General features: G+C 72.9%; 49 protein-coding genes and 2 tRNA genes (2 of these 51 running past the window's edge). 18 read left to right on the top strand and 33 right to left on the bottom strand.

Going from position 1 to position 57,035, the window contains the following annotated elements; all coding sequences use genetic code 11:
- The 3 genes from Q6350_RS13650 to Q6350_RS13640 all read left to right on the top strand — a co-directional run.
- Nucleotides 1-1,552: the 3' portion of a Na+/H+ antiporter gene (locus Q6350_RS13650; protein WP_304607616.1), read on the top strand. It extends 38 nt beyond the left edge of the window; 1,552 of the gene's 1,590 nt are visible here — the last part of the coding sequence; the start codon falls outside the window, past its left edge; its stop codon occupies nt 1,550-1,552.
- 148 nt (nt 1,553-1,700) lie between these two features.
- The gene (gene msrA / locus Q6350_RS13645; RefSeq protein WP_304607615.1) at nt 1,701-2,372 is read left to right on the top strand and encodes a peptide-methionine (S)-S-oxide reductase MsrA; all 672 of its coding nucleotides are present in this window, start codon (nt 1,701-1,703) and stop codon (nt 2,370-2,372) included.
- Nucleotides 2,373-2,460: 88 nt separating this feature from the next.
- The gene (locus tag Q6350_RS13640) at nt 2,461-4,038 is read left to right on the top strand and encodes an ATP-dependent DNA ligase (protein ID WP_305066471.1); all 1,578 of its coding nucleotides are present in this window, start codon (nt 2,461-2,463) and stop codon (nt 4,036-4,038) included.
- Nucleotides 4,039-4,063: 25 nt separating this feature from the next.
- Here the strand turns inward: Q6350_RS13640 and Q6350_RS13635 are convergent, their stop codons facing one another.
- Nucleotides 4,064-4,798: an Ltp family lipoprotein gene (locus Q6350_RS13635; protein WP_305066470.1), complete on the bottom strand. Its 735-nt coding sequence runs from the start codon at nt 4,796-4,798 to the stop codon at nt 4,064-4,066.
- A gap of 94 nt (nt 4,799-4,892) precedes the next feature.
- Entirely contained in the window at nt 4,893-5,783 is an 891-nt protein-coding gene (locus tag Q6350_RS13630; RefSeq protein ID WP_305066469.1) for a LysR substrate-binding domain-containing protein, read from the bottom strand.
- Between the two features lie 52 nt (nt 5,784-5,835).
- Between Q6350_RS13630 and Q6350_RS13625 the strand changes: the two genes are divergently transcribed.
- Complete coding sequence (locus tag Q6350_RS13625; RefSeq protein WP_171246976.1) at nt 5,836-6,219, top strand: DUF5997 family protein; 384 nt, start codon at nt 5,836-5,838, stop codon at nt 6,217-6,219.
- On the opposite strand, the gene Q6350_RS13620 is transcribed toward Q6350_RS13625, so the two are convergent.
- Complete coding sequence (locus tag Q6350_RS13620) at nt 6,220-6,543, bottom strand: SelT/SelW/SelH family protein (protein WP_304603258.1); 324 nt, start codon at nt 6,541-6,543, stop codon at nt 6,220-6,222.
- Between the two features lie 23 nt (nt 6,544-6,566).
- Here Q6350_RS13620 and Q6350_RS13615 point away from each other — a divergent pair, with 23 nt between their 5' ends.
- Nucleotides 6,567-7,787, top strand: a complete 1,221-nt coding sequence (locus tag Q6350_RS13615; RefSeq protein WP_304603257.1) for a methyltransferase — start codon at nt 6,567-6,569, stop codon at nt 7,785-7,787.
- A gap of 133 nt (nt 7,788-7,920) precedes the next feature.
- Here the strand turns inward: Q6350_RS13615 and Q6350_RS13610 are convergent, their stop codons facing one another.
- The 3 genes from Q6350_RS13610 to Q6350_RS13600 form a co-directional block, all read right to left on the bottom strand.
- Nucleotides 7,921-8,322 carry an FKBP-type peptidyl-prolyl cis-trans isomerase gene (locus Q6350_RS13610; RefSeq protein ID WP_171246978.1) on the bottom strand — a complete coding sequence of 134 codons (402 nt, stop codon included), beginning with the start codon at nt 8,320-8,322 and terminating at the stop codon, nt 7,921-7,923.
- A 68-nt stretch (nt 8,323-8,390) separates the two neighbouring features.
- Nucleotides 8,391-9,635 (bottom strand): RNA polymerase sigma factor, encoded by a 1,245-nt coding sequence (locus tag Q6350_RS13605; protein WP_305066490.1) that lies wholly within the window; start codon nt 9,633-9,635, stop codon nt 8,391-8,393.
- A gap of 125 nt (nt 9,636-9,760) precedes the next feature.
- Nucleotides 9,761-10,183 carry a YciI family protein gene (locus Q6350_RS13600; RefSeq protein ID WP_304603255.1) on the bottom strand — a complete coding sequence of 141 codons (423 nt, stop codon included), beginning with the start codon at nt 10,181-10,183 and terminating at the stop codon, nt 9,761-9,763.
- A gap of 274 nt (nt 10,184-10,457) precedes the next feature.
- Between Q6350_RS13600 and Q6350_RS13595 the strand changes: the two genes are divergently transcribed.
- Nucleotides 10,458-12,374 carry a glycoside hydrolase family 15 protein gene (locus Q6350_RS13595; RefSeq protein WP_304603254.1) on the top strand — a complete coding sequence of 639 codons (1,917 nt, stop codon included), beginning with the start codon at nt 10,458-10,460 and terminating at the stop codon, nt 12,372-12,374.
- Between the two features lie 283 nt (nt 12,375-12,657).
- On the opposite strand, the gene Q6350_RS13590 is transcribed toward Q6350_RS13595, so the two are convergent.
- Nucleotides 12,658-13,485, bottom strand: a complete 828-nt coding sequence (locus Q6350_RS13590) for a Bax inhibitor-1/YccA family protein (protein ID WP_171246980.1) — start codon at nt 13,483-13,485, stop codon at nt 12,658-12,660.
- Between the two features lie 184 nt (nt 13,486-13,669).
- On the opposite strand from Q6350_RS13590, the gene Q6350_RS13585 reads away from it, so the two are divergent.
- The gene (locus Q6350_RS13585; protein WP_305066468.1) at nt 13,670-14,581 is read left to right on the top strand and encodes an ABC transporter ATP-binding protein; all 912 of its coding nucleotides are present in this window, start codon (nt 13,670-13,672) and stop codon (nt 14,579-14,581) included.
- Complete coding sequence (locus Q6350_RS13580; protein WP_304607611.1) at nt 14,581-15,453, top strand: ABC transporter permease subunit; 873 nt, start codon at nt 14,581-14,583, stop codon at nt 15,451-15,453. Before Q6350_RS13585 ends, Q6350_RS13580 begins: the two co-directional genes overlap by 1 nt.
- 39 nt (nt 15,454-15,492) lie before the next feature.
- Here the strand turns inward: Q6350_RS13580 and Q6350_RS13575 are convergent, their stop codons facing one another.
- Nucleotides 15,493-18,858, bottom strand: coding sequence for an efflux RND transporter permease subunit (locus Q6350_RS13575; RefSeq protein ID WP_305066467.1), 3,366 nt, complete (start codon nt 18,856-18,858; stop codon nt 15,493-15,495).
- Between the two features lie 246 nt (nt 18,859-19,104).
- Between Q6350_RS13575 and Q6350_RS13570 the strand changes: the two genes are divergently transcribed.
- Nucleotides 19,105-19,356 carry a hypothetical protein gene (locus tag Q6350_RS13570; RefSeq protein ID WP_304607609.1) on the top strand — a complete coding sequence of 84 codons (252 nt, stop codon included), beginning with the start codon at nt 19,105-19,107 and terminating at the stop codon, nt 19,354-19,356.
- Nucleotides 19,357-19,381: 25 nt separating this feature from the next.
- Entirely contained in the window at nt 19,382-20,056 is a 675-nt protein-coding gene (locus tag Q6350_RS13565) for a winged helix-turn-helix domain-containing protein (RefSeq protein ID WP_305066466.1), read from the top strand.
- Nucleotides 20,057-20,069: 13 nt separating this feature from the next.
- Here Q6350_RS13565 and Q6350_RS13560 read toward each other — a convergent pair whose 3' ends face one another.
- Nucleotides 20,070-20,351, bottom strand: coding sequence for a hypothetical protein (locus Q6350_RS13560; protein WP_305066465.1), 282 nt, complete (start codon nt 20,349-20,351; stop codon nt 20,070-20,072).
- A 77-nt stretch (nt 20,352-20,428) separates the two neighbouring features.
- Here Q6350_RS13560 and Q6350_RS13555 point away from each other — a divergent pair, with 77 nt between their 5' ends.
- On the top strand, nt 20,429-20,770 hold the full coding sequence (locus tag Q6350_RS13555) for a DUF6221 family protein (protein WP_304607607.1): 342 nt from the start codon (nt 20,429-20,431) through the stop codon (nt 20,768-20,770).
- Here the strand turns inward: Q6350_RS13555 and Q6350_RS13550 are convergent.
- On the bottom strand, nt 20,746-21,714 hold the full coding sequence (locus Q6350_RS13550; RefSeq protein WP_305066464.1) for an EamA family transporter: 969 nt from the start codon (nt 21,712-21,714) through the stop codon (nt 20,746-20,748). The two genes, Q6350_RS13555 and Q6350_RS13550, sit on opposite strands and share 25 nt — an antisense overlap.
- 72 nt (nt 21,715-21,786) lie before the next feature.
- On the opposite strand from Q6350_RS13550, the gene Q6350_RS13545 reads away from it, so the two are divergent.
- Nucleotides 21,787-22,731 (top strand): LysR family transcriptional regulator, encoded by a 945-nt coding sequence (locus tag Q6350_RS13545; protein WP_304603244.1) that lies wholly within the window; start codon nt 21,787-21,789, stop codon nt 22,729-22,731.
- Between the two features lie 43 nt (nt 22,732-22,774).
- Here the strand turns inward: Q6350_RS13545 and Q6350_RS13540 are convergent.
- From Q6350_RS13540 to eno, 6 genes are all read right to left on the bottom strand, one after another.
- Nucleotides 22,775-22,848, bottom strand: a tRNA-Leu gene (locus Q6350_RS13540).
- A 117-nt stretch (nt 22,849-22,965) separates the two neighbouring features.
- On the bottom strand, nt 22,966-24,435 hold the full coding sequence (locus Q6350_RS13535) for an NAD(P)/FAD-dependent oxidoreductase (protein WP_171246989.1): 1,470 nt from the start codon (nt 24,433-24,435) through the stop codon (nt 22,966-22,968).
- 162 nt (nt 24,436-24,597) lie between these two features.
- Nucleotides 24,598-25,548 carry a Ppx/GppA phosphatase family protein gene (locus tag Q6350_RS13530; RefSeq protein ID WP_304603243.1) on the bottom strand — a complete coding sequence of 317 codons (951 nt, stop codon included), beginning with the start codon at nt 25,546-25,548 and terminating at the stop codon, nt 24,598-24,600.
- 40 nt (nt 25,549-25,588) lie between these two features.
- A complete protein-coding gene (locus Q6350_RS13525; protein WP_304603778.1) occupies nt 25,589-26,044 on the bottom strand; it encodes a DUF501 domain-containing protein in 456 nt (151 codons plus the stop codon).
- An 88-nt stretch (nt 26,045-26,132) separates the two neighbouring features.
- Complete coding sequence (locus Q6350_RS13520) at nt 26,133-26,798, bottom strand: septum formation initiator family protein (RefSeq protein WP_305066462.1); 666 nt, start codon at nt 26,796-26,798, stop codon at nt 26,133-26,135.
- 336 nt (nt 26,799-27,134) lie between these two features.
- Complete coding sequence (eno, locus tag Q6350_RS13515; RefSeq protein ID WP_304603241.1) at nt 27,135-28,415, bottom strand: phosphopyruvate hydratase; 1,281 nt, start codon at nt 28,413-28,415, stop codon at nt 27,135-27,137.
- A 207-nt stretch (nt 28,416-28,622) separates the two neighbouring features.
- On the opposite strand from eno, the gene Q6350_RS13510 reads away from it, so the two are divergent.
- A complete protein-coding gene (locus tag Q6350_RS13510) occupies nt 28,623-29,330 on the top strand; it encodes a hypothetical protein (protein WP_304607605.1) in 708 nt (235 codons plus the stop codon).
- Between the two features lie 51 nt (nt 29,331-29,381).
- Here the strand turns inward: Q6350_RS13510 and ppdK are convergent, their stop codons facing one another.
- The 8 genes from ppdK to Q6350_RS13470 all read right to left on the bottom strand — a co-directional run bounded on the left by ppdK (nt 29,382) and on the right by Q6350_RS13470 (nt 41,311).
- Entirely contained in the window at nt 29,382-32,069 is a 2,688-nt protein-coding gene (gene ppdK, locus Q6350_RS13505) for a pyruvate, phosphate dikinase (protein WP_305066460.1), read from the bottom strand.
- An 18-nt stretch (nt 32,070-32,087) separates the two neighbouring features.
- Nucleotides 32,088-32,984 (bottom strand): pyruvate, water dikinase regulatory protein, encoded by an 897-nt coding sequence (locus tag Q6350_RS13500; RefSeq protein WP_304603237.1) that lies wholly within the window; start codon nt 32,982-32,984, stop codon nt 32,088-32,090.
- A 54-nt stretch (nt 32,985-33,038) separates the two neighbouring features.
- Nucleotides 33,039-36,647, bottom strand: a complete 3,609-nt coding sequence (gene mfd, locus Q6350_RS13495) for a transcription-repair coupling factor (protein WP_305066459.1) — start codon at nt 36,645-36,647, stop codon at nt 33,039-33,041.
- A 111-nt stretch (nt 36,648-36,758) separates the two neighbouring features.
- Nucleotides 36,759-37,361 (bottom strand): aminoacyl-tRNA hydrolase, encoded by a 603-nt coding sequence (gene pth, locus Q6350_RS13490; protein ID WP_171246996.1) that lies wholly within the window; start codon nt 37,359-37,361, stop codon nt 36,759-36,761.
- 174 nt (nt 37,362-37,535) lie between these two features.
- Entirely contained in the window at nt 37,536-38,150 is a 615-nt protein-coding gene (locus tag Q6350_RS13485; protein ID WP_304603234.1) for a 50S ribosomal protein L25/general stress protein Ctc, read from the bottom strand.
- A 344-nt stretch (nt 38,151-38,494) separates the two neighbouring features.
- Nucleotides 38,495-39,478, bottom strand: coding sequence for a ribose-phosphate diphosphokinase (locus Q6350_RS13480; RefSeq protein ID WP_171246998.1), 984 nt, complete (start codon nt 39,476-39,478; stop codon nt 38,495-38,497).
- A gap of 35 nt (nt 39,479-39,513) precedes the next feature.
- Nucleotides 39,514-41,106 (bottom strand): bifunctional UDP-N-acetylglucosamine diphosphorylase/glucosamine-1-phosphate N-acetyltransferase GlmU, encoded by a 1,593-nt coding sequence (gene glmU / locus Q6350_RS13475; protein ID WP_369810858.1) that lies wholly within the window; start codon nt 41,104-41,106, stop codon nt 39,514-39,516.
- 133 nt (nt 41,107-41,239) lie between these two features.
- A tRNA-Gln gene (locus Q6350_RS13470) sits at nt 41,240-41,311 on the bottom strand.
- Between the two features lie 299 nt (nt 41,312-41,610).
- Between Q6350_RS13470 and Q6350_RS13465 the strand changes: the two genes are divergently transcribed.
- Complete coding sequence (locus Q6350_RS13465) at nt 41,611-42,207, top strand: TetR/AcrR family transcriptional regulator (RefSeq protein WP_171247014.1); 597 nt, start codon at nt 41,611-41,613, stop codon at nt 42,205-42,207.
- Nucleotides 42,208-42,271: 64 nt separating this feature from the next.
- On the top strand, nt 42,272-42,775 hold the full coding sequence (locus Q6350_RS13460) for a MarR family winged helix-turn-helix transcriptional regulator (protein ID WP_305066455.1): 504 nt from the start codon (nt 42,272-42,274) through the stop codon (nt 42,773-42,775).
- Nucleotides 42,776-42,791: 16 nt separating this feature from the next.
- Here the strand turns inward: Q6350_RS13460 and Q6350_RS13455 are convergent, their stop codons facing one another.
- On the bottom strand, nt 42,792-43,688 hold the full coding sequence (locus Q6350_RS13455; RefSeq protein WP_305066454.1) for a LysR family transcriptional regulator: 897 nt from the start codon (nt 43,686-43,688) through the stop codon (nt 42,792-42,794).
- Nucleotides 43,689-43,784: 96 nt separating this feature from the next.
- On the opposite strand from Q6350_RS13455, the gene Q6350_RS13450 reads away from it, so the two are divergent.
- Together Q6350_RS13450 and Q6350_RS13445 are read left to right on the top strand one after the other, a co-directional pair.
- Nucleotides 43,785-44,645, top strand: coding sequence for an aldo/keto reductase (locus tag Q6350_RS13450; protein WP_304607597.1), 861 nt, complete (start codon nt 43,785-43,787; stop codon nt 44,643-44,645).
- A gap of 20 nt (nt 44,646-44,665) precedes the next feature.
- On the top strand, nt 44,666-45,598 hold the full coding sequence (locus Q6350_RS13445; protein WP_171247002.1) for an aldo/keto reductase family oxidoreductase: 933 nt from the start codon (nt 44,666-44,668) through the stop codon (nt 45,596-45,598).
- A gap of 46 nt (nt 45,599-45,644) precedes the next feature.
- Here the strand turns inward: Q6350_RS13445 and Q6350_RS13440 are convergent, their stop codons facing one another.
- Complete coding sequence (locus tag Q6350_RS13440) at nt 45,645-47,501, bottom strand: ABC-F family ATP-binding cassette domain-containing protein (RefSeq protein WP_305066453.1); 1,857 nt, start codon at nt 47,499-47,501, stop codon at nt 45,645-45,647.
- Nucleotides 47,502-47,599: 98 nt separating this feature from the next.
- Here Q6350_RS13440 and Q6350_RS13435 point away from each other — a divergent pair, with 98 nt between their 5' ends.
- Complete coding sequence (locus Q6350_RS13435) at nt 47,600-48,568, top strand: acetylxylan esterase (protein ID WP_305066452.1); 969 nt, start codon at nt 47,600-47,602, stop codon at nt 48,566-48,568.
- Between the two features lie 203 nt (nt 48,569-48,771).
- Here the strand turns inward: Q6350_RS13435 and Q6350_RS13430 are convergent, their stop codons facing one another.
- The 7 genes from Q6350_RS13430 to metG all read right to left on the bottom strand — a co-directional run.
- Nucleotides 48,772-49,701 carry a 4-(cytidine 5'-diphospho)-2-C-methyl-D-erythritol kinase gene (locus Q6350_RS13430; RefSeq protein WP_304607594.1) on the bottom strand — a complete coding sequence of 310 codons (930 nt, stop codon included), beginning with the start codon at nt 49,699-49,701 and terminating at the stop codon, nt 48,772-48,774.
- Nucleotides 49,698-50,570, bottom strand: coding sequence for a 16S rRNA (adenine(1518)-N(6)/adenine(1519)-N(6))-dimethyltransferase RsmA (gene rsmA / locus Q6350_RS13425; RefSeq protein WP_304603227.1), 873 nt, complete (start codon nt 50,568-50,570; stop codon nt 49,698-49,700). Before rsmA ends, Q6350_RS13430 begins: the two co-directional genes overlap by 4 nt.
- Before the next feature lie 43 nt (nt 50,571-50,613).
- Nucleotides 50,614-51,966, bottom strand: coding sequence for a ubiquitin-like domain-containing protein (locus tag Q6350_RS13420; RefSeq protein WP_171247130.1), 1,353 nt, complete (start codon nt 51,964-51,966; stop codon nt 50,614-50,616).
- A gap of 384 nt (nt 51,967-52,350) precedes the next feature.
- Nucleotides 52,351-53,658 (bottom strand): resuscitation-promoting factor, encoded by a 1,308-nt coding sequence (locus tag Q6350_RS13415; RefSeq protein WP_304603225.1) that lies wholly within the window; start codon nt 53,656-53,658, stop codon nt 52,351-52,353.
- 222 nt (nt 53,659-53,880) lie between these two features.
- Complete coding sequence (locus Q6350_RS13410; RefSeq protein WP_304607590.1) at nt 53,881-55,044, bottom strand: ubiquitin-like domain-containing protein; 1,164 nt, start codon at nt 55,042-55,044, stop codon at nt 53,881-53,883.
- 106 nt (nt 55,045-55,150) lie between these two features.
- The gene (locus Q6350_RS13405) at nt 55,151-56,083 is read right to left on the bottom strand and encodes a TatD family hydrolase (RefSeq protein WP_305066450.1); all 933 of its coding nucleotides are present in this window, start codon (nt 56,081-56,083) and stop codon (nt 55,151-55,153) included.
- On the bottom strand, nt 56,083-57,035 hold the 3' portion of the coding sequence (metG, locus tag Q6350_RS13400) for a methionine--tRNA ligase (RefSeq protein WP_305066448.1). Its footprint extends 844 nt past the window's final position; the window shows 953 of its 1,797 coding nt (coding positions 845-1,797); the start codon falls outside the window, past its right edge; it ends in the stop codon at nt 56,083-56,085. Before metG ends, Q6350_RS13405 begins: the two co-directional genes overlap by 1 nt.

Here is a 57,035-nt window from a genome sequence, read left to right as displayed (position 1 = left end):
GGTCGTCGTGCTGACCCCGCTCGCCGACCGGGTCCGCGTCCCGCTGCCCGTGCTGCTCACGCTGTTCGGCCTCGCGCTGCCCCTGTTCCCGGCCGTGCCGGCCCTGCGGCTCTCCCCCGACCTCATCCTGCCGGTGGTGCTGCCGCCGCTGCTGTTCGCTGCCACGCAGCGTTCGACGGTGCGGGAGTTCCGCAGCCAGTCCCGGCCGATCCTCCTGACCGCGGTGGGGCTGACCATCGCCTCGGCGGGCGTCGTCGCCGTGGTCGCACACGCCGCCGGTGTCCCCTGGCCGGTCGCGTGGGTGCTGGGAGCGATCGTCGCGCCGCCTGACCCGGTGGCGGCGACCGCCGTGGCCCGGCGGCTGCGCCTGCCCGGCCGGGTCGTGACCGTGCTCGAGGGCGAGGGCATGTTCAACGACGCCACCGCCCTGGTGATGTACCACGTCGCCGTGGCCGCCGTCGTGGCCGGTTCCGTGACGGCCGGGGAGGTCGGGCTCGACCTGCTCCTCGCCGTCGTCGTGGGGGTCGCGGTGGGACTGGCCGGCGGCTGGCTGGGGCACCTGGTGCTCGGCCGCCTGCACGTGCCCGCCGCCGAGACGACCGTGACCATCGCCCTGCCGTTCGCCGCCTACCTGGTGGCCGAGGAGCTGCTGGGGTCGGGTGTGCTGGCGGTCCTCACGCTCGGGCTCGTGCTGCGGTCCGTGTCCCACGCGTCGGTGACCTCAGGGGGCTGGCTGCTCGGTCGGGCCGTGTGGGACTACGCCGACTACCTGATCACCGGGGTCGTGTTCGTGCTCATCGGCTTCGAGCTGACGTCCGTGCTGGACGGCGACCCGGTCTGGTCGACCGCGCTGCCGCTGGCGCTCGCGGTGGTGGCCGTCCTGGTCGTGGTGCGGTTCGCCTGGATGTTCCCCGCCCTGCTGTGGCTGGAGCGCGGGATGGAGGCACGGGCGCGGGCGAAGGGAGCACCCGCGGACGTCGCGGGCGTCGGCGCCTTCACCCGTCGGGAGACGACGGTCGTCTCCTGGGCGGGGATGCGCGGCGTCGTCACGGTGGCCACCGCCCTCGCGCTGCCGCACGTCGTGGACTCCGGAGGGGACTTCCCGATGCGGGACACGGTGGTGTTCGTCGGGCTGGTCGTGGTGCTGGCGACCCTCGTGCTGCAGGGGCTCACGCTGGCACCGGTGGTCCGGCGCCTCGGCGTGGGCCGCACGGGTGACGAGGCGGCGGAGGTCGCCCGGCTGCGCGAGGACGCGACGGTGGCGGCGCTGGAGGCCGTCCGCGTCCGGTCCGACGTCCCCGCGCCGGTCAGGGAGGCGGTCGCGCTGCAGTACGAGGGGTACCTGACCGCGCAGCGGGCGCTGGCCCGGGCGCGGGCCCAGGGCGACGGCACGGAACGCTACGGCGAGCAGGTCGACGCGCTGCTGCACGACGCCGTGGAGGTGGAGCGCGACGTCTGCGTCCGCGCACGCAACGAGGGTCTGGTCAGCCCCGAGGTGGCGGACGAGGTGCTCGCCGACGTCGAGGCACGTGCGGTGCGCGACCTCGACTGACCCCGAGCCCCGGCGTCGTGGGCATGAGATCTGCCGTCGTGGACCGGTCCAGAGCTGCAGATTCCATGCCCGCAGCGGGCGGAACAGCGACGGCGGGTCCGGCGTTGTCGCCATCGGGCGGAGTGACCCGCCCGAGTCAGGAGGAACCATGATCTTCGAGTACCTGTTCGGCGCCGGCAAGACGACGATGGTCGCCCCGGAGGACGCGCTGCCCGGGCGGGAGGCGCCGGTGCTGGCCGCGCCGCGTCCGCACACCGTGCTCGGCACCTCGATCGTCGGCCCGTGGGAGCCCGGCACCCGCGTGCTGTACGTCGCGATGGGCTGTTTCTGGGGGTCCGAGGAGATCTACTGGCAGGTCCCCGGGGTCGTGAGCACCGCCGTCGGCTACATGGGCGGCACGACGCCGAACCCCGTCTACGAGGAGGTCTGCACCGCGCGGACCGGCCACACCGAGACCACGATGGTCGCCTACGACCCGACGAAGGTGTCCGAGGAGGAGCTGCTGCGGATCTTCTGGGAGCGGCACGACCCGACGCAGGGCTACCGCCAGGGCAACGACGTGGGCACCGAGTACCGCTCGGCGATCTACTGGACGACGCCGGAGCAGGCCGACGCGGTCCGGTCCACGGCGGAGCGCTACGCCGAGGTGCTGGCCGCGCGGGGCTACGACCCGATCACCACCGAGATGCGGCCCGCCGCCGAGGCGGGGCCGTTCTACTACGCCGAGGACTACCATCAGCAGTACCTGTCCCCGGCGAAGAACCCGCACGGCTACCGCTGCCACGCGACGACCGGGGTGCCGTTCCCGGACGCCGCCTGAGACCACCACCACGACGGCTCGTCCCCTCCGGCGAGGGGGCGGGCCGTCGTGCCGCGCGCCTGTCGGTGCCGGCTGCGACGATCGACCTGTGCTGCTCGACGAGCTCGTCCGCACCCACGCCGCGGTCGCCGCGACGCGCTCCCGTCTGCGCAAGCGCGAGCTGCTGGCCGCGGCCCTGCGCGACGCCGCTCCCCCGCCCGCGACCGCGCCGGAGGGTGACGACGCCGACGAGATCGAGATCGTCGCCGCCTACCTGTCCGGCCGCCCACGACAGCGCCGTACCGGCATCGGCTGGCGGACCCTCGCCGACCTGCCGCCTGCGACGGACGTCGCCACGCTGACCCCCGCCGAGGTCGACGCCGCCCTGTCCGCGATGCAGGCCCTCGAGGGCGCGGGCTCCCACACGACGCGCTCGCAGGCCTTCACCGAGCTGTTCTCCCGCGCCACCGCCGACGAGCAGCGGTTCCTGTCCGGCCTGCTGCGCGGCGAGCTCCGTCAGGGCGCCCTGGACTCGCTCCTCCTCGACGCCATCGCCGCGGCGGCCGACGTGCCCGTCAAGGCCGTCCGTCGCGCGGCGATGTTCTCCGCGGTGTCCGGACCGATCGCCCGCGCCGCGTTGACCGGAGGTGCGTCGGCGTTGGAGAGCTTCCGGCTGCAGGTCGGGCGGCCCGTCCGCCCGATGTTGGCGTCGTCAGCGCCCGACGTCGGCGCGGCCGCCGAGCGCTTCGCCGGCGCCGCCGTGGCCGCGGACGTGAAGCTCGACGGCATCCGCGTCCAGGTCCACGTCACCGGCGACGACGTCGCCGTGTTCACCCGCTCGCTCGACGACATCACCGACCGGCTGCCCGAGGTCGTCACCCTGGCACAGTCCCTCGACGTGGAGGCCGCCGTGCTCGACGGCGAGGCACTCGCCCTCGACGAGGCCGGCCGCCCCCGCCCGTTCCAGGAGACGGCGTCACGCACCGGGACCCACGAGGCCGACCCGGCGTCGAGCCTGCCGCTGACCGTCCGGTTCTTCGACCTGCTGCACCTGGACGGGACCGACCTGGTCGACGCCCCGGCCCGCGAGCGCCTGGCCGCGCTCGACCGCGCCGTCCCGGCCGACGCCGTCGTCCCCCGGGTCGTCGACGCCGACGCCGGGGCACTGCAGGAGTTCTTCGACGAGGTCGTGGGCGCCGGCCACGAAGGCCTCGTCGTCAAGGACCTCGATGCCCCGTACGCCGCCGGCAAGCGCGGGGCCGCCTGGGTCAAGGTCAAGCCCCGGCACACCCTCGACCTGGTGGTGCTCGCCGTCGAGCAGGGGTCGGGGCGCCGTCAGGGCTGGCTGTCGAACATCCACCTCGGGGCGCGCGACCCGGAGAGCGGCGGGTTCGTCATGCTCGGCAAGACGTTCAAGGGGATGACCGACGAGATGCTCGCCTGGCAGACCGAGCGGTTCACGGAGCTCGCCGAGGGGCCGACCGACGGGTACGTCGTGCAGGTGCGTCCCGAGCAGGTCGTCGAGATCGCGTTCGACGGCGTCCAGCGCTCCACCCGCTACCCCGGCGGCGTCGCCCTGCGCTTCGCCCGGGTGGTGCGCTACCGCGACGACAAAACCGCTGCCGAGGCCGACACGATCGACGCGGTGCGCGGGCTGCTGACAGGCTCCGGCACGTCAAACGACTGAGCATTGCCGCGGTTCGGTCATTGGGTCAGAGCCCTACGGAATCAGCCCCGAACTCAGCCTGCGCCCGGGTGTACCCCTCGAACTCCAGCTGGTCGATAAGCCCCGCACGCGAGAAGTTGGTGTAGTCGAGATAGTCCTCGGCACTCCTGGCAGCCTGCTTCTTCCAGTTCACGCTGATTTGGTTCACCGCATGCTCAGCATGCTTCGTCGGATACCCCTCGAACTCCAGCTGCTCGATCAGCCCCGACTTCGAGAACGCCGTGTAGTCGAGATAGTCCTCTGCGCTCCGGACTGCCTGCTCCCGCCAGTTCACCTTGACCTGATTCACGGCGTACCTGGCGTCCTTCGTGGAGTAGCCCTCGAACTCCAGCTGCTCGATCAGCCCCGACTTCGAGAACGCCGTGTAGTCGAGATAGTCCTCTGCGGCGCCCCGGGCGTTCGCCTGGGACACGCTCTCCTCAGGCTCTTCGCCGGGCTCGTCCTCGACAGCGGTCTCGTCATCCGCCTCGTTCGTCGACTCCTCTCCCGAGGTGTCGACGGCGTCCTCCGCTTCGTTCGTCCGGTCGGGGTCCTCGGGCTCGGGCTCGGGGCTTTGCCTTGAGGAGTCCTCCTGAGTGACGGCGGAGGCAGCGTTCTCGACGGGATCGTCGAGCGGAACGCCACATCCCGCGAGCAGCAGGGCGGTTGCACCGCCGGCCACCAGGGTCACGAGCCGGGTTCGCACAGCAGCCACTCCTTCGTCGCAGGTCCTGCTGCTCATCCCAGCACTCCCCCACGCCCGGGGCAGGCCCGCCCGAGGGTGAATTGGGCGAGCGAGCCACTCTGACGAGGAAGTTCACCCCCTACCAGGGCCTTCAGCGCCGCTTGCCCCGCCCCTTGGACCCGCCGGCACGGCCGCGGCGGCCGCCTGGGGGCGCTCCACGGCGAGCGCCCGGCGCTCCCCCGCGTCTCCCGGACTGCCCGGAGGTCTTCGCGGCCCCGGCCGAGGCCTTCTTGCCGCTAGCGGCCTTCGTCGACGCCCGCGCGGACTCGCCCGCCCGGCCGCGCGAGCTGTTGGCGGTGCGGCCGCGCACGATGCCCACCATCTCCTCGACGAGCTCCCCGGTCTCCTCGGACAGTCCGTCACGCAGCCAGACCAGGCCGACCGGCGCCTCGGGCCCCTCGTCGAGCACCCGGTGCACGACGTCCTTGCGCCGGTGCAGCCGCGCCAGGGACATGGGCACGACCACCACGCCGCTGCCGGTGGCGGCCCAGGCGATCGCTTCCGCCGTCGTGGCCGGTGCCGGCGTCACCAGGGTCCCGGTGCCGTCGTCGTACGGCTCGGGCGCCCGGCCGGGCCGGGGCTCGTCCCCGGTGAAGAGCACGTCGTCGTCCGGCACCCAGAGCACGTCCTCGGCGAGGTCCGCGGGCGTGACGTGCTCGGACTCCTCGGTGGCGGCCAGCAGGTGGTCCCGGGCGACCACCACCATCGGCACCTCGTCGTACAGCGCGATGGCGTGGAACTCGTCCTTGTCGACAGGCAGCCGGGCGATCGCGGCCTCCACCGTCCGTTCGCGCAGCGCCGTCGTGGCGTCGGCCGACTCCACCGGGACGAGATCCAACGGCACGCGCGGCAGACGCTGCTCCCACGTGCGGGCCCACTTGCCCGGGGTCGCACCCGGGACGAACCCCAGGCGGAACCGCGGGCCCGGGTCCACGCTGGGGTCGGCGTCGTCGGGCCGTTCGGGCCGGGTGTCCTCGCTCACGTGGCCAGGTTACGGTGCGGCGGCACGCGGCCCGCCCGACTACCCTGGGCGCATGGCCGGAACACCCTTCTCCCAGCAGGTCCTCAAGCCGACGAACGCCGCGAAGCGCCTCGGCGTCTACCTGCCCGCCACGCCGGCGGAGTTCCAGGAGAAGGGCATCACCCGCGCCGAGCTGGAGCAGCTCGAGCAGAACCCGCCGGAGTGGCTCGAGGAGCTGCGCCGCAACGGTCCGCACCCGCGCCCGGTCGTGGCCGGCCGCCTCGGCATCTCCATCGGCGGGCTAGCGCGCGGCGGCATCACCGAGCCGCTGACCACCGAGCAGATCGACGAGCTGCGCGAGGACCCGCCGGCGTGGCTGGTCCAGGAGCGCGAGACCGCCGCGAAGGTCCGCGCCGAGGAGGAGCGGGTCGCCGCGGAGCGCAAGCGCGAGTCCTGATCAGTCGCGGGAGGTGACCCGGTCGGTGTGCCCCAGCGCCATGTCCGGCGCGACGGCGTCCCGCACCGCCTTCTTCAGCGGCGGGATCTCCGGGAAACCGCCCTCGGCCTTGCGGTCCCACAGCAGCATCGGCTCCTCGCCCGGTGACCGGACCAGCTCCACGCGGAACACGCCGTCCGTGCCCGGCACCAGCGCGACCTCCCCGAGCCCGGTGCGGAACGTCTGCAGCAGCTCCTGGGCGACCCACGCCGCGCGCATCAACCACCGGCACTGCGTGCAGTAGGTGATGGTCACGCGGGCGTCCGACGACGTGGCTTCGGTCATGCGCCCAGACTACGGTCGGTGCCGTGACATCCCCCGCCGACCTGCCCCCGACCGTGACCGCCGTGCTCGACCGCCTCGTGCCCTGGCCCGACGACGGCACCCGCGCCGACGGCCCGGTCGCGGTGGACGCCACCGACCGGCTGCTGCTCGCCGAGGCCGCGGAGTCGATCGGCCGGGCCGGGCCGGGGGACGTGGTCGTCGTCGGGGACCGGTTCGGCGCCCTCACCCTGGGGGCCCTGGCCCTGGGAGCCCCGGACGTCCGGGTGCACACCGACGCCCTCGACGCCGAGCAGGCGGTGCGGCACCACCTCGACCTGGAGCCGGCCGAGGTCCGAGACCGGGTCACGATCCACGACACCCTGGGCACCGCGCTGCTGGCCGGCGCCCGGATCGTGCTGCTGCAGCTGCCGAAGGGCCTGGCCGAGCTCACCGAGACCGTCGAGGCCGTCGCACGCCACGGTGCCGACGACGCCACGCTGCTGGCCGGCGGGCGGCTGAAGCACATGACCCGCGCGATGAACGACGTGCTCGGCGACCGGTTCACCGAGGTCCGCGCCACCCTGGCGCGCAGCAAGTCCCGCGCCCTGGTGGCGTCCCGCCCGCGCCCGGAGGCCCGGACGGCCGACCCGCTGTACCCGGTCCACGAGAGCCTGACCGACCCCGAGCTGCTCGCGGCGGCGTCCCCGACCGACGGCGGCGCGGCCCCCGACCGGATCGAGGTCGTGGCGCACGGCGGCACCTTCGCGGGGGCGGCCCTGGACCACGGCAGCCGGTTCCTGCTGAGCACCGCCGGGTACTGGCCCGCCGCCGCGCGCGTGCACGACGCGGTCGACCTCGGGTGCGGTACCGGGCTGCTGTCGGTGGTGCTCGCCCACCGCTACCCGCAGGCGCGGGTCGTGGCGACCGACCGGTCGGCCGCCGCGGTGTCGTCGGCGCGCGAGACCCTGGCGGCCAACGGCGTGACGGGCGTGGTCACCCGGGACGACGCCGGGGCCGGCCTGCCGGACGAGAGCGCCGACGTCGTGCTGCTCAACCCGCCCTTCCACGACCGTGCCGCGATGAGCACGGAGGCGGCGTACCGCATGTTCGCCACGGCAGGCCGGATCCTGCGTCCGGGCGGGGAGCTGTGGTGCGTGTACAACACGCGGCTGCGCTACCGCGGGTCCATCGGGCGCGCGGTCGGCCCCACGGACCACGTCGCCCAGGACCCGCGCTTCACGGTCACCCGCTCCCGCAAGCCCTGAGGCGCGACCCCGCGCTCTGTCGTCGCACGGTGGTGCGGGGAGGCCCGTGCCCGGTCGTCACACCCGAAGTGGAGGTCGCGCAGCGACCGTGAACGCGACCGGGCACGGGCCTCCCCGCACCGCAGGAATCAGCTCACTTGACGTCGACGACGTCCACGACGAACACCAGGGTCGCGCCGCCGGGGATGCCGGCCTGCGGCACGCCGCGCTGGCCGTAGCCGTGCTCGGACGGGATGGACAGCAGGACGCGGTCGCCGACGTTGCGGCCGACGAGGCCCTTGTCCCAGCCGCCGATGACGGCGCCGACGCCGATCGGGAAGTCGATGGTCTGCCCGCGGTCCCAGGAGTTGTCGAACATCTCCCCGCCCCAGGTCTGGCCGTAGTAGTTGACGACGATGGTGCGGCCGGCGTCGACGACGGGGCCGGAGCCCTCCTCGAGCACCTGGACCTGCAGGCCGGCGGGGGCGTCGCCCTCGGGGAAGGTGATCTGCGGCTTGTCGCCGAAGGAACCGGTGGCGGTGGGCAGCGTGGTCATGGTGGTACCTCACGGTCGGGTGCAGGGGAGCCGACGGCGGTGCGCCGGTCGGCGAGTCACGGTTCAGCCTACGACGGCCCCTCCAACGCCGCGGCCTTGGCCTCCAGCACTCCCCGTTCGCGATCGTTGCCGCACAGCCGGGCGGCGAGCTCCAGCTCGGCCCGCGCCTCCGCCCGCCGGCCGAGGCGCGTCAGCAGCTCGCCGCGGACGCTGGGCAGCAGGTAGGTCCCGGTGATCACCTCGCGGGCGGCGAGGTCGTCCACGATCTCCAGCGCGGCGGCCGGCCCGGACGCCATCGACACCGCCACGGCCCGGTTGAGCTCGACGACCGGGGAGGGCGCCACGCGGCCCAGGGCCTCGTAGAGGACGACGATGCGGTCCCAGTCGGTGGCGTCGACGGACGGCGCCGTGTCGTGCTGCTCCGCGATCGCGGCCTGCAGACCGTAGGGACCCAGACCCCGCCCGGCTCCGGCCGCCCGGACCAGTGCGGCCCGGCCGCGCCGGATCGCCCCGGCGTCCCAGCGACGACGGTCCTGGTCGGCCAGCAGCACCGGCTCCCCGCCCGGGCCGGTGCGGGCCGGGAACCGCGCGGCCGTCAGCTCGAGCAGGGCCAGCAGCCCGGACGCCTCGGGCTCGTCGGGGACCAGACGTTCCAGGACCCGGGCGAGCCGGATCGCCTCGCGGGCGAGGTCGGTGCGGATCCAGTCCTCCCCGGCCGACGCCGTGGAGCCTTCGGTGAAGATCAGGTACACCACGCTGAGCACGGAGCCCAGGCGCTCGGTGCGGTCCGCGGCGGGCGGCACCTCGAAGGGCACCCGGGCCGCCGCCAGCGTCTTCTTGGCCCGGGTGATGCGCGCCTGGACCGTCGCCCGGGGCAGCAGGAACGCCCGGGCGATCTCGTCGCTGGACAGTCCGCCGACGACGCGCAGGGTCAGCGCCACGCGCGCCTCCGTGGACAGCACCGGGTGGCAGGCGGTGAAGATCAGCGCGAGCCGGTCGTCCTCGATCCGGTCCGGGTCCCACAGCAGGTCCGGCTCCTCGCCGCCCGACGGCGCGGCCCCGGCGTGCGCCTCCCCCTCGCCGAGCTCGTGCCCGAGCACGGCGTACCGCTCGTCACGCCCGGCACGACGGCGGAACGCGTCGATGGCACGGCGACGAGCGGTGGTGAGCAGCCACGCCGTGGGGTCGCGGGGGCGGCCGTCGCGCGGCCAGGCGACCAGGGCCTCGGCGAGCGCCTCCTGGGCGACGTCCTCGGCGAGCGCGAAGTCACCCGTGTACCGGGCCAGGGCACCGACGATCCGTGGCGCGTCGATGCGCCACGTCGCCTCGACGGCGCGCCGCGCGGTGTCGGGGCCGCCGTCGGCCCCGACACCGCGGCGCGCGTCCGGGGGACCGTCGTCGGGCACCGGTGCACCGCCCTCGTCCCCGAGCGGACGGCTCACTTCGTCCCGAGCCGGCGACGCCACTCCTTCTCCTTCTGGATCCACTCGTCGTCGGCCGGGAAGTCCTCCTCGCCGGTCACCCGACGGACCTCGAGCTTCGTGCCCGGGCCGCTCAGCGGGGCCCGCTTGGCCCACTCGACCGCCTCGGCGACGTCCGCGACGTCGAGGATCCAGAAGCCGTTGAACAGCTCCTTGGTCTCCCCGTACGGGCCGTCGGTGACGACGGGGGTCTCGGTGGAGAAGTCGACGACGGCGCCCTCGGAGGCGTCGGCGAGCCCCTCGCCGGCGACGAGCACACCGGCGTCCATCATCGACTCGTTGTAGCGCCCCATGGCGGCGATGACCTCCGAGAAGTCCATCTCCTCGAAGTCCGCCCGACCTTCGTCGGTGCCGCGCATGATCAGCATGTACTTGGTCATGTCCCTCATCTCCTCCGATGTCCGGGCCTCTTGTCCGAGACCTTCTCACCCCCCAGGTCGAACGGGACACCCCAGGATCGACACGGCACGGCAGATCGGCGACGATTCTTCCGATCGCGCCGCATCGCCGCAGTTCACGGGCCTGCTTCCGCAGACTCCGGGCTCCGGGAGCCCGCCGGAAACGTCTTTCCGACACGTCACAACTGTGTGAATCTTCTCGCTCCAGCACAGGGGGAAGTGGCGCACCGCCCCCGGGGCGACGCACTCTGGGTCCATGACGCTCGATGCCCAGGCACCACCGCCGACAGACGGACGCAGCACGTTCCCCGCGATCGCGGAGTACGCCTTCCTGTCCGACTGCGAGACGAACGCCCTCGTGGCGCCGAGCGGAGCGGTCGAGTGGATGTGTGTTCCACGCCCCGACTCCCCCAGCGTCTTCACCTCCCTGCTCGACCGCGGGGCCGGCCACTTCCGGGTCGGGCCGCACGGGGTGCGCGTCCCCGTGGCGCGCCGCTACATCCCCGGCACCCTGATCCTCGAGACCACGTGGCAGACGAGCACCGGCTGGCTGGTCGTGCGCGACGCGATGGTCATGGGACCGTGGCACAACCTGCACGAGCGGTCGCAGACGCACCGGCGCACGCCGACCGACCACGACGCCGAGCACGTGCTGCTGCGCACCGTGAAGTGCGTCTCCGGCAAGGTCGACCTCGAGGTCGTGTGCTCGCCGATGTCGGACTACGCGCGCTACGAGCCGGACTGGGAGTACGTCGACGAGGGCTACTCCTCCGTCACCGCCCGGACCGGCGACGCGAACCCGGACCTGCGCCTCAGCTCCAGCCTGCGGTTCGGGCTCGAGGGCCGTCGTGCCCAGGCACGCACCCGGATGGAGGAGGGCGACACCCACTTCGTCGCTCTGGCCTGGTCACCGCTGCCGGCGCCCACGTCGTTCGACGAGGCCGCCGAGAAGATGTGGCGGACCGAGCAGTTCTGGCGCGACTGGATCACCCAGGGCTTCTTCCCCGACCATCCCTGGCGCATCTACCTGCAGCGCTCGGCACTCACTCTCAAGGGTCTGACCTACGCCCCCTCCGGCGCGCTGCTGGCCGCCGCGACGACGTCCCTGCCGGAGACCCCCGGCGGCGAGCGCAACTGGGACTACCGGTACGCCTGGATCCGCGACTCGACGTTCGCCCTGTGGGGCCTGTACACGCTCGGGCTCGACCGGGAGGCGAACGACTTCTTCGCCTTCATCCAGGACGCCTGTCAGGACAACAAGCAGCTCCAGATCATGTACGGCGTCGACGGCGAGGAGGAGCTCAAGGAGACCGAGCTCACCCACCTGACGGGATACGAGGGGGCGCAACCCGTCCGGGTGGGCAACGCCGCGTACGACCAGAGCCAGCACGACGTCTGGGGCGCCGTGCTGGACTCGGTCTACCTGCACACCCGCAACCGGGAGCAGCTGCCGGAGGCGTTGTGGCCGGTGCTCAAGCGGCAGGTCGAGGAGGCCGCCAAGCACTGGCACCTGCCCGACCGAGGGATCTGGGAGGTGCGCGGCCAGCCGCAGCACTTCACCTCCTCCAAGCTCATGTGCTGGGTGGCCCTCGACCGCGGTGCCCGCCTGGCCCGGCTGTACGACGAGCCGGACTTCGCCGAGCAGTGGCAGAAGCTGGCCGACGAGATCCACGCCGACATCTGCTCCAAGGGGGTGGACGAGCGCGGCGTGTTCACCCAGCGCTACGGCGACGACTCGCTGGACGCCTCGCTGCTGCTGGTGCCGCTGCTGCGCTTCCTGCCCCCGGACGACGAGCGTGTCCGCGCCACCGTGCGAGCGATCGCCGAGGAGCTCACCGAGGACGGACTGGTCCTGCGCTACCGCACCGACGACACCGATGATGGCATGGACGGCGACGAGGGCACCTTCACGATCTGCTCGTTCTGGCTGGTCTCGGCGCTGTGCGAGATCGGCGAGATCGACGAGGCCCGCACGCTGTGCGAACGGCTGCTGTCCTTCGGGTCGTCGCTGAACCTGTACGCGGAGGAGCTCGACCCGCGCACGGGACGGCACCTGGGTAACTTCCCGCAGGCGTTCACGCACCTGGCCCTGATCAACGCTGTCATGCACGTGATCCGCGCGGAGGACGACCCGGGCGACCACCGGGCGTTCCGCACCCCCAGCCGCGCCTGACGCGGGTCAGGACGATCCCCGGCGAGTCAGGCCGATCCCCCGCGGGTCAGGACGATCTCCCGCGGGTCAGGGCGGTCTGCGGCGAGTCAACCCGCCGAGCGACGGGTTCGCGCCCGGACCCGCGTCCTGACTCGGCCCGATCCGTACTGACTCGGCCCGATCCGTACTGACCCGGCCCGATCCGTACTGACTCGCGGAGGTGGGACGACGACGGCCGGGCACCCTGTGCAGGGTGCCCGGCCGTCGGACGTTCAGCGCGCCGGTGCGGGCCGGCGAGGAGTCGTCAGTCGCCGCTGTTGAAGATCGCCAGCAGGCGCAGCAGCTCCAGGTACAGCCAGACGAGCGTGACGATGAGGCCGAAGGCCGCCGACCAGGCGAACTTCGCCGGGACGCCCTGCTCGACACCGCGCTTGATGAAGTCGAAGTCCATGATCAGCGACATCGAGGCCAGGACCACGGCGATGATGCCGACGACGATGCCCATCGTGCCGCCCCGCATGCCCCAGCCCTCGAGGACGCCGGTCCAGACCAGGACCACGTTGACCAGGGAGAACACGAGGTAGCCCACCATGCCGATGAGCAGGAAGCGCGTGAACTTCGGGGTGACGCGCACCTTGCCGGAGCTGTACAGGAACAGCGCCACGGCGAACACCGACAGCGTCGCCAGCACCGCCTGGAGGACCACGCCGTCCTGCCACGACTCGTAGAACTTCGAGATCCCGCCCAGGAACACACCCTGCGCGGCGGCGTACAGCGTGATGAGCACGGGGCTCGGGTTCTTCTTGAAGGCGTTGACCAGGCCGAGCACGAGACCGACGATCATGCCGCCGATCCACAGTCCGGGCGCGATCGACCAGGTCGCCGCCGCCACGACGACCAGCAGCGCGAGCAGCCCGCCGGTCTTCATGATGACGTCGGTGTAGGTCAGGCGCTGCGTGTCCACGGGGGTCGCGGACGGCGCCTCGTACATGTTCTGCAGGGACGCGGCGTCGGCGGCCTGTGCGCCGTAGGCGCCGTACTGCGCCGGGCGCGCGGCCGTGGCGGCTCCGCCACGCCCGGTGCGGCGCGGCTCGCCGAAGACGTCGCTGTTCGAGAAGACGGGGTTGCTCATGAACTCCTCCTGGTCGCGGCTGCCGGATGCGCACGACGGGTTGTCGCGCGCAGTGCCGGGTCGCTGGCCGTGACACTCATCCTAGGCAACGCGCGGACCCTGTCACACGTTCCCGCCCTCGGCGGCGTCCCGGCGCTAGGCTCGGGACCAGCGGCGTGCAGCGTCCGACGAAGGAGTGGCGCCCATGATCGAGGCACGAGGCCTCTCGAAGAGGTACGGCGACAAGCTCGCCGTCGACGACGTCTCCTTCACCGTGCGCCCCGGCGTCGTCACCGGGTTCCTCGGCCCGAACGGTGCCGGCAAGTCGACGACGATGCGGCTGGTCATGGGCCTGGACCGACCGACCTCGGGCACGGTGACCGTCAACGGACGCCCCTACGCCGACCACGCACGCCCCCTGGCGGAGGTCGGCGCCCTGCTGGAGGCCAAGGCCGTGCACCCGGGACGCACCGCACGGCGTCACCTGCAGGCGCTGGCCGCGACGCACGCCATCCCGGACTCCCGCGTCGACGAGGTGATCGACCTCACCGGCCTGACGGACGTCGCGCGCAAGCGGGTCGGCGGGTTCTCGCTCGGGATGGGGCAGCGGCTCGGCATCGCGGCGGCGCTGCTCGGCGACCCCCGCACGCTCATCCTCGACGAGCCCGTCAACGGGCTGGACCCGGAGGGCGTGCTGTGGGTGCGCCACCTCGCGCGCCGGCTCGCCGCGGAGGGACGCACGGTCTTCCTGTCCAGCCACCTGATGAGCGAGGTCGCCCAGACGGCCGACCACGTCCTGGTCATCGGACGGGGCCGGATCCTCGCCGACACGTCCGTCGCCGAGCTGCTGGACGACGCCGCCCGTCGCCGCGTCCGGGTACGCACCCCGGAGCCCACGGCCCTGGCGGAGGCGTTGCGCCGGGCGGGCGCCCAGGTCACGGCGTCCGAGGACGGCGGACTGGACGTCGCCGGGACGGAGGCCGCACGCATCGGCGAGCTCGCCGCCGCCGAAGGATTCGTGCTGCACGAGCTGACGCCGGTCTCCTCCACGCTGGAGGACGCCTACCTGTCGCTGACCTCGGACGCCGTCGAGTACCACGCCGAGGAGGTCTCCTGATGACCGCGACCGCCGCCTCCCCCGCCGCACCGACCTCGCGGGTGCCCGTGCGGCCCGTCTCGTTCGTCGGTGCGCTGCGCTCGGAATGGATCAAGTTCAGGTCGCTGCGCTCGACGGTCTGGACGGTGCTCATCACGGCCCTGCTCATGGTGGGGTTCGCCCTGATGATGGCGTCCCTGCTGAACACCGCCTCGACCGAACCCGAGATGCAGGAGGGCATGTCCTCCGACCCGGGGCTGCAGGCCCTGGGCCTGACGGGGACGACGGCGGTCACGCTCGGCTACTCGTTCGCCCAGCTCGCCGTGGCGGTGCTGGCCGCGCTGACCGTCACGAACGAGTACTCGACCGGGATGATCCGCGCGACGTTCTCCGCCGTGCCGCACCGGTTGCCCGCGCTGTGGGCCAAGCTCGTGGTGGTCGTCTCGGCGACCGTCGTCGTGATCTCGCTCGCCCTGGGCGTGGCCGTGCTGGTCACGATGCCGATCCTGGACTCCGCGGGGCTCCCGGTCGACCTGTCCGATGCGGACCAGGTCCGTGCGCTGGTGGGCTGCGTCCTCTACCTCGCCACGGTGGCGGCGTTCTCCCTGGCCGTCGGCGCGCTGCTGCGGCACACGGCCGGAGCGATCTTCACTCTCGTGGCGCTGTTCTTCGTGCTGCCGATCATCTTCCAGATCGTGGTCTCGGCGTCGGACGCCGTCTGGGCCGAATGGGTCAACAAGCTGCTGCCCTCGGTCGCCGGGGAGCGGATCATCTCGACCGGTGTCACCCCGCCCACGCTGCTGGAGCCGTGGGTCGGGTACGGCGTCCTGGCGGGGTACACGGTCGCGCTGCTGGTCGCGGCAGGCGTCGCGTGGCGGCGCCGCGACGCCTGACCGGGGAACCCCCGGCCGACGTCGCGGCCACCGCCCGGCTCAGCCGGCCGCCCCCGCGGCGGTCGTCTCGCGGTCCGTGGGCTCGACGACCGGGCCCTCCTTCTTCTCGGCCCGCCGACGCCGGCGTGCGGCACGGCGCTCCGTGCGGCCCTCCACCAGCGTGTACAGCACCGGGACGATGAGCAGCGTCAGCAGCGTCGAGGAGATCAGACCACCGATCACGACCAGGGCCAGCGGCTGGGAGATGAACGCCCCGCCACCGGTCAGCCCGAAGGCCATGGGGGTCAGCGCGAAGATCGTCGCCAGCGCCGTCATGACGATCGGCCGCAGTCGCTTGCGGGCGCCCTCGCGCACCGCGTCCTCCAGGGTGCGGCCGCGTCGGCGGTACTGGTTGATGAGGTCGATGAGCACGATGGCGTTGGACACCACGATGCCGACCAGCATCAGCACGCCGATGAGCGCCGCGACCCCGAGCGGGGTGTCGGTGACCAGCAGCGCGACCAGCGCACCGGTGGCGGACAGCGGCACCGAGACCAGCAGGATGAGCGGCTGGATCAGCGACTTGAAGGTCGCGACCATGATCACGTAGACCAGCGCGATCGCCGCCAGCAGGGCCAGGCCGAGGTCGGCGAACGCCTCCTCCTGGTCCGCGGTCACACCCCCGACCTCGACGGTCGCCCCGGCCGGCAGGTCGAGGCCCTCGATGGCGGCGGACACCTCGGCGCTCAAGGTGCCGAGGTCCTGGGCGCCCGGCGTCACGGAGACCGTGGCGGACCGCTGCCCGTCGGCGCGGCTGATCGAGGCGGGCGTCTCCACCTCCTCCACGACGGCCACGTCGTTCAGGCGCACCGTCCCGGAGGCGGTCGGGATCTTGATCCTCTCGATCTTGCCGACCGTCTCGGGCGCCTCACCGGTCACGACCAGGGTCTCCAGGGGCCCGTCGCCCAGGTCGACCTCGCCCACGGTCTGCTCCGGGGTCATCTCGCCGGAGACGACGGCGGCGACCTGCGTCTCGCTGAGCCCGGCCTCGGCCGCGGCCTCCCGGTCGACGTCCACCTGGAGGACCGTCTGGGCGGTCGCGAGGTTGTTGGTCACCTCGGCGACGCCGTCGAGGTCGGCGACGGCGTCCTGCACCGTCCGGGACGCCGTCCCGAGGTCGTCGAGGTCCGTCGCCCGGACGACCAGGTCGATCGTGTCGGCTCCCCCGAACCCGGAGTCCCCGGTGGAGACGCTGATCTCCGTCGTGGGGCCGTCGTCGGCGAGACCCTCGACCGCGGTGCGGACCTCGTCCTGCACCGCGACGCCGTCGGCGTCCTCGTCGAGGGTCACGGAGAAGCTCGCGCTGGGCGCGGCGCCCCCGCCGAAGAACGCCGCCTCGGGCGAGTCGCCGGCTCCGACGGAGGTCTGCACCGTCTCGACGCCGTCGACGCCGGCGATCGCCTGCTCCATCTCGCGCGCGGCGTCGTCCTGCGCCGCGAGGGAGGCGGTGTTCTCGAACGTCTGGGTCACCGCGAGCGTGTCCTGACCGGAGTCGCCGATGAAGTTCGTCTCCAGGCGGGGCACCAGGGCGAGCGTCCCGCCGAGGATGCCGACGGCCAGCAGCAGCGAGATCCACGGGTGGCGCAGCGAGGCGGCCAGGCTGGGCACGTACGCCCGCTGCCACAGGCCCCGGCGCTCCTTGGCCTCGGCCGCCTCGCGGATCGCCCGGCCGCCGTCGGTGGCCTCCTCGGAACCCTTCGGCGCCTTGACGAACCAGTACGCCAGGACCGGCACGATCGTCAGGGCCACGAGCAGCGAGGCGAGCATCGCGATGGCCACGGTGAACGCGAACGGGCGGAACAGCTCCCCGGTCATGCCGGAGACGAGGCCGAGGGGCAGGAAGACGGCGACGGTGCAGATGGTCGAGGCCGCGATGGCGCCGGCGACCTCACCGGTCGCGGTGAGGATGGCGCTCTTCTTGTCCTCGCCGTACGACAGGTGTCGCTTGATGTTCTCGATGACGACGATCGCGTCGTCGACCACGCGGCCGATGGAGATCGTGAGGGCGGCCAGCGTGAGGATGTTCAGGGTGTAGCCGGTGACGTCCATGACGAGGAACGCCGTCGCCAGCGACAGCGGGATGGACACCGCCGAGACGAGCGTGGCGCGCATCGACAGCAGGAAGACGAGGATGATCAGGACCGCGAAGACGAGACCGAGCCCGCCCTCGGTCGCGAGCCCCTCGATGGACTCCTCGATGAAGGGCGCCTGGTCGAACACGACGGCCGTGGTGATGCCGGCCTCGTCGAGCTCGGCGGCGTTGGCGTCGATGGCCTCCTGGACGGCGTGCGAGACGTCGACGGTGTTGCCCTGCGGCGTCTTGATGATGGCGATGCCCAGCGAGGGCTCGCCGTCGAGGCGCGAGAAGGAGGTCTGCTCGGACGGGGCGACGGAGATGTCGGCGACGTCGCCGAGCAGGACGGGCTCGGGCGGGGCGGGGGGTGCGTTGGCGTCGGGCAGCCCCTCGGGCTCCGTGCCGGCGCTGCCGTCGGCCGGTGCCCCGGCGGCGCCGTCGGTCCCGGACGGCGGCACGGCACCCTGCGCACCTGCCGCGGCGGCCGCGGGGTCGTCCGTCGCTCCCGCGGCGCCCCCGTCGGTGGGCGCGGCGGCGGACACCGTCGGCACGAGGGGGATCTCCCGCAGCTCCTCGAGGCTGCCGAGGCGGGTACCGGCTTGCAGGGAGTAGGTGTCGCCCTCCTCGGTGACCGTCCCGGCCGGGACGACGGTGCCGTAGTCGGTGAGCACCCGGGTGACCTGCGCGACGTCGAGTCCTTCGTCGGCGAGGTCGCCGGGGTCGACGTCGATGAGGATCTGGTCGTCGACCGCGCCGCTGACCGTCACGGAGCGGACGTCCTCGATGTCCTCCAGGTCCGGCACCAGCACGGCGTCGATCTGGTCGGCCAGCTCGGCGAGGTCGTCGCCCGCACCGGCCGCGGCGAGCTGGATGACGGGCAGGTCGTCGAGGGACCCGGTGATGACCTGGGGCTCGACGTCCTCCGGCAGGGCGGACTGGATCTGCGTCATGGCGGTGGTCAGCCGCTGCGTGGCGGCGTCCATGTCGGTGCCGTAGGCGAACTCGACAGTCGTGGTCGACGTCCCCGTGGAGGCGGTCGAGCTGATGGACTCGATGCCGTCGACGGCCTGCACCGCGGCCTCGACCTGCTCGGTGACGTTCTCCTCGACGACCTGCGGCGAGGCGCCGGGGTACGTCGCCAGGACGACGCCGGCGGGGAACTGGAGGGAGGGGATGAGCTCCTGCTTCAGCGAGGTCAGGCTCAGGGTGCCGAAGACGAAGATCGCGACGGTCACCAGGGCGACCACGGCGCGGTTCGCCAGGGACAGGCGGGCAAGGCGGAACACACTCACTCCAGGGCGTGGACGATCAGCGACGGTCGTACGGGAGCACAACGGATCCTCAGCATACGAAGTTCCCGGGGGTGGTCCACCGCACCGTGGCGCACGTCACGCCGAACGCCCTCCCGGGACGGGTCGTCGACCCGGGAGGCGTCCCGTGTCGAAACCGCGGGAAACGCATTCCAAACATCTGTTGGCAAAGATGTCTTTGCAGCGCTATGTTTGGACCATCCGCCAGACCTCACCGCAGGAGACGCCATGATGCTCACCGCCACCGCACCGCGCCCGACCGTCGTCGACCGCGTCGGCGGCCGCGTCGCACGGCTGCTGGTCGACGCCGGCACCCACCTGGGCGACACCCTCACCGCCCGCGCGGAGCACCGCGCCAGCCGTGCGAAGCACCGTGACGCGCACGCCCGGGACCGCCGCGCCCGGGGCCGACACCAGCACCTCGCCGTCGAGCGGACGCGCGACAACACCGCGCAGATCAACCCGCTGGGTCTCCGCTGAGGTCTCGGCACAGTACGGTCGTGACATGACGGACCCCTCCACGCCGGCACCGGACGCCCCCCGGCCGCCCGCCCCGGTCGACGCGGCCCGGCTGCGGGGACTGTCGCACCCGCTCCGCGTCCGGATCCTCGACCTGCTCCAGGTGCACGGGTCCCTCACCGCCAGCCGCCTGGCCGAGCTCGTCGGCGAGTCCAGCGGATCCACCAGCTACCACCTGCGCCAGCTCGCCAAGCACCAGTTCGTCCGGGAGGTCGAGGGCAAGGGCACCGCCCGCGAACGCTGGTGGGAAGCGACGCCGGGGGGTCTCGTCATCGGGCCGGCGGCGGCCGACGACGCGGGCGTCCGCACCACCCGCTCGCTCGTCCGCGCCGGCTTCGAGCAGGCCCGCCAGGAGAAGATCTGGCGACTCCTCGACCTGATGAACGAAGACCCCGCGCAGATCCCGGACTCCGCCGGCTGGGAGGAGGCGATCACCCTCATGACCGCCAATGCGCACGCGACGCCCGAACAGCTCCTCGGACTGGTCGAGGCCGTCCAGGCGACGATCACCGCCGAGATCAGCCGGCTCGAGAGCCAGGAACCCGACCCGCGGTCCCGGCCCGTGCAGATCCACTTCAACGCCTTCCCGGTCGTCCCCGACGAGGGGCCGGCACGACCCGCCGGCACCGACACCGCGGGTCACGGCGACACGCTCGGCTGACCCCCGGGCGCCCTCAGCGCCTGGTCACCGCCGAGGCCCACAGCCAGGCGAACCCCTCGCGGCCGACAGGGTCGACGTACCGCACGTACACGGCACGCGGGGTCCAGGCGAGCGCCTCGCCGTCCGCCTGGAAGGTCCTCCCCCGGCCGTCCGTCACCCACGCGGTCACCGGCAACGGCTCCGGAGGGCGGGTCGGCGGCTCCCGGCGCGCCTCGGGCGGGACCTCGGTGGCGACGTCACGCAGCGGCACACGCTCGATGCCGCGGTCGCCCTCCCCACGCCGTGTCGAACTCATGTTCGAATGCTAGCGCGCCAAGCGCCCCGTCGTCCTGGAGGTAGCCGAAAGGCCGCCGGAGACGCAAGGATGCGCCCATGACGCTGTTCGAGTTCCTGGCAGAGCGACTCGGCGAGGACGAGATCTCGGCCCGGGAGGTTCCGTCCGGCCGCTGGCCCGTCGTGGCCGACGACGGACTGCTGACCGACTACCTCACCCGCCTCGACCCCTCCCGTGTGCTGGCGGAGGTCGAGGCGAAACGCCGGATCGTGGAGCTGCACGAACCCTTCATCATCGGCGATCTCGGTGAGACGCTCTGCTACCGCTGCGGCCACGGGAACGAGTCCGACCCCGGTGCGCGATGGCCCTGCCTCACGGTCGCCGCCCTCGGGACCGTCTACGCGGACCACCCGGACTACGAGGAGAGCTGGCGGCCGTAGGACGCTGCGGGGCTCGCGGCACGCTGCTCCGACGTGCCCCGCGGCCCCGCACGCCTCCTCGACGCCGGTCGGCTCCCGGGTCGCGGCAGCCGACTACCCAGGAGAACGCCGAGGATCACGAGCACACCGCCGGCGAGCTCCCCCGGGGTCGCCGTCTCCCCCAGCACGAGCCACGCCGCGGTCATGCCCACGACGGGCACCAGCATCGAGAACGGCGCGACCACGCCCGCCGGGTGGCGCGACATCAGCCAGGTCCACAGACCCGACCCCGCCACGGTGCCGAGCAGCACCGTGTACGCGAGGCCGACGACGGCACCGACGGCGCCCGGGTCGTCGTAGGAGACCAGCGAGGTCCGGATGCGGTCCGGCCCCTCGACGAGGAGCGAGACCGCCAGCATCGGCAGGGGCGGCACCACCGACATCCACAGGGCCAGGTGCAGCGGGTTGCGCGGCCTGGCCTGCCGGTTGCACACGTTCCCGATGGCCCAGCCGAAGGCACCGGCCAGCGTCAGCAGGAAGGGCAGCACAGCGGCGTGCTCGGCCCGTTGCCACCCGACGACCGCGAGTCCCGCCACCGCGACGAGGATGCCCACGAGCTGGCGGCCGCTGAAGCGCTCGCGCAGGAACGTCGCACCCAGCACGACGGTGAAGGGCCCCGACGCCTGCAGGACGAGGGAGGCGAGCCCGGCCGGCATCCCCGCCGCCATCCCCCAGTACAGGAACGTGAACTGCAGCACGCCGAAGCCGAGGCCGTAGCCGATCAGCCAGCGCACCGGCACCCCGGGCCACGGCACGAGCAGGACGGTCGGCACCGCCAGGACGGCGAACCGCAGCGCCACCAGGAACAGCGGCGGGTAGTGCTGCAACGAGGCGTCGATGGCCAGGAAGTTCAGGCCCCACAGCACCGCCACGAGGGCGGCGAGGAGACGATGACGGGTCGGCACGTCCTCATGCTCGACCTGTCCGAGGATGAAGGACAAGCGAAACTTTCTTCATCGACGACGTAGGCTGACTTCATGGAAGTCCGGCACCTCGAGCTGCTGCGCGAGCTGGCGGACCGGGGCAGCATCTCTGCCGTCGCCGCAGCCACGCATCGCACGCCCTCCGCCGTGTCCCAGCAGCTGCGCACGGCCCAGCGCGAGCTCGGTGCCGCGTTGGTGGAGCCGCACGGGCGCGGGGTCCGGCTGACCGACGCGGGCCGGCTGCTCGCGGACGGTGCGGTGGAGGTCGCCGTCGCGCTGTCCGCCGTCCAGGCGCGCTGGGACGCGTTCCGCGACGCGCCCGCGGGCACGGTCTCCGTGGCCGCCCTGCCGAGCGCCGCCACCTACCTCTTCCCCGCGCTGGAGCGGGACCTGGCCGCGAGCGGCGTCGAGCTGCGACTGACCGAGCTCGATCTCGCCGAGGCGGAGTACGGCGCCATGACCGCCGACCACGACGTCGTCGTCGCGCACAGCATGACCAGCGTGCGGCCGCCCGGGACCGACGGTCTCGTCGTCGTGCCCGTCGTCGACGAACCGATCGACGTCGCGATGGCCACGCACCACCGTCTCGCGGCCCACGGCACCGTGTCGCCGGCCGACGTCGTCGACGAGGTCTGGGTGGGTGTGCCCCGGGGGTTCCCGTTCGACACCGTGCTGCGCACCATCGAGCAGGCCACGGGGGCGCAACTGGACGTGCGCCAGCGCCTGCTCGACAACCGGCTGGTGGAGGCCCTGGTCGCGACCAGCTCACGGCTGGCGGCGCTGCCCCGGTTCACCACGCCGGTCGATGACGGGCTCACGCTCCGTCCGCTGACCGGCGTACCGGCCGTGCGTCACCTCTCCGCGGTGATGCGACCCGACCGCGCCCGACGCCGGGCCGTCCGACACGTGCTGGACAGCCTCACCGCCGCCGCCGCGGACACGGCCCGGCGTCACGGCGTCGAGGGCCGGCGGCCCCGCGACGGTTCGACGTCGGCGTGACCACGCCGGGCCCGTGGCCCACGCGGGCTGACGCCGCGGTCCGTGCCCCCGCCCGGGTTCGAACCGGGACTGGACCGGGTTTAAGCCGGCTGCCTCTGCCAGTTGGGCTACGGGGGCGTGCGGGACGACGATCGGGCGGCCTCGATCGACAGCTCCGGTCCCGATCGGCAGCTCAAGATACCGAACGGGACGGGAGCGTCGACCGGGACCGCCCGATGCGTGCTCGCCGGGACGTCAGCCGCCGTGCTCAGCCTTGGCCGCGGAGGCCTCCGCCTTCTGCTCGACCTTCTCACCCTGCTGCTTCGGCGGCACCGAGGCCTTGCGGAACTCGTCGCGCGGGTCGTGCAGCGAACCGAGGGAGACGATCTCGCGGCCCATGAGGAACTGGCCGATCCAGCCGATGAGGATGCGGAACTTCCGGTTGCCCGTCGGCATCGCCATGACGTGGTAGCTGCGGTGGGCGAGCCAGGCGAGGGGGCCCTTGAGCTTGACGAAGCCGAACAGCTCCGCCACGCCCTTGTACAGGCCGAGGGAGGCGACCACGCCGATGTTCTTGTGCTTGTATTCCACCAGCGACTCGCCCTTGAGCTGGGCGATCAGGTTGTCCGCGAGCTGGGTGGCCTCGCGGATCGCGTGCTGCGCGTTCGGCGGGCAGAACGAGCCGGGGTTGAGCAGGTCCGGCACCGCGGCGCAGTCACCGGCGGCCCAGGCGTCCGGGACGACCTCGCCCTCGGTGCCGTCCTCGTTCGTCCGCGCGACCTGCAGCGTCGGCAGGACCGTGACGCGACCCATCTTGTCGCTGGGCAGGTCGGAGCTGTCCTTGATGACCGGGTTCGCCTTGACCCCGGCCGTCCACACGATCGTCTCGGTGTCGAACTCGACACCCGTGGAGGTCACGACGTGGCCGTCCTCGCAGGAGGACAGGAACGTGTTGAGGTGGAACTCGATGCCGCGCTTCTTCATCTCCTCGAGCGCCCACTCGCCCATGGGCTCGGAGACCTCCGGCAGGATGCGGCCGGCGCCCTCGATCATGACGAACCGCAGGTCCGACTCCTCGATGGTCGGGTAGTTGCGGGTCGCGTAGCGCGCCATGTCCTCGATCTCGGCGAGCGCCTCGATCCCCGCGAAGCCGCCGCCGACGAAGGTGAAGGTCAGCATCCGCTCGCGCAGGTCGGCGTCCCACGTGGACGAGGCGACGTCCATGCGGTTGAGCACGTGGTTGCGCACCGCGATGGCTTCCTCGACGTTCTTGAAGCCGATGGCGTTCTCCGCCAGGCCCGGGATGGGCAGCGTGCGCGAGACCGAGCCGAGGCCGACGACGAGGTGGTCGTAGGAGACCTCGTAGTCCATGCCCTCCTCGGGCGAGATCGTGACCTTCTTGTCGCCGTGGGCGATGTTGGTGACCTTGCCCTGCAGCACGTCGATGCCCTTGAGGGCGATCCGGTGCGGGGCGACCACGTCGCGCGCGTCGATCGAACCGGCGCCGGCCTCCGGCAGGAAGGGCGCGTACGTCATGTAGGGGCGCGGGTCCACGACGACGATCGCCGCCTCGCGCTTGCCGAGCTTCTTGCGCAGCCGGCGCGCCACGTACAGCCCGACGGAGCCACCGCCGAGCACGACGATGCGAGGCACCTTGCGGGGGCGCGGTGCGGGCGCGGGCGCGTCCTGGGCAGGGTTGTCCGTCGACAGAACGTTCTGAGGCATGACCACCAGTCTACGACTGCCTCACCTCGGATCGCACGGGAGGTGACGGCCTGTGCTGACGGTCACCGCCCCGGACCGCTGTGACCAGGCGTTTGCGCCGACATCACGGCACAGGATCGGCAGAACGGACACCCCGAAGGTGTCCACGATGTGATCGGTCGGTCAGACGAGGGACAGCGCGATGCCGTCGAGGATGTCGCTCTCGCTCGTGACGACCTCGGTGAGACCACCACCCGCCGCGGCGACGTCGTCGCGCACCCGGGCCACGATCTGCGACCAGATCAGCGCACCCGCACCGATCACGTCGGCCCGGCCCGGGTGCATGAACCCCAGCGCGAGCCGCTCCTCGCGAGTACGCCGCAGCAGGTCGTCGCAGGCCGTCAGCACGTCGTCGACGCCGAGCACGGTGCCGTTGATGGCGTCCCGCTGGTAGCTCGGCAGCCGCAGGGCGTGCGCCGTCACCGACGTCACGGAGCCCGCGAGCCCCACGAGGGTGGCGGTGCGCCCCAGCGGCACGACCCGGGCGGCCTCGTCGAGGGCCGCGTCGACGTCGGCCCGTGCCGCGGCGACCTCGTCGGCCGTCGGCGGGTCGGACGGCAGGTGACGCTCGGTGAGGCGCACCGAGCCGACGTCCATCGACACGGCCGCGTCCGGCGTCGTCGTACCCAGCACCAGCTCGGTGGAGCCGCCGCCGAGGTCGACCACGAGGTAGGGGCCCGGGTGGCCCGCGGCCTCGCCGCTCGTCGCACCGCGGAAGGACAGCTCGGCCTCCTCCTGGCCGGTGATCACCTCCGGGTCCACGCCGAGCGCGGCGCGCACGCCCGCGGCGAACTCGTCCCGGTTCCGGGCGTCGCGGGTGGCGGACGTCGCCACGAACCGGACCCGCGTCGCCCCCAGCTCGGCGGCGACCTTCGCGTACTCCCGCGAGGCGGCGAGCGTGCGCTCGAGCGCCTCGGGCGCCAGCTCACCGGTGCGGTCGACGCCCTGGCCGAGCCGCACGATCTGCATCCTCCGGTCCAGCTCGGTCAGGGTGCCGTCGGCGGCGACGTCGGCCACCAGGAGGCGGATGGAGTTCGTGCCGCAGTCCACGGCGGCCACACGGGTGCTGCTCATCACGGACGCACCCTCTCACCCCGGACCGACACGTGCGACGTCAGCACGAGCACCGGTCCGGGCGCCACTGGTCCCGGACCATCGCCAGCGCCTCGTCACCCAGCGGGTTGACCCCGGGGCCGGCGGCGAGGCTGTGCGCGACGAGCACGTGCAGGCACTTGACCCGGGTCGGCATCCCGCCGGCCGAGATGCCCTCGATCTCCTCCACCTGGCCGAGCTCCGCCCGACGCGCCAGGTAGTGCTCGTGGGCGGCCCGGTAGGCGGCGGCGAGCTCGTCGTCGACGGCGAGCCGGTCGGTCATCTCCTTCATCACGCCCTCGGCCTCGAGGCGGGAGGCCGCGGCGACGGCGCCGGGGTGGGTCAGGTAGTACGTCGTCGGGAAGGGCGTGCCGTCCGGCAACCGCGGCGCGGTGCGCGCCACCAGCGGGCGCCCGCACACGCACCGTGCGGCGACGCCGACGACGCCCCGGGGCGTCCGGCCGAGCTGCTCGGCCATCACCTCGAGGTCGTGGGGGGTCGCGACGGTCGGGTCGTCGCCGGGTGCCGGCGCGGTGGACGGGGACGAGGGTTCGGGACTCACCCGGTCATTGTCCCTCGCCGGGGCCGGGGGTCTCCACGTCGGCCGGGTCCACGCCCGACCCGGGGTCCACCACCGCGCGGTCCGCGGCCTGCACGGACTCCCACATCGCCTGGTACCAGGGGGCGCCCGTGGTGCCCGCCCCGACGTCCGGTGTCGGGTCGGTCCCCGTGACCGGCTCGTCGTCCTGCTCGATCTCCTCGGCGTCGACGACACGCCAGGCGGTGTCCCCGGGCAGCACGTAGTTCAGCCGGCTCCGGGCCTGCTGGATGACGTAGGTCCGGTCGTCCCAGCGCGCCAGCTCGTTCTCGAGCTGGTCCCGCTCGGCCTGGTTGGCGGTCAGCTCCGCCCGCAGGCGATCGATCTCGGCCTGCTGCTGCACCGCGCCGCGCACCGTCGGCAGGAGCAGGACGAACGCGAGGAGCACCACGACCGAGAGCACGATGAGCCGGACGGTGAGCACCTCGGGCAGGACCAGCCCGAACCGGCTGCGGCGCCGTTCGTCCCGCGACGGGCCGGCCGGGCGGCGCGAGGCGCCGGCTGTGGCGGACGCCGACGACGTCGTGCGGGTCCGTCCGCCGGTGGAGCGCGAGGACGGCCGCGGCCCGGGGTGGCCGGTCGGGCGCGTCGGACCCCGGCGGGGTCGGGGCGTGGTCGGTCGACGGGAGGACACGTCCCGATTCTGCCGGTCCACGGGACGCGAGCGGCTCACCCCGCCCGGCGTGCCCGCGTCCGGGCCGACTGCGCGGGTCAGGACGACCGGGCGCGAGTCAGGTTCACAGACCGCGAGTCAGAAGGATCGAGCGCGAGTCAGAACGGCCCGGCGCGAGTCAGAAAGATCGAGCGCGAGTCAGGACGATGGGGCCCGTCCCAGGAACGACGACGGCCGGTCGCCCCTCGCGGAGGGGCGACCGGCCGTCGGTCGTACGGGCTCGTCATCCTGACCCGTGCGGATCAGTCCTGACTCGCGCGAGTCGGTCCTGACCCGCGACCCGGTCGGGCGTCGACGTCAGCCCTGGTAGCGCGGGAAGGCCGACTTGCCGGCGTAGCGCCCGGCGTCGTCCAGCGCGTCCTCGATGCGCAGCAGCTGGTTGTACTTGTTGACGCGCTCGCCGCGAGCCGGCGCACCGGTCTTGATCTGACCGGCGTTCGTGGCCACGGACAGGTCCGCGATGATGGTGTCCTCGGTCTCGCCGGAACGGTGCGAGGTCATCGTGGTGAAGCCGTTGCGCTGCGCGAGCGTCACGGCGTCGAGCGTCTCGGTGAGGGTGCCGATCTGGTTGAGCTTGACCAGCAGGGAGTTCGCCGCCTTGAGCTCGATGCCCTTGGTCAGACGCTCCGGGTTGGTGACGAAGAGGTCGTCGCCCACGATCTGGACCTTGTCGCCGATGCGCGCGACCAGGGTGCTCCAGCCCTCCCAGTCGTCCTCGGCCAGCGGGTCCTCGATGGAGACCAGCGGGTAGTCCTCCACGAGCTGCTCGTAGTACTCGGTCATCTCGGCGGCCTGCAGGCTCTTGCCCTCGAAGGAGTACTTGTCGTCCGAGAAGAACTCGGTCGAGGCCACGTCCAGCGCGAGCGCGACGTCGTCGCCGGGCTTGTAGCCGGCCTTCTCGATCGCGGTGATGATCAGGTCGAGCGCGGCACGGTTGCTCGACAGGTTCGGGGCGAAACCGCCCTCGTCGCCGAGACCGGTCGCCAGGCCCTCGGCCTTCAGCACGCCCTTGAGGGCGTGGTAGACCTCGGCGCCCATGCGCAGGGCTTCCTTGAAGGACTCCGCACCGACCGGCGCGATCATGAACTCCTGGATGTCGACGTTGGAGTCCGCGTGGGACCCGCCGTTGAGGATGTTCATCATCGGCACGGGCAGGACGTGCGCGTTCGGGCCGCCGACGTAGCGGAACAGGTCCAGGCCCGCGCTCTTGGCCGCGGCCTTCGCCACGGCGAGCGAGACGCCGAGGATCGCGTTCGCGCCCAGCTTGCCCTTGTTCGCGGTGCCGTCCAGCTCGATCAGCGTCTGGTCGATCAGGCGCTGCTCCTCGGCGTCGTAGCCGATGAGCTCGGGAGCGATGTCGTCGATGACGGCGTTGACCGCGCCCTCGACGCCCTTGCCCAGGTAGCGGTTCTTGTCGGCGTCCCGGCGCTCGACGGCCTCGAAGGCGCCCGTGGAGGCGCCCGACGGGACCGCGGCACGGGCGAACGTGCCGTCGTCGAGGGCGATCTCGACCTCGACGGTGGGGTTGCCACGAGAGTCCAGGATCTCGCGTGCGCCAACGGCTTCGATGCTTGCCACGGATGCTCCTTCTGCAGGGCTCGTGGGCGGTCGGGGCCAGGCCCGGACGCTCTGACGTCCCGTGGCAGCCGACGCCCACGACGTTGGAGGGTTGACGCCCCCAGGGTAGCCCTCACGTGGCGGGCCCGCCGTCCTGCCCGGCAGGCGAGCACCCGCTGTCCGGAACTCACCCGCGCACCGCGGGGCGGCCGCACTATCGTGACGAGGGTGGAGGGCTTCTGGGACTTCGTCGGCTCCTACTGGTGGCTGGTGTTCCCGCTGAGCGGGATCATCGGCGGGTGGGCCGGTGGCGTCCGCCGGTGGGACGAACGCCGACGCCGGGACAAGATCGAGCTCTACCGGCTCCAGCACGCGGACCGCGTCGCCGCCGCGGAGGCGGAGGAGTCGCTGACCGACGAGATCGAGCGCACGATCGCGACGCACGAGGAGACCGAGCGCCGCTGGCTCGAGTACGAGCTGGACGCCGTCAAGACCCTCGACTTCCCGGTCATGACCGACATGCGCGAGCAGGTCACCGTCGACTACCACCGCGCACGCCGGGAGGCCGAGGCGCTGCGGCCGGAGGACCCGGCCGACCTGCGCGACCGTCGGCGGCTGGACCGCTACGGCGCAGCGGTGCGCGAGTACCAGCTCACGTTCGACGTCGCCGAGCGCGAGGCGAAGCGGCGTCGGGCCTCCGACTTCTCGGCGGAGGAGCGGCGGGCGCTGGACCGGGCGAAGAAGCTGCTGGCCCTGGCCGACGACGACGGCGCCTCCCCGGCCGAGCGGCAGTCCGCCTACCGCCGGGCCATGAAGGAGCTCGAGGGCATCGTCGTGCTGCCCGACGCCGCCACCGCCGCCATCGAGCAGCGGATCGCGGGCGAGCTGGGCGCCACCGCCCACGACTCGTCGGACCGCGGGGACACGACGCCCTGACGGCCCGTCCCGGGACCGGGACGGGCCGTCAGGGCGTGCTCGTCAGGGCGCTCAGCTCGTGCCGAGGGACACCTGCGCCGCCGCGAGCCGCGCGATCGGGACGCGGTACGGCGAGCACGAGACGTAGTCCAGGCCGATCTCGTCGAACAGGGCGATCGACGCCGGGTCGCCGCCGTGCTCCCCGCAGACGCCGGTCTTGAGGTCCGGGACCGTGTCGCGACCCTTCCGGACGCCGGTGCGGACCAGCTCGCCCACGCCGTCGACGTCGATGCTCGCGAACGGGTTGCCCGGCAGGATGCCGGCCTCGACGTAGGCGTTGAGGAAGGAGCCCTCCGCGTCGTCGCGCGAGATACCGACCGTGGTCTGGGTCAGGTCGTTGGTGCCGAACGAGAAGAAGTCGGCGTGCGCGGCGATCGCGTCGGCCACGAGCGCGGCCCGCGGCAGCTCGATCATCGTGCCGACCGAGTGCGGCACGTCGTCCCCGGGCACCTCCTCGGCCCAGGTCTCCTCGACGACCTCGCGCATGCGGCGCAGCTCCTCGTCGAACCCGACCAGCGGCACCATGATCTCGACGTGCGGGTCCTGGCCCCGCTCGCGGACGGCGCGGGCCGCGCGGGCGATCGCCCGCACCTGCATCCGCGCGATCTCCGGGTAGAGCAGCGCGAGCCGCACGCCCCGGGTGCCGAGCATCGGGTTCATCTCGCTGAGCCGCTTGACGTGCGCGAGGAGCTCGCGGGCGTCGTCCAGCTCGGGGCCGGTGGTGCCCGCGTCCTCGAGCCGCTGGACGTGCACGGACTGCTCGACGAGGTCCGGCAGGAACTCGTGCAGCGGCGGGTCGATGAGCCGGATCGTGACCGGCAGCCCGCTCATCGCGGTGAGGATCTCCTCGAAGTCCGCCTGCTGCATCGGCAGCAGCCGCTCCAGCGCCGCGGCCCGCTCCTCGGTGGTCTCGGCGAGGATCATCGACTGCACGACGGGCAGCCGCTCGGCATCCATGAACATGTGTTCCGTGCGGCACAGGCCGATGCCCTCGGCACCGAGCTCACGGGCCTTGGCCGCGTCCGGGCCGGTGTCCGCGTTGGCGCGCACACCCAGGCGTCGCACGTCGTCGGCCCAGGCCAGCACCGCGGTGAAGTCCTCGGTGATCCGCGGTGGCACCAGCGTCAGCGCGCCGGCGTACACGTCGCCCGTGGTGCCGTCGATGGTGATGGTGTCCCCCTCGGAGAGCACCGTGTCCCCGACGGTGACCGTGCGGGCCTCGACGTCGATCTGCAGCTCGCCCGCACCGGCGACGCACGGCTTGCCCATGCCCCGGGCGACGACGGCGGCGTGCGAGGTCATGCCGCCGTGGGTGGTGAGCACACCCTGGGCCGCGATGACGCCGTGGATGTCGTCCGGTGTCGTCTCCCACCGCACGAGCACCACGGACTCGCCGGCGTCCCCGCGCTCGGCGGCGGTGTCGGCGTCGAACACGACGGTGCCGACGCCGGCACCCGGCGAGGCGTTCAGGCCGCGGGTCAGCGGCTTCTCCCCGTGCTCGGGGTCGAGGCCCGGGTGCAGGAGCTGGTCGAGCTGGGCGGGCTCGATCCGCCGCAACGCCGTGCTGCGGTCGATGACGCCCTCGGCGACGAGGTCGCGGGCGACCTTCAGCGCCGCGGCGGCGGTGCGCTTCCCGGTGCGGGTCTGCAGCAGGTAGAGCTTGCCGTCGTCGACGGTGAACTCGATGTCCTGCATGTCGCCGTAGTGCTGCTCGAGCCGGGCCATGGTGTCCAGCAGCTCGCGGTAGGCGTCCGGCAGGACCTCCTCCATCTCGGCGAGGGCGCGCGGGGTCCGGATGCCGGCGACGACGTCCTCCCCCTGGGCGTCGACCAGGAACTCGCCGTAGAGCTCCTTGGCCCCGGTGGCGGGGTTCCGCGTGAAGCACACGCCGGTGGCGGACGTGTCGCCGCGGTTGCCGAACACCATCTGCATGACGTTGACCGCCGTGCCGAGGTCGTCGGGGATGTCGTGCGCCCGGCGGTAGACGTTCGCCCGCGGGGTGTCCCACGAGGAGAACACGGCCTGCACGGACCGGCGGAGCTGCTCGCGCGGGTCCGTGGGCAGCCCCTGGCCGGTGTGGCGCAGTGCCACGGTGCGGAAGGTGTCGACCAGCTCCTGGAGGTCCTCGACCGTCAGCTCGTTGTCGAGCTCGACGCCGCGGCGGGCCTTCAGCGCCGAGATCTCGTCCTCGAACGCGTGCCCGGGCACCCCCTCGACGACCTCGCCGTACATCTGCAGGAAGCGGCGGTAGCAGTCCCAGGCGAACCGGGGGTTGCCGGACTCCTCGGCCAGCCCGACGACGGACTCGTCCGAGATCCCGAGGTTGAGGATGGTGTCCATCATGCCGGGCATCGACATCACCGCACCGGACCGGACGGAGACCAGCAGCGGCCGCTCCGCGGCGCCCAGACGCCGGCCCGTGCGCTGCTCGAGCGCGTCCAGGTGCGCGAGGATCTCCTCCCAGAGCCCGTCCGGCCAGGTGCCGCCGGACTCCATCGTGGCGACGCAGGCCTCGGTGGTGACGGTGAACCCGTCGGGCACGGGGACGCCGATGCGGATCATCTCCGCCACCCCGGCCCCCTTGCCGCCGAGCAGCGGCTTCATCTCCGCGGTTCCCTCGCCCAGGTCGTAGACGAGCCGTCGGCTGCGGGCCTCGGCGACGCTCTGGTCGGTGCGGGCGTGCTCGGACTGGTCGGTCATGGCTCCCTTGCCTTCCTCTCAGCTCCGGGCGGAAGGATCGCTCCGCCCGTCGGCGCTTGTGGGCAGGACTGTACGGGTGCGGCGCCGCGCTGTCACAAGATCGATGATCCGCCCCGCGGCCTCCTCCAGGGCCAGCGTGGTGGTGTCCAGCACCGGGCACCCGAGCCGGCGCTGCACCTGCGCGACGTCGTCGAGCTCGTCGACGATGCGCGCCAGGTCGGCGTACCCGCCGAGGCTCCCGGAGCCCTGCCGCGCGGCCCCCATGAGGTCCACCCGGCGCCGGCGGATCGACACCAGGCGCTCCGGGTCGATGGTCAGCCCGACGAGCTTCCAGGAGTCGACCCGGAACAGCTCCGGCGGCGGCGGGACGCCGGCGACGAGGGGGATGTTCGCGGTCCGGTAGCCCAGGTAGCCGAGGTACATCGACAGCGGCGTCTTGCCGGTGCGCGAGGCGCCGACCAGGACGATCTGCGCCTCCTGGAGCCCGTCCGGCGTGACGTGACCGTCGTCGTTGGCGATCGCGAACTCCATCGCGTGGATGCGCTCGAAGTAGTCGGCCGCGAGCCCCACCGGTTGGACGAGCCGGGCGGGTTCGGCCCCCGTCCGGGCGGTGACGGCGTCCAGGGCCGGGGTGAGCAGGTCGGCGCACGGGATGTCCAGCTCAGCGCACCGGTCGATGACCTGCCCGTGCAGCACCTCGTCCACGACGGTGCAGAACACGACGGCCAGGTCCGGGTCGGCGCGCAGCTGCTCCACGACGTCGTCGAGCCCCTCCTGGCTGTGCAGGCGCGGGTGCCGCACGACGACGACCTCGAGCTCGGGGTACTGCGCCTGGACGGCACGGCCGACCCGGGCACCGGTGTCACCGGTCGAGTCCGCGACGACGTGGATGACGACCCGCTCGGAGGTGATCATGGGCCCAGGCTAGGCCCGGGGACCGTCGTCGCGCCGGGTGGGCCGGGCGCGTCGTCAGCGCGTGGCCGTCCCGGCCGCCGCGGCGGCCGACACCTCCCCCAGGACGACGGCGTCCACCAGCTGCCGTGCCCAGTCCAGCAGCGCCGCGCCGCGCAGCGGTTTGCCGCCGATCCGCGCCGTGGTGGGGAACGGGACGAGGAAGGCCCGGATGCCGGGCTTGAGGACCGTGCCGGGGTACAGCCGCTTGAGCCGCATCTGGGCCGACTCGGGGAGGTCCACCGGCGCGAAGCGGATGTACTTGCCCTGCGCGGTGATGTCGGTGAGCCCGGCCCGCCGCACGTGGTTGCGGAACTCCGCCACCCAGAACAGCGACTCGGTCGGTTCCGGGAGCGCCCCGTACCGGTCGGTCAGCTCGGCGCGGACCTCGGCCAGGGCCGCGGAGTCCTGCGCGGCCGCGATCTTCTTGTACGCCTCGAGGCGCAGACGCTCCGTCGCGATGTACGACTCGGGCAGGTGCGCGTCGACCGGGAGCTCGATGGTGACCTCGGGTTCCTCGGCGTCCCCCTCGCCCTTGAACGCGCGGACGGCCTCGCCGACCATCCGCACGTACAGGTCGAACCCGACACCGGCGATGTGGCCGGACTGCTCGCCGCCGAGCAGGTTGCCCGCCCCACGGATCTCGAGGTCCTTCATCGCGATCTGCATGCCCGCCCCGAGGTCGGTGTTCGCGGCCATCGTCGCCAGCCGGTCGTGGGCCGTCTCGGTGAGCGGCCGCTCCGGGGGGTACAGGAAGTAGGCGTAGGCACGTTCGCGACCACGGCCCACGCGACCGCGCAGCTGGTGGAGCTGCGACAGCCCGAAGGTGTCGGCGCGCTCGAGGATCAGGGTGTTGGCGTTGGAGATGTCCAGGCCGGTCTCGACGATCGTGGTGCACACCAGGACGTCGACCTCCCGCTCCCAGAAGGCCCGGATGACCTGGTCGAGCTGGTTCTCGCTCATCTTGCCGTGCGCGACACCCACGCGGGCCTCCGGCACGAGCTCACGGATCTTCGCCGCCGTCCGGTCGATGGACTCGACCTTGTTGTGGATGTAGAAGACCTGCCCCTCGCGCAGCAGCTCACGGCGCACCGCCGCGGCGATCTGCCTCTCCTCGTACGCACCGACGTAGGTGAGCACCGGGTGGCGCTCCTCCGGGGGCGTGGCGAGCGTCGACATCTCCCGGATGCCGGTGACCGCCATCTCCAGCGTGCGCGGGATCGGCGTCGCCGACATCGCCAGCACGTCGACGTTGGTGCGCAGCTGCTTGAGCGTCTCCTTGTGCTCGACGCCGAAGCGCTGCTCCTCGTCGACGATCACCAGGCCGAGGCTCTTGAAGTGCACCGAGCCCGTGATGAGTCGGTGGGTGCCGATGACGATGTCGACCGAGCCGTCCTTGAGGCCGGCGATCGTCTCCTCGGACTCCTTGGCGCTCTGGAACCGCGACAGGGCGCGGACGTTCACCGGGAACCCCGCGTACCGTTCGGAGAACGTGTCGAAGTGCTGCTGCACCAGCAGCGTGGTGGGCACGAGCACGGCCACCTGCTTGCCGTCCTGGACGGCCTTGAACGCCGCCCGGATCGCGATCTCGGTCTTGCCGTAGCCGACGTCACCGCAGATCAGCCGGTCCATGGGGACGGTCTTCTCCATGTCGGCCTTGACCTCGTCGATGGTGACGAGCTGGTCGGGCGTCTCGACGTAGGCGAAGGCGTCCTCGAGCTCCCGCTGCCACGGGGTGTCCGGCCCGAAGGCGTAGCCCTCGGTGGCCATGCGCGCCGAGTACAGCCGGATGAGCTCGCTCGCGATCTCCCGGACGTGCTTGCGGGCGCGCGCCTTGGTGTTCTTCCAGTCGGCGCCGCCCATCTTGTTCAGGCTGGGCGACTCCCCGCCGGTGTACTTGGTGACCTGGTCGAGCTGGTCCATCGGCACGAACAGCCGGTCCCCCGGATGGCCCCGCTTGGACGAGGCGTACTCGATCACCAGGTACTCGCGGGTGGCCGCGCTCGCCCCGGCGCCGAGGGTGCGCTGCACCATCTCGACGAACCGTCCGACCCCGTGCTGCTCGTGGACCACGAAGTCGCCGGCCTGGAGCTGCAGCGGGTCGACGACGTTGCGGCGCCGGGAGGGCATCTTGCGCATGTCGCGGGTGGTCGAACCCTGCCGACCGGTGAGGTCGGCCTCGCTGAAGACCGCGAGCCGCAGCTCGGGGACGACGAACCCCTTGCCGACCAGCGCCGGGACGACGTGCACGACGCCGCCCTCGGGTTCGGTGGCCAGGTCCGTGGACAGCCGGGCCGCGGTGTCGGACGCGCCGAGCTGCTCGACCATGCGCTTGGCCGGTCCGGGGCCCTCCGTGGTGAGCACGAGGCGCCAGCCCGCCTTCTGCAGCCCCCGCACGTCGTCCAGCGCACGGGCGACGTCCCCGCGGTAGGACTCCACGTCGCGGGCGGCGATCGTGACCGTGGTCGCGCCGTCCTCCCCCGTCGCGACGGGCGGCGCGTCCTCGTCGGCGGTCTCGGCCCCCTCCAGGGAGAACGCGGACAGCGTCCACCAGCCCAGGCCCCGGCGGGCGGCGACCTCGCGGGTCTCGGCGAACGTCGCGAACGACGCGGCGGACAGGTCGATCGGTGCGTCGGCACCGGCGACGGCGCCGGTCCAGGCCGCGGCGAGGAACTCCTCGGTCGTGGCCACGAGGTCGTGGGCGCGACGCCGCACCCGCTCCGGCTCGTCCAGGACCAGCAGCGCGTCGTCGCGGACCAGGTCGAGCACCGGCACCATGCGCTCCACCAGCACCGGGGCGAGGGACTCCATGCCCTCGACCGCGACGCCCGCGGCGAGCTTGTCCAGCATGTCGGTGGCGCCCGGGAGCTGCTGCACCAGGTCCGCGGCCCGGGCGCGCACGGCGTCGGTGAGCAGGATCTCGCGGCACGGCGGTGCCCACAGCCCGTGGTCGGCGATCTCCAGGGACCGCTGGTCGGCCACGGCGAACCACCGGATCTCGGTGATCTCGTCGCCCCAGAACTCGATGCGCAGCGGGTGGTCCTCCGTCGGCGGGAAGACGTCGAGGATGCCGCCGCGCACGGCGAACTCCCCCCGGCGCTCGACCATGTCGACGCGGGTGTAGGCGGCGGCCACGAGGGCGTCGCCCACGGCGGTGAGGTCCGCCTCCTGCCCGGTGCGCAGCGCCACGGGCTCCAGCTCGCCGAGGCCGTCCACCACGGGCTGCAGCAGAGCCCGCACCGGCATCACCAGGACGTCGACGGGGCCGGTCGGGCCTGCCTCGTCGGGGTGGGCGAGCCGCCGGAAGACCGCGAGGCGGCGGGCCACGGTGTCGGCGCGGGGCGACAGCCGTTCGTGCGGCAGCGTCTCCCACGAGGGCAGTACGGCGATGCCGTCGGACCGGTCGTCCGGCAGGTACGCGCGCAACGCGGCGGCCAGCTCGTCGGCGTCCCGGCCGGTCGCCGTGACGACCACGAGGGGGCGCTTCTCGGCGGCGGCGGCGAGCAGCGGCGCGCGGACGCCCCGCGGACCGACGACGTCGACCTCGCCGCCCTCGGGGACCGCGTCGAGTGCAGCGGCAGCGCCGGGGTCGGCGAGCAGAGCAGGGACGATGCCGGTGAGGTTCATGAGAGTCCTTCGTGCGCACGGCGACGGGCCCACCTCGCCCCGGGGCGGGGCGTGCGGGCTGGCGTCCTCAGGATACGGCGGGTGGCGCGGGCCCGGCGGGGCCCCGCCCGGTCAGGCTCGGGCGTGGTACCGGCCCTGCGCCGCGAGCAGGCCCTCGGTGGCGACCATCTCGACGGCGTCGGCCGCGTCGACGAGCAGCATCGGCAGCTCCTTGCGCTCGGACCCCGAGAAGTCCTTGAGCACGTAGTCCGCGGTGTCCATCCGTCCCGGCGGGCGGCCGACGCCGACGCGCACCCGGGTGTAGTCGCGGGTCCCCAGCGCCTTGGAGATGTCCCGCAGGCCGTTGTGGCCGCCCTCGCCCCCGCCGGTCTTCAGCTTGAGGGAGTCGAAGGGGATGTCGACCTCGTCGTGCACGACCAGCACACGGTCGGCCCCGATGCCGTAGTAGGAGGCCAGCGCCGACGTCGGGCCGCCGGAGGTGTTCATGTAGGTCGTGGGCTTGGCCAGCACGACGCGGGGCCCGGGGGCGCCGCCGGGCAGGACCCCGAGCCGCGCCTCGGCGACGGCCGCCTGGGCGCGGGGGTGCTTGGCGAACCGGCTGCCGGTGCGCTCCGCCAGGACGTCGAGCACCATGTGGCCGACGTTGTGGCGGTTGCCGGCGTAGCGGGGCCCGGGGTTGCCGAGGCCCACGACGAGCCAGGGTCCGTCAGCCATGCTCGTCTCCCATCGGTCGGTCGGGTCGGGGCGCCTCGGTGCGGGTCAGCGCCGACTCTAGCCGGACGGCGAAGGGCCCGACGGCGGGACGTGTGGTCCGCCGTCGGGCCCTGGCGCGATGTCGCGGCGCGGTGCGGCGCCCGGCCGTGGCCGGACGGTCCGCTCAGGCCGGGATCACTCCGCGGAGGACTCGCCCTCGGTCGGCTCGGCCGACGCGGCGGACTCCTCCTCGGCCTCCTCGGCCGACTCCTCGCCGCGCGGCTCGGTGATCGTCACGACCGCGTGCTCCGGGTCGGTCAGCAGCGTGACGCCCTTCGGCATCTCGAGGTCGCCCGCGTGGATGTTGTCGCCGGACTCGCGACCCTCGATCGAGACGTGGATGTACTCGGGGATGCTCGTGGCGTCGGTCTCGACGGACACGGTCTGCGACTCGACGAAGTGGATCGTGCCGGGGGCGGACTCGCCGTCGACCTGGATCCAGACGTCCACGGCGATCTTCTCGCCCTTCTTCACCAGCAGCAGGTCGATGTGCTCGATGTTCCAGGTCACGGGGTGGCGCTGGATGTCCTTGACGACGGCGAGCTCGGTGCCGTTGTCGAAGGTGAGCTCGATGAGGGCGTTGGTGTGGCGCACGGCCAGCATCGTGGCGTGGCCCGGCAGCGTGACGTGGACCGGGTCCGTGCCGTGGCCGTACAGGACGGCGGGGATGTTGTTCGCACGGCGGATACGACGGGCAGCGCCCTTGCCGAACTCGGTGCGGACCTCGGAGGCGAGCTTGATCTCGGCCATGGGGATCACTCCTGGGAAGACTGTGCGTGCCGGCGGACGGAACAGGACCACCGGCTGCCCGCGACCGAAGCCGGTGCGGACGGGCGGCTGCGTCGGCGTGGGGCACGTGACGGACACGACCGCGGGACGCCGCACGGGCGGGACGACGTCACCGCACCGGCAGCCGCCCAGTCGATCACGGAGGTCCGACGCAGTCCCTGCGTCGAGCAGCACGACCCGGTCGGATCCGCTGCCCGTCAGACGTCCCTCGCCGAGGCAACCGGTCTACTGTACCCGGTCCGCAGACGTCGAGGAAACCTCCGCCGGCGTGCACCGGCTCACGCCGGCGCACGCCCCGGCGGGGATCAGGGGTTGCCGTCGAAGAGCGACGTCACCGAGCCGTCGTCGAACACCTCGCGGATCGCGCGGGCGACCAGCGGCGCGATCGACAGCACGGTCAGCCCGTCGAAGCGCTTCTCGGGCGGGATCGGCAGCGTGTCGGTCACGACGACCTCGACGGCACCGGACTCGGACAGCCGCTGCGGGGCGGGGTCCGACAGCACGCCGTGGGTGGCGGCCACGATCACGGACTTCGCACCGGCCTCCATGCAGACCTTGGCCGCCTCGGAGATCGTGCCGCCGGTGTCGATGAGGTCGTCGACGAGCACGCAGTCGCGCCCCTCGACGTCACCGACGACCCGGTTCGCCACCGCCTGGTTGGGGCGGGTCACGTCACGCGTCTTGTGCACGAACGCCAGCGGGCCGCCGCCGAGCTTGGCGGCCCACTGCTCGGCCACGCGGATCCGGCCGGCGTCCGGGGACACGACCGTGACGTTCGAGGTGTCGACACGGGTGCGGACGTAGTCCGTCAGCACCGGCATCGCCCACAGGTGGTCGACCGGACCGTCGAAGAAGCCCTGGATCTGCGCGGTGTGCAGGTCCACGCTCATGATCCGGTCCGCACCGGCGGTGTGCAGCATGTCCGCGACCAGCCGCGCGGAGATCGGCTCGCGACCGCGGGACTTCTTGTCCTGCCGGGCGTAGGCGTAGAACGGGGCGACCACCGTGATCGTCCGGGCCGAGGCACGCTTGGCCGCGTCGACCATGAGCAGGTGCTCCATCAACCACTGGTTGACCGGTGCCGTGTGGCTCTGCAGCAGGAAGATGTCCGTGCCGCGGACCGACTCGCCGAACCGGACGTACGTCTCGCTGTTGGCGAAGTCGTACGCGGAGGTCGGCAGCAGGTTGATGCCCAGCTCGTCGGCGACGTCCTCGGCGAGGGCCGGATGTGCGCGACCGGCCGCGACGACGAGGGTCCGCTCTCCGGTACCCGGGATGGAGGTGTTCATCAGTAGGAGATTCCTTCGCTACGTGCGGCTCGGTCTCAGGCGGACTCGGAGGAGGCCGGGTCCCCGGCGTCGTCGGTGTGCGACACCTTCGGGATCGCTCCTGTCAGGGCATTGTGCTCGGCCAGCTCCAGCTTCGCCTGCGGGCCGAGGCCGCCACCGTCCTCGGCCGCCCCGTCCCGGGTGCGGGCGGCGGCCTCCGCGGCCGGCGTGCCGGCGCGACGGCGCTCCACCCACCCCTCGATGTTCTGCTGCTGGGCACGGCTGACGCCGAGCGCGCCCGCGGGGACGTCCCGGGTGACGACGCTGCCGGCGCCGGTGTACGCGCCGTCACCGATGGTCACGGGGGCGACGAACATGTTGTCCGCCCCGGTGCGCGCGTGCGAGCCGATGACCGTGCGGTGCTTGTGCACGCCGTCATAGTTGACCGTCACGGAGGCCGCGCCGACGTTGCTCTCGTCGCCGATCGTGGCGTCCCCGATGTAGGACAGGTGCGGGATCTTCGAGCCCTCGCCGATCTGGCTGTTCTTCGTCTCGACGAAGGTGCCGATCTTGCCGCGGGCGCCGAGCACCGTGTTCGGCCGCAGGTAGGCGAACGGCCCGACCGAGGCGTCGGCGCCGATCACCGCGAGCGAACCGTGCGTGCGCACGACGCTGGCCCGCTCGCCGACCTCGACGTCGGTCAGCGTGGTGTCGGGGCCGACCGTGGCACCCTCGGCGACCGTGGTCGCCCCGTGCAGCTGGGTGCCCGGGAGGAGGGTGACGTCGCGGGCGAGCTCGACGTCGACGTCCACCCAGGTGCTGGCGGGGTCGACGACGGTCACGCCCTCGCGCATCCAGCGCTCCAGGGTGCGGCGGTTCAGCTCGGCACCGAGCGTGGCCAGCGCCAGCCGGTCGTTGACGCCCTCGACGAGCATCGGGTCGTCGGACAGCAGCGCGCGCACGGCGCCGCCGGCCTCGCGGGCGGAGGCGATGACGTCGGTGAGGTAGACCTCGCCCTGGGCGTTGTCGTCGCCGAGACCGCCCAGGCCGCGTCGCAGCACGGCGGCGTCGAAGACGTAGACCGAGGAGTTGATCTCCCGGATCTCGCGCTGCTCGGGCGTGGCGTCGGCGTGCTCGACGATCGCGGTGACGTCGCCGGTGCCGGCCTCGCGCACGATCCGCCCGTAGCCGGTGGCGTCCTCCAGCTCGGTCGTCAGGACCGTCACGGCGTTGCCGTCGGCGTGGTGGGCGGCGAGGAGCTCGGCGAGCGTGGCGCCGTCGAGCAGCGGGATGTCGCCGGCGAGCACGACGACGGCACCTTCGAGGCCGTCGCCGAGCGGGTGCTCGCCGTCGGCGTCGTGGACCTCGTCGGCGCTGTGCACCAGGTCGGCCGCGCGGACGGCGTGCGCCCGGGCGTCGAGGGCGTCCAGTGCGCACTGCACGGCGCGCCCGGTGCCGGGGATCTCGTCCTGGTCGACGACGAGCGCCGACGCGTCGATCTCCCGCGCCGCGGCCGCGACCTGCTCGCGCTCGTGGCGCACGACGACGGCGACGTGCTCCGGCGTCAGCTCCCGTGCCGCGGTCATCGCGTGCCCGAGCATCGTGCGGCCGCCGATGCCGTGCAGCACCTTGGGGGTCGCGGACTTCATCCGGGTGCCCTGCCCGGCTGCCAGGACCACGACGGCGGCGGGTCGTGCCGTCGTCGGGTCGGTCGGGTGCTGCTCGCCCTGGGGGACCGTGGGAACCACCACTGCTCCGTCTCTGTCGGGGGTCTGGCGCGAGCTCCGCCCCCAGGATTCGAACCTGGACCAAGGGCACCAAAAACCCTTGTGCTGCCGATTACACCAAGGCGGATCGTGCGCGACGTCGTACCGGACCACGCCCGGCTCCGCCGTCGGGCCGGCGACCTCCAGGGCCCCGGGCGCCGCACATCCAGGCCTCAGTCTGCCAGGTCGCCGCGGGTGGCTCGCACACATCCCGCCCGGGCGCACCGGCCGGCACCGTGGGGCGCACCACACCGGGGCTCGCGCGGCGCCACGCCGACCGGGGGGCGCCGCCGGGACGGACCGCGCACCCCGCCGGGCCGCGCACCAGGCAGAATGGAGGTCATGGCTGCTGCACCCCGGGAGACGAAACGCCCGCCGCGTGCGCGCATGACCGCGAGCCAGCGCCGCGAGCAGCTGGTGGCCGTGAGCCGCGGACTGTTCGCGGCGAAGGGGTTCGACGGCACGAGCGTCGAGGAGATCGCCAGCACGGCGGAGGTCTCCAAACCCGTGGTGTACGAGCACTTCGGCGGCAAGGAGGGCATCTACGCCGTCATCGTCGACCGCGAGGTGCAGGCCCTGACGGGCGCCCTGACGGGGGCGCTGGCCGAGGGCGGCCACCCCAAGGTGCTGCTCGAGCGGACGGCGCTGGCGCTGCTCGACTACATCGAGTCCTCCGAGGACGGGTTCCGCATCCTGGTGCGCGACTCCCCCGTCGCCCAGGCGACCGGGACCTTCTCGTCCCTGATCGGGGACGTGGCCACGCAGGTCGAGCACATCCTGGCCGAGGAGTTCCGCAGCAACGGGCTGGACCCCAAGGTCGCCCCGCTGTACGCACAGATGCTGGTGGGCATGGTGGCGCTGACCGGTCAGTACTGGCTCGACGCCCGGCGACCCAAGAAGTCCGACGTCGCCGCGCACCTGGTCAACCTGGCCTGGAACGGGCTGTCCGGCATGGAGCGCAAGCCGGGGCTCATCGAGCGCTGACCCTGCCGTCGACAGGCCGATATCAAGATTCTTGATATCGAGAGACCCGCGCTAGGCTCGGAGGATGGAGAGCACGCACCCCGGCGACGAGGTCGACCGCATCGTCACCGCCTGGCAGCGCGAACGCCCCGACCTCGACGTCGAGCCGCTGACCGTCTTCTCCCGGGTCAGCCGGCTCGCGCGGCACCTCGACCGTGCCCGTCGCGGCGCCTTCGCCCGGCACGACCTCGAGACGTGGGAGTTCGACGTCCTGTCCGCCCTGCGGCGCGCCGGCGAGCCGTACCGCCTCTCCCCCGGACGCCTCGTCGCCCAGACCCTGGTCACCAGCGGCACCATGACCAACCGCATCGACCGGCTCGCCGAGCGCGGCCTCGTCGAGCGCCACCGCTCCCCCGAGGACCGGCGCGGCGTGCTGGTCCGGCTCACCGGCGCCGGGCGCTCACGCGTCGACGCGGCGATGAGCGACCTGCTGGACGTCGAGGCCCAGGTCCTCGACGCCCTGCCCGCCGAGGAACGCCCCCGCCTCGCCGCGCTGCTGCGCACCCTCGGCGCCCAGTTCGACGAGTAGTCGACCCGGCGACGGCTCACGCCGGCTGCGCGACCGCCAGGTTCGCCTCTCCGAGCAGCTCGAGCAGACGGACCGCCGTCGGCGCGGCCGAGGCCCCCGAGACGGCCGAGACCACCCACTCCGGGGCGCCGCCGACGGGCAGCTCCAGGATCGCGAGACCGGCGGCCTGCGGCTTGGCGGCGACGTGCTGGGGCACGACGGCGACCCCGAGCCCGCGCTGGACGAAGTCCAGCAGCGTGTGGACGTCGTCGACGCTCATCCGCACCCTCCGCTCGAGGTGCCGGTCGGCGAAGGCGTCGTCGACGAGCCGACGGATCGCCCACGGCTCGCGGAAGTCGACGAAGTCCCGGGCGGCCAGGTCCTCCCACGAGACCTGCGGCGACCGGGCGAGGTCGTCGGTCGGGTGGGCGAGCGCGACGACGGGTCGGCGGCCGAGCTCCAGACGCCGCAGGGAGCCGAGGTGCTCGGTGGTCGCCAGGAACGCGACGTCGAGGTCGCCCGCCCGCACCTGGGTGGCGAGCTCGGCGGACCCGGCCTGGGTGAACTGCACGTCCACCAGCGGGTACCGCAGCCGGAACCGTTCGAGCAGCGGCCCGACGTCGATGACGCCGAGGCACTGCTCGGACCCGAGCCGCAGCCGTCCCGAGAGCTGCTGGCTGGCGCGCGCCACGGCGTCCCGCCCGGCGGAGGCCTGGGCGAGCATGCGCCGCGCGAACGGCAGCAGGGCCCGCCCGGCGTCGGTGAGGGAGACCTGGCGGGTGGTCCGGGAGAACAGCGACGCGCCCAGCTCCTTCTCGAGGTTCCGGATCGCCGCGGACAGCCCGGACTGGGTCACCCCGCACAGCGCCGCGGCACGGGTGAAGTGCCCCTCCTCGGCCACCGCGACCAGGTACTCCATCTGCCGCAGCTCCATTGATCACTCCCAGTTCTGAACGGTATGAGTTCAAGTCGTTGGACTCATCATCGCTCACTTCTTATCGTCGACAGCACAGTCGAGACAAGGAGAACCGTGGAATCACGCACCATCGGAGACCGCTCCGTCAGCGCGATCGGGCTCGGCGGCATGCCCCTGTCCATCGAGGGACGCCCCGACCGGGAGCGCTCGATCGCCACCGTCCATGCGGCGCTCGACGCCGGTGTCACGCTGATCGACACCGCTGACGCCTACCACCGCGACGCCGGGGAGGTCGGGCACAACGAGGAGCTGATCGCCGAAGCCCTGCGCTCCTGGGGCGGCGACACCTCCTCGGTGCTCGTCGCCACCAAGGGCGGGCACCTGCGCCCCGGCGACGGCTCCTGGACCCAGGACGGCCGCCCCGAGCACCTCAAGGCGGCGGCCAAGGCCTCCGCACAGCGGCTCGGCGTCGAGGCGATCGGCCTGTACCAGTTCCACCGGCCCGACCCGTCGGTGCCCTACGCCGAGTCGGTCGGCGCCCTGGTCGAGCTGCTCGACGAGGGCGTGATCCAGCAGGCCGGCATCTCCAACGCGAACGTCGCGCAGATCGACGAGGCGAACGCGGTGCTCGGCGGACGCCTCGCGTCCGTGCAGAACCAGTTCTCCCCCGCGTTCCGCTCCAGCCTGGGCGAGCTGCAGCACTGCGCCGAGCTCGGCGTGGCCTTCCTGCCCTGGTCGCCGCTCGGCGGCATCGCCCGGGCCGCGGAGGTCGGCACGGCGCACGCGGCGTTCGGCCGCGTGGCCGAGCGCCACGGCGTCAGCCCGCAGCAGGTCACGCTCGCCTGGGAGCTGTCCCTCGCCCCGGTCGTCGTGCCGATCCCCGGCGCCTCGCGACCGACGAGCATCCAGGACTCGGCCGGCGCCGTCGGCCTCGAGCTCACCACCGACGAGCTCGCCGAGCTCTCCGACCACTGAACCACCCGGAGGATCCACCCATGAAGACCGTCCCCCTCGGCACCAGCGGCCGCCAGGTCCCCAACGTCGTCCTCGGCCTCATGCGCATCCAGCAGATGGACGACGACGCCGTCCGCGAGCTCGTGCGCACCGCCCGCGACGCCGGCATCGACTTCGTCGACCACGCCGACATCTACGGCGACCCCCTGCACGGCTGCGAGCGCCGGTTCGCCGAGGCCATGCAGCTCACGCCCTCGCAGCGCGAGGAGCTGACCATCCAGTCCAAGGCGGGCATCGTCCGCGAGGGCCCGTACTTCGACTTCTCCTACGACCACCTGGTCACCTCGGTCGAGGAGTCGCTGAAGGCCCTCGACACCGACTACCTGGACGTGCTGCTGCTGCACCGTCCCGACGCGCTGGTGGAGCCGGACGAGGTCGCCCGCGCCTTCGACCACCTGGAGTCGACCGGCAAGGTCCGCTCCTTCGGCGTCTCCAACCACACGCCCGGGCAGATCGAGCTGCTGAAGAAGTCCGTCCGTCAGCCGCTGGTGGCGAACCAGGTGCAGCTCTCGATCACCCACTCGCCGGTCGTGGCCCAGGGCGTGGCCGCCAACATGGCCGGCCTGGAGCAGTCGATCAGCCTCGACAACGGGCTGCTGGACTACTGCCGCCTGCACGACATCACCGTGCAGGCCTGGTCGCCGTTCCAGGCGGGGTTCTTCAACGGCGTGTTCCTCGGGTCGGAGGACTACCCGGAGCTCAACGCCGTCATCGACCGGCTCGCCGCGAAGTACGACGTGCCGGCCATCGCGATCGCCACGGCCTGGATCACCCGCCACCCGGCCGGGATGCAGGTCGTGCTGGGCACGACGACGCCGGAGCGCGTCGCCGGTGCCGCGCAGGGCTCGGACATCCCGCTGACCCGCGCCGAGTGGTACGAGATGTTCCGCGCCGCGGGCTACCGCGTGCCGTGACCTGTCGTGAGGGGCGGTCCTCCCGGGGCCGCCCCTCGCCTACGGGTCACTCGACGAGCTCGGCGGCCTCCAGCCACTCCATCTCGAGCTCGTCCTTCTCGGCCTGCAGCGCGCGCAGCCGCGCGTCGAGCCGCGCCGTCGCCTCGAAGTCGGTCGGGTCGGCCGCCATCTGCTCGTGCAGGCGCGTCTCCTCGTCGGCGAGCCGGGCGAGCTGCTTCTCCAGGCGCTGCACCGTCTTCTTCGCCTGACGCTGCTCGGCCGCCGAGGCCCCCGGGGCCTTCCGGTCGTCCGACGACGCGGCCGGGCCCGAGGCCTCGGGCGCCGTGGCGGCGGACGAGGCGCCCGGGGCCGGCGCCCGGCCGGACGTCGCCGCACGCCGCAGCTCCAGGTACTGCTCGACGCCGCCCGGCAGGTCCCGCAGCGCCCCGTCGCCGAGCAGCGCCCACTGCCGGTCGCACACGCGCTCCAGCAGGTAGCGGTCGTGGGAGACCACGATCAGCGTGCCGGGCCAGCCGTCCAGCAGGTCCTCGACCGCGGCCAGGGTGTCGGTGTCGAGGTCGTTGGTGGGCTCGTCCAGCAGCAGGACGTTCGGCTCGGAGACGAGCAGGCGCAGCAGCTGCAGCCGGCGCCGCTCCCCGCCGGACAGGTCGCGCACGATGGTGTGCGCCCGCTCGCGGGTGAAGCCGAGCCGCTCGGTCAGCTGGCCCGCGGTGAGCTCCTTGCCGTCCACGACGACGGTCCGCTTCTCCCGGTCCACGACCTGCACGGCGGTCAGGTGCGCGACGTCGTCCAGCTCGGTGACGTCCTGGGTGAGCTCGGCGACCTCGACGGTCTTGCCCCGTCGCACGCGCCCCTCCTCCGGGGTGCGGCGGCCGGCCAGCAGCGCGAGCAGGGTCGTCTTGCCCGCACCGTTGACGCCGACGACGCCGTACCGGTCGCCGGGCCCGAGGCGCCACGTGACGTCGTCGAGCAGGGTGCGCTCCCCGCCGTCGGGCAGGGGGACGCGCACCGTGACGTCCTCCAGGTCCAGGACGTCCTTGCCGAGCCGCTTGGTCGCCATCTGCGTCAGCTCGAGCCGGTCGCGCGGCGGCGGCTCGTCGGCGATGAGCGTCTGGGCGGCCTCGACGCGGAACTTCGGCTTCGAGGTGCGCGCCGGGGCGCCCCGCTTGAGCCAGGCGAGCTCCTTGCGCAGCAGGTTGTTGCGCTTCTCCGCGGCCGCGGCGGCCTGCCGGGACCGCTCGGCCCGGGCCAGGATGTAGGCGGCGTACCCGCCCTCGTAGCCGTCGACGGCGCCGGAGCCGTCGCCGCGCACCTCCCACATGCGCGAGCAGACGGCGTCGAGGAACCAGCGGTCGTGGGTGACGACCACCAGCGCACCGGTCGCACCGGGGCGGCCGTAGCGGTTCCTCAGGTGCTCGGCCAGCCAGGCCACGCCCTCGACGTCCAGGTGGTTGGTGGGCTCGTCGAGCAGCAGCACGTCCGGGTCCTCGACGAGCAGGTGGGCGAGCGCCACGCGGCGGCGCTGGCCGCCCGAGAGGGTCGTGGCCGGCTTGTCGAGGTCGAGGTCCGCCAGCAGCCCGGCGTGCACGGCACGGACCCGCGGGTCCGAGGCCCACTCGTGGGTCTCGTCGTCGCCGTGCACGAGGTCGAGCACCGTGGCGCCCTCGGGGACGTCGTCGCGCTGGTCGAGCATCCCGAGCCGGGAGCCGCCCACGCGGGTGATGCGGCCGGCGTCGGGCACGGCGGTCCCGGCGAGCATCCGCAGCAGGGTGGACTTGCCGGCGCCGTTGGGGCCGACGACGCCGATCCGGTCGCCGTCGTCGAGCCCGAGGGAGACGTCGTCGAGCAGGGTGCGGGTGCCGATGGTCAGCGAGATGCTGTCCGCGCCGAGGAGATGTGCCACCGCAACAGGGTAGTCGCCACGGCTGCACCCCCGGTCCGGACGACGGTGCCGGGACCGCTAGCCTCGGACCGTCGCCGACACCGCGTGAGGAGAGCCCGATGGCCCAGTTCGACCTGTCCCCGGCCGAGCTCGAGGAGTACCGCCCGACGATCCCAGAGCCGGAGGACTTCGACACGTTCTGGACCGGTACCGTCGCCGAGGCCCGCGGTCACGGCGGCGACGTGCGGGTGGAGCGGGTCGACGCCGGACTGACGGAGCTCACGGTGGACGACGTGACGTTCCCCGGGTTCGGCGGGCACCCGATCAAGGCGTGGCTGGTCCGGCCGGCACGGGTCGACGGGCCGCTGCCGGCGGTCGTGGAGTACATCGGGTACGGCGGCGGACGCGGTCTGCCCCACGAGCACCTCGGCTACGCGGCTGCCGGATTCGCCCACCTCGTGGTCGACACCCGGGGTCAGGGGTCCGGCTGGGGGTCCGGCGGGGACACCCCGGACCCGGTCGGGCACGGCCCCGCCTCTCCCGGGTTCCTGACGCGCGGCATCCTCGATCCCGCGGAGCACTACTACCGCCGCGTGTACACCGACGGGGTGCGTGCCGTGGACGCCGTGCGGCAGATCGACGGGATCGACCCGGCACGGGTCGCCGTCGCCGGGACCTCCCAGGGTGGCGGCATCGCGATCGCCGTGGCCGGCATGCTGCCCGACGTCGCCGCCGCGGCACCGAACGTGCCGTTCCTGAGCCACTTCCGCCGCGCCGTGGAGATCACGGACGCCGACCCGTACGCGGAGATCACGCGGTACCTGTCGGTCCACCGCGAGCACGCGGACGCCGTGTGGCGCACGCTCTCCTATCTCGACGGCGTCGCGTTCGCCCGCCGCGCACGGGCCGCCGGGCTGTTCTCCGTCGCGCTCATGGACCAGGTCTGCCCGCCGTCCACGGTCTACGCCGCCTACAACGCCTGGGGCGGCACGGACCGGGAGATCGACGTCTACCCCTACAACGGGCACGAGGGCGGTCAGCAGTACCGTTTCGCGCCGACGCTCGCGTTCCTGCGCAAGCAGGTCTGAGCCGCGACCCTCGTCATGAGCACTCGAGGTCACGGACCTCGAGCCCTGCCCTGCCGTCCCGACCCGGCGGGTTCCGCCCCGACCCGGCGGGTTCCGCCCTGACTCGCCGGGGTCGGCCCTGACCCGCGGGCGGTCGGCCCTCCGTCGCGGGGTTCGGCCCTGACCGGGCAGATCCCGCCCTGACCCGCGGGCTCCGCGGCCCGTCAGAGGACGCGGGCCCCCGCGGCGGGCGCCGTCGTGCACCACACCGAGTCCGCGGCGTCCTCGGCGGTCCAGGTCGCCGCGATCGCCAGTGCGTGCTGGCGCGACCGCGCCAGCGCGGCGACCGTGGGTCCGGACCCCGACACCATCGCCCCGAGCGCCCCGCCGTTCCGGGCGATCTCGAGCGTCCGCTCCAGCTCGGGCCGCAGGTCCAGCGCGGCGGGCTCGAGGTCGTTGTGCAGCGCCGCCCCGAGGGCCGACGGGTCGCCCGCGCGCAGCGCCTGCATGAGGGGGTTGTCGTCGACGAGGTCCACCGGCGGGGCGGTCGGGCCGCACAGCTCGTCGAACCGTCGGTACACCGCCGGTGTCGACAGACCCTCGTCGCGGGTCGCGAACGCCCAGTGGAACTCCCCGCGGGACATCGCCGGCGTCAGCAGGTGGCCGCGGCCGGTCCCGACGGCGGTGTGGCCCAGCAGGGCGAACGGCACGTCGGACCCGAGGACCGCGGCCAGCGTGGAGAGCTCACCACGGGACAGCCCGGTGCCCCACAGCGCGTCGCAGGCGACCAGCGTGGCCGCGGCGTCGGCGGACCCGCCCGCCATCCCGCCGGCGACGGGGACACCCTTGGCCAGGTGCAGCGCGACGTCCGGGGAGATGCCGACGTGCTCGGCGAGCAGCTCGGCCGCCCGCCAGGCGAGGTTGGTGGCGTCCAGCGGGACCCGGTCGGCCTGCGGTCCCTCGACGGTCACGGAGATCCCCGCGCCGTCGGCGACCTCGGTGGCCGTCACCTCCTCGACCAGGGCCACGGCCTGGAACACGGTCACCAGCGGGTGGTAGCCGTCCTCCTCGACCGGACCGACACGCAGCGAGAGGTTGACCTTGCCCGGCGCGCGGACGCGGACGGACGGCGACGGGGCGGCAGCAAGTGTCACTCGTCCACCGTGCCAGCCGTGACGGGAAGGTGCTCGGCGATCCGCGCGAAATCCGTGATCGAGAGCCGCTCGCCGCGCAGCCGCGGGTCGACGCCAGCGGCACGCAGCGCCTCCTCGGCCGCGGCGCCGGAGCCGAACAGCCCCGACAGCGCGGCGCGCAGGGTCTTGCGCCGCTGGGCGAACGCCGCGTCCACGACGGTGAACACCTGCCGTCGCGTGGCGGTGGTCTCCGGCGGGTCGTGGCGTTCGATCGCCACCAGCGCGGAGTCGACGTTGGGCTCCGGCCAGAACACGTGCCGGGAGATGTTGAGCGACCGACGGGCGGCGCCGTACCAGGCGGCCTTCGCCGACGGCACGCCGTACGTCCGGGACCCGGGCGGCGCGGCCAGACGGTCGGCGACCTCGGCCTGCACCATCACCAGCACCGAACGGAGCGAGTCGAAACGCTCGAGGAACGTCAGCAGCACCGGCACGGCGACGTTGTACGGGAGGTTCGCCACGAGCGCCGTCGGCGGCTCCCCGGGGAGCGTGGTGACGTCGAGCGCGTCGGCGGTCACGACCTCGAAGTCCGCGTCGGGGGCGTGGCGCTGCACCGTGTCGGTGATCTGGCCGGCGAGCACCGGGTCGATCTCGACGGCCACGACCGAGGCGCCGGCCTCGAGGAGCCCCAGGGTCAGGGATCCGAGCCCCGGACCGACCTCGACGACGCGGTCACCGGGTCGCACGTCGGCGGCACGGACGATCTTGCGCACCGTGCCGCCGTCGTGGACGAAGTTCTGCCCCAGCGTCTTGGTCGGCCGAACGCCGAGGCGCCCTGCCAGCTCGCGGATCTCCGCAGGGCCGAGCAGGGCGCCAGGGGTGTTGGTCATGGGCGGCAGTATCGCCCGACCAGGGGTGTCGGTACCAGTCGGCTCAGTACCAGTTGTTCGCCTGCGAGTGGCTCCAGGCACCGCACGGCGTGCCGTAGCGGCCGGCGATGTAGTCCAGGCCCCAGGCGATCTGGGTGGCCGGGTTGGTCTGCCAGTCGCCGCCGTGCGAGGACATCTTGCCGCCGGGCAGCGCCTGCGGGATGCCGTAGGCACCCGAGGACGGGTTGGACGCGGTGTGCGACCAGTTGGACTCCTTGGTCCACAGCGACTCCAGGCAGGTCCACTGCGAGCCGGTCCAGCCGCGCTCGGCGGCCATCTGCTGACCGATCGACCGGTTCGACCCGGAGTAGGACGATCCCGAGCTCGACGAACCCGAGCTCGAGGAACCCGAGCTCGACGAGCTGGAGCTCGACGACGTCGCGGGCTCCGGCGCGGGCTCGGGCTCCGGCTCCGGACGCTCCTTGGTGCCCTGGACCAGCACGCGGGTCTTCGGCTTCTTGGTGACCTCGGAGCTGATCTTCTCGCTCGAGACCTTCTCGCCGTCGATCGTGGTGACCTCGCGGACGATGGTGCGCACCCCGTCGCGGCCCTTCTTCTTGACCTTGCGGTCGAGGTCCTCGTACCGGCCGTCGTCCTGGACGACCTTGACGTCCCGCTCGATCTTCTTGGTCTTCTCGACCCGCTCGACCTCGAGGCGCTCGACGACGGCGGCCACGTCGGGCATCTCGACGCCCTCGGGCAGCTTCTTGGCCTTGACGCCGGCGGTCGCGGCGTCGGTGACGGTGACGATGTCGTCGGAGTCGATCTCGACGTCGGCGGCGCCGAGCACGGCGTCCAGCTCGTCGGAACCGTCCACGACCTCGATCTCGTCGTCGGCCACGACGGCGACGTCCTCGCCGGCGTGCACGTCCAGCGGCAGCGCCGCACGGTCAGCGGAGCGCGAGGCGACGAGGCGGACCTCGCTGCCACGCTGGCTCAGCAGGTTCAGGGCCTCGTTGGCGTCGGCGGCGTTGATCCAGGTGGACGACTCCTTGCCGTCGACCTCGACGTCCACCTGCTTGCCGGTGCGCACGACGATGTCGCTCCCGTCGCGCAGCGCCGCGGCGGTGGACGGCGCCACGACGTCGCGCTCGCCGAGGTCGACACCCTGCTCGTCGAGCAGTCCGTCGACGTCGCCGGCGAAGGTGCCGACCGAACGGGTCTCCCCGTCGACGTCCAGCGTCACGGTCTTGTGGGCCTGCGAGACGCCCACGGCGGAACCGACACCGAGGGCGAGGGCGCCGACGGTGAACGAGGCGATGAGGGTGCGCCGACGACGGACGCGGTGCGTCCGGGTCACGGCTCGGGTCTCAGCCGTGGTCGGCTGCGGCTCGATGTTCTCGGGCACGGAGGTCATACAGCTCCAAGGTGAGTGCGTGGGGCCGGCCCCCTGCGGGCCGTGCATGTCGACAGCTCTGGACGGTCGGTCCTGACGGCGTGGACTCGCCCGGTCGGAACGACGCGGCGGCCACCGTAACCATTCCGTGATCCGTGGCAAGAGGACGTAGGTCACATCGGGGCAGCGGGCACACGGCTTTCACACGCCCCGCACACCCCCGTTCCCCCACCGTCAGATCCGAGGCTCCGTCATCTCCCGGGTGACCGCCGAGACGGGGACCGCCCGGAGACGGGCACGAGGGTCGAACCGGCCCGGACGCCGTCGTCGTCCCCGAAGTGGAGCGCCCCCTGAGGCGCGTGAACGCGACGGCGTCCGGGCCGGTTCGACCCTCGGACGGTGGGATCAGAGCAGACCGAGCTTCGCGGCGCAGTGCGGCCACTGGCCCCACCCGGCCCGCGACTGCAGGATCTGCGCCCGCTTCGTCTGCTCGGCGGCCGACGCGTCGGACGGCAGCCCGGTACCGCCCACGGCCTGCCAGGTGGACAGCGAGAACTGGTACATCCCGTAGTACCCGTTGCCGGTGTTCGTCGTCGGGTCACCGCCGGACTCGCACTCCGCGAGCGCGGCCCACACGGAGCCGGAGGGCGCGGACCCGCCGGACGTGGAACCGGACGACGAGGAGGACGAGGTGGAACCGGACGAGGAGGACGACGAGGAGGACGAGGACGACGAGCTGCTGGACTCGGTCGGCTGCGGAGCAGGTTCGGGAGCGGGACGCTCCTTGGTGCCCTTGACGACGACGCGATCCACCGGCTTCGTGGTGACCTTGTTCGACACCTTCTCGCGCTTCGTCACCTCGCCGTCGACCCGGGTGACCCGCCAGGTGATGGTGCGCTCGCCCGGCCGGCCCTGCGTGGCCACGGTCGAGCCCTGGTCGGCGTAGCGGTCGGGGTCGGTCTTCGTGACGGTGTCGAAGTCGATCTTCTTGGTCCGCACGACCTTCTCGGTGTCGACGATCTGCACGACGACCCGCACGGACGGTTCGCCGGCGCGCGGCGGGTCGACCTGCTCGACGTGCACGCGGTCGTCGGCGTCGATCTCGACGCCCTCGGCGGCGAGCAGCTCGGCCAGGGTGACCGCACCGTCGTCGACCACCGACGACTTGCCGCCGACGACGAGCGTCACGGGCTGGTCGGCGTCGAGGCGGATCGGCAGCACGGCGCGCTCCGCGGAGCGCGACGGCAGCAGCCGGATCTGCTCGGCACGGTCGGCGAGCTCCTCCAGCGCCTCGTCGGCGTCGAGGGCGGCGACCCAGACGTCCTCCCGCTCGCCGTCGGCCTCGACCGTCAGCTCGCGGCCGTACCGGACCTCGACGACGGTGCCGTCACGCAGCTCGTCGTCGACGGCGGGGGTCACCTCGTCGTTGTCGCCGACGCGGACGCCCTCTTCCGCCAGCACGTCGTCGACGGTGTCGGCGTAGGTCGTGACGGTGGTGAGGCGGCCGTCGACGTCGATGGTGACGTCCTTGCGCAGCTGCTCGACCACGGCCGCGGAGACCCCGCCGGCCACGACCAGGCTGAGCGTCGCCACGACGGCCACGAGCGGCCACCGGCGGCGTCGACGACGGGTGGCCGCCGCATCGGCGGGCGGCTCGCCACCGCTGCCGGCGGACGAGGAGTGAACGGCAACCGGCTCGGTCGAGGGAGTCACGGAGTCGAAAGGAGAGGCCTGCATGGCGGTCCAGACGTCGTGCGGTCCGGGTTCGACGACGGTTACCCCGGCGCGAGCGGTCGGGTCCGGGTCGGTCCGGCGATCGCGACGACCGTAACCGCATCGTGATCTTCGACCAACCGTGCTCATGGTAAGAATGGCCGGTTGCGGACACCTATGACCGAAAAATTCCGCCCCCGGGTGTTACCGATGTCACACGGTTCAGTACCAGCCGACGGTCATCGAGTGGTCCCAGGCCTCGCACGGGGTGCCGTAGCGGCCGGTGATGTAGTCCAGGCCCCAGATGATCTGCGTGGTGGGATTCGTCTGCCAGTCCGACCCCGCCGACTGCATCTTCGAACCGGGCAGCGCCTGCGGGATGCCGTACGCCCCGCTGGACGGGTTCTCGGCGTTCCAGCGCCAGCCGGACTCCTTCTCCCAGAGCTGGTCCAGGCAGATGAACTGGTCGTCGCCCCAACCGCGCTCGGCCACGAGCGACCGCGCGACGGCCTTCGCCGAGGAGGGGTCGACCTGCATGTCGGCGATGTCGAGGGTGCCCACCAGCACGACCTCCGTCACGGGCTCCACCGTGACCGTGCGCTCCACGACGGTGCGCTCCACCTCGGTCCCGTCGATCGTGCGCACCTCGTAGGTCGTCACACGCTCCCCCGGCACACCGCGGGTCTGCACGATCTCGCGCCCCCGAGGCAGCTCGTCGGACTCGACGGTCTCCGTCTCGAACGGGACCACCTCGGTGACGACGTCCGAGGCCGACTGGCCCCGGTGCACCACCACCACCATGCCGTCGACGGCCGCGGCCCCGAGGGGCACCGACGTGCCGTCCTGGGCGGCGAGCGTGATCCCCACCTCGTCGAGCACCTCGCGCACGGTGGCCTGCGTGGTGCGCAGCGGGAGCACGGCGCCGTCGACGGAGACGTGGACGGTCTTGAGCGTCGAGACCCGGACCGGCGAGCGCCCCAGCAGGTCGCTGCGCGACGCAGTCGTGACCGCCCCCTCGCCGCGGGGACCGAGGGCGGCGAGGAGCTCTCCCACGGTGTGCGCCGTCGTCGGGAACGTCACCGTCTCGCCGTCGATCTCCATCGTGACGTCCCTGCTGGTGCGCACCACGACCTCGCCGTCGTCCGGTGCCGAGGCCGACAGCGCGGGCTGGACCAGGTCGTCCGGTCCGGGCGTGATCCCGTGGAACGCCAGGACGTCGGCGACCGTGTCACCGTAGCCGTCGACCGTGCGGACCTGACCGTCGACGTCCAGGGTGATCTCCGCGTGGGCGTCCACGACGCCGGCCGTCCCGACGGCGACCGCGGCCACGACGACGCCACGCGTGACGAGGCCTGCGGCGGCGGGCAGCGGGCCACGCCGCCCCACGAAGGGTGCCCGAGTACGCCGACGACGGGGCTCTGCCCGTCGATTCGTCCTGTTCGTCGCCACTGTCACCGCACAGTAGTGGACCGCCCGCCGGGCACGGAAGCGGTCACCAGGATCCGTACACCCGCTCGGAGTTCTCGGACACGGCGCGGCAGAGCTCCCCCAGCGGCCGGTCGAGGACCTCCGCCATCGCCCGCACCGTGTGCCCGGCGACGTAGGGCGCGTTGGGGCGGCCGCGGTACGGGTGCGGCGGCAGGTAGGGCGCGTCGGTCTCGACCAGGACGAGCTCGAGCGGCACGGTGCGCAGGGCCTCGCGCAGGTGGTCGTTCCTCGGGTAGGTCACCGGCCCGGCGAACGAGAGGTACCACCCGTGCTCGGCGGCCAGCGCCGCCATCTGCTCGTCGCCGGAGTAGCAGTGGAAGACCGTGCGGTCCGGGGCGCCGTCGGCGAGCAGGACCTCGACCACCTGCTCGTGGGCGTCCCGGTCGTGGATCTGCAGCGCGAGCCCCAGCTCCTTGGCCAGCGCGACGTGCGCGCGGAAGGACTCCCGCTGGGCGACCTCGCCCTGCGGGCCCGTGCGGAACAGGTCCATCCCGGTCTCGCCGACCGCCCGCACGCGCGGGTTGGCCCGCGCGACCTCGGCCACCCGGGCCACGGCGTCGTCGAGCGACGTCGCGTGGTGCGGCCGGGGCGACGGCTCCAGCCCGTCGGGACCGACCTCGCGGACCCCGGCGTGCAGCACGGCCTCGTTGGGGTGGATCGCCACGGCCCCCAGCAGCCGCGACCCGTGCTCCGGGTCGCGCAGCAGGGCGTCGGTCCACGCGATCGACGGCAGCTCGCAGCCGACCTGCACCAGCCGGTCGACACCGACGGCCGCGGCACGCTCGAGATGGTCGGCGACGGTGGGGACCGGGCCGCCGTCGAGGGCGCGCTCGTCGAGCACGTCCTCGATGGCGTCGAGGTGGGTGTGGTTGTCGACCACGGCGACGGGCAGGGCCTCCGGGTCCGGCGGGAAGCCCCGTTCGCGCTTGCGTCCCATCAGGCCTTCTCGCGCAGGCGTTCCAGCTCCTCCTCGACGATGGAGTCGTCGAGCTTGGTGAACACCGGGGTGGGCTTGCCGATCGGGGTGCCGGGCCGCACCGGCACGGACTCCCAGGCGGGGAACCGGTAGGCGCCGTCGTGGTTGCCGGTGATGACCGGGTAGTGGCGCGTGTCGTCGTCGAGGTCGGTGACCTCCTGGAGCGACGGCTGCGGCGCGAACTCGCCGGTCCCGCCCAGCACCTCGTGCACGGACTGGGCCGAGTGCGGCAGGAACGGTGCGAGCAGCGTGTTGCAGTCGCTGACCGCCTGGGTGGTGGTGTGCAGCACGGTGGACAGCCGGTCCGGGTCCGTCTTGAGCTTCCACGGCTGGGTCTCCGAGACGTACCGGTTGACCTCGCCCACGACCCGCATCGCCTCCGCGATCGCGGCACGCTGCCGGTTGGACTCGATGAGGGAACCGATCTTGCCGAACGCCTGACCGGTGGTGGCGAGCACCTCCCGGTCGACGTCGGCCTGCTCGCCGACGGCCGGGATCTCCCCGAAGTTCTTGTGCACCATCGACGCGGTGCGGTTGACCAGGTTCCCCCAGCCGGCGACCAGCTCGTCGTTGGTGCGGCGCAGGAACCCGTCCCAGGTGAAGTCGACGTCCTGGTTCTCCGGGCCGGCGGCGGCCACGTAGTAGCGGAACGCGTCGGGCTGGTAGCGCGCCAGCATGTCGCGCACGTAGATGACAACGCCGCGCGAGGAGGAGAACTTCTGGCCCTCGACGTTGAGGAACTCGCTGGAGACGACCTCGGTGGGCAGCTGGAGGGACCCGTACGGGCCGGGCGACCCCCCGTGCGAGCCGCCGCCGTCGTACCCGAGCAGCTCGGCCGGCCAGATCTGCGAGTGGAAGGTGATGTTGTCCTTGCCCATGAAGTAGTACGACCGGGCGTCCGGGTTGGTCCACC

Origin of the sequence: Isoptericola sp. b515 (genome assembly GCF_030588125.1) — a bacterium.
In the GTDB taxonomy this organism is placed as follows: domain Bacteria; phylum Actinomycetota; class Actinomycetes; order Actinomycetales; family Cellulomonadaceae; genus Isoptericola; species Isoptericola sediminis.
This window is presented reverse-complemented; position numbering and strand designations above follow the sequence as displayed.

Bases quoted from the DNA above. Each gene is read 5' to 3' on its own strand.
- msrA (WP_304607615.1), top strand. From the start codon at position 1,701: ATGATCTTCGAGTACCTGTTCGGCGCCGGCAAGACGACGATGGTCGCC.
- Q6350_RS13635 (WP_305066470.1), bottom strand. From the start codon at position 4,798: ATGAGCAGCAGGACCTGCGACGAAGGAGTGGCTGCTGTGCGAACCCGG.
- Q6350_RS13625 (WP_171246976.1), top strand. From the start codon at position 5,836: ATGGCCGGAACACCCTTCTCCCAGCAGGTCCTCAAGCCGACGAACGCC.
- Q6350_RS13620 (WP_304603258.1), bottom strand. From the start codon at position 6,543: ATGACCGAAGCCACGTCGTCGGACGCCCGCGTGACCATCACCTACTGC.
- Q6350_RS13610 (WP_171246978.1), bottom strand. From the start codon at position 8,322: ATGACCACGCTGCCCACCGCCACCGGTTCCTTCGGCGACAAGCCGCAG.
- Q6350_RS13600 (WP_304603255.1), bottom strand. From the start codon at position 10,183: ATGACCAAGTACATGCTGATCATGCGCGGCACCGACGAAGGTCGGGCG.
- Q6350_RS13595 (WP_304603254.1), top strand. From the start codon at position 10,458: ATGACGCTCGATGCCCAGGCACCACCGCCGACAGACGGACGCAGCACG.
- Q6350_RS13590 (WP_171246980.1), bottom strand. From the start codon at position 13,485: ATGAGCAACCCCGTCTTCTCGAACAGCGACGTCTTCGGCGAGCCGCGC.
- Q6350_RS13585 (WP_305066468.1), top strand. From the start codon at position 13,670: ATGATCGAGGCACGAGGCCTCTCGAAGAGGTACGGCGACAAGCTCGCC.
- Q6350_RS13580 (WP_304607611.1), top strand. From the start codon at position 14,581: ATGACCGCGACCGCCGCCTCCCCCGCCGCACCGACCTCGCGGGTGCCC.
- Q6350_RS13570 (WP_304607609.1), top strand. From the start codon at position 19,105: ATGATGCTCACCGCCACCGCACCGCGCCCGACCGTCGTCGACCGCGTC.
- Q6350_RS13565 (WP_305066466.1), top strand. From the start codon at position 19,382: ATGACGGACCCCTCCACGCCGGCACCGGACGCCCCCCGGCCGCCCGCC.
- Q6350_RS13560 (WP_305066465.1), bottom strand. From the start codon at position 20,351: ATGAGTTCGACACGGCGTGGGGAGGGCGACCGCGGCATCGAGCGTGTG.
- Q6350_RS13555 (WP_304607607.1), top strand. From the start codon at position 20,429: ATGACGCTGTTCGAGTTCCTGGCAGAGCGACTCGGCGAGGACGAGATC.
- Q6350_RS13545 (WP_304603244.1), top strand. From the start codon at position 21,787: ATGGAAGTCCGGCACCTCGAGCTGCTGCGCGAGCTGGCGGACCGGGGC.
- Q6350_RS13535 (WP_171246989.1), bottom strand. From the start codon at position 24,435: ATGCCTCAGAACGTTCTGTCGACGGACAACCCTGCCCAGGACGCGCCC.
- Q6350_RS13530 (WP_304603243.1), bottom strand. From the start codon at position 25,548: ATGAGCAGCACCCGTGTGGCCGCCGTGGACTGCGGCACGAACTCCATC.
- Q6350_RS13525 (WP_304603778.1), bottom strand. From the start codon at position 26,044: ATGGCCGAGCAGCTCGGCCGGACGCCCCGGGGCGTCGTCGGCGTCGCC.
- ppdK (WP_305066460.1), bottom strand. From the start codon at position 32,069: ATGACCGACCAGTCCGAGCACGCCCGCACCGACCAGAGCGTCGCCGAG.
- Q6350_RS13500 (WP_304603237.1), bottom strand. From the start codon at position 32,984: ATGATCACCTCCGAGCGGGTCGTCATCCACGTCGTCGCGGACTCGACC.
- mfd (WP_305066459.1), bottom strand. From the start codon at position 36,647: ATGAACCTCACCGGCATCGTCCCTGCTCTGCTCGCCGACCCCGGCGCT.
- pth (WP_171246996.1), bottom strand. From the start codon at position 37,361: ATGGCTGACGGACCCTGGCTCGTCGTGGGCCTCGGCAACCCCGGGCCC.
- Q6350_RS13485 (WP_304603234.1), bottom strand. From the start codon at position 38,150: ATGGCCGAGATCAAGCTCGCCTCCGAGGTCCGCACCGAGTTCGGCAAG.
- Q6350_RS13480 (WP_171246998.1), bottom strand. From the start codon at position 39,478: ATGAACACCTCCATCCCGGGTACCGGAGAGCGGACCCTCGTCGTCGCG.
- glmU (WP_369810858.1), bottom strand. From the start codon at position 41,106: ATGAAGTCCGCGACCCCCAAGGTGCTGCACGGCATCGGCGGCCGCACG.
- Q6350_RS13465 (WP_171247014.1), top strand. From the start codon at position 41,611: ATGACCGCGAGCCAGCGCCGCGAGCAGCTGGTGGCCGTGAGCCGCGGA.
- Q6350_RS13460 (WP_305066455.1), top strand. From the start codon at position 42,272: ATGGAGAGCACGCACCCCGGCGACGAGGTCGACCGCATCGTCACCGCC.
- Q6350_RS13455 (WP_305066454.1), bottom strand. From the start codon at position 43,688: ATGGAGCTGCGGCAGATGGAGTACCTGGTCGCGGTGGCCGAGGAGGGG.
- Q6350_RS13445 (WP_171247002.1), top strand. From the start codon at position 44,666: ATGAAGACCGTCCCCCTCGGCACCAGCGGCCGCCAGGTCCCCAACGTC.
- Q6350_RS13435 (WP_305066452.1), top strand. From the start codon at position 47,600: ATGGCCCAGTTCGACCTGTCCCCGGCCGAGCTCGAGGAGTACCGCCCG.
- rsmA (WP_304603227.1), bottom strand. From the start codon at position 50,570: ATGACCAACACCCCTGGCGCCCTGCTCGGCCCTGCGGAGATCCGCGAG.
- Q6350_RS13420 (WP_171247130.1), bottom strand. From the start codon at position 51,966: ATGACCTCCGTGCCCGAGAACATCGAGCCGCAGCCGACCACGGCTGAG.
- Q6350_RS13405 (WP_305066450.1), bottom strand. From the start codon at position 56,083: ATGGGACGCAAGCGCGAACGGGGCTTCCCGCCGGACCCGGAGGCCCTG.